Genomic DNA, 57,671 nt, shown 5'->3' with positions numbered 1-57,671 from the left:
ATACTGCTATACCATCTTTGTTTACTCCTTCGAAAAGAGCGAAATCCAATATGTCATAAAATCGTCCCATATACCTATCCTAAATATATTAATCATTTTTATCAGTCATGGTAACATCTGTTACGGAACAAAGAGTAACAACGGAATACCTTTGCACAAAAATAATAAACAATAGTATTAGCCACAAATTCAAATCACATTTATTATGACTGAAAATTCTATTGCAGTAAACGAAATGTTCTGTTTCCAGTGTCAGGAGACAGCCAAGGGAATAGCTTGTACCATCAAGGGTGTATGCGGCAAGAGCAGCTCAACATCGGCAGCCATGGACTTGCTGTTGTTCGTAGTTCGAGGAGTATGCTCCATATCGGACATATTGAGAGAAAACGGAATCAAAACAAGCCAAGAGATAAACACTTTTGTGACTGACGCACTGTTCTCTACTATCACAAATGCCAATTTCGACGACGAAAGCATACTGAAGAGAGTTGACCGCGGACTGGAACTGAAAGCTGAACTGAAGAATATTGCAGAGAAAGAGAATATCAAGCTTCCTGCCGTAGATGAAATAATCTGGAACACAGAAAACAGAAAATTCTACGATGAGAAATCAAGAACTGTTGGTATTCTGAGAGAAAAGAATGAGGACATCCGCTCGCTGAAAGAGCTTATTATATATGGTCTGAAAGGTATGGCTGCATATCACGAGCATGCCATGCGCCTGGGATATAATGACGAAAACATACATGCCTTCATGCAGTCTACGATAAGAAAAATCACAGTCGGCAACTTATCGGCAAACGAGCTTACAGCATTAACTCTTGCCGTTGGCGAAACAGGAGTGAAGGTCATGGCTCTATTGGACAAGGCAAATACGGAAACTTACGGAAATCCGGAAATTACAAAGGTAAATATCGGTGTAGGAACAAATCCGGGAATATTGATAAGCGGACATGACCTGCACGACATAGAGGAATTATTGAAACAGACTGAAGGCACAGGAGTGGATGTATATACACATAGCGAGATGTTGCCGGCACACTACTACCCCGCATTCAAGAAATATAAGCATTTCATCGGCAACTATGGTAACGCATGGTGGAAGCAGCGTGAGGAATTCTCTTCGTTCAACGGACCGGTTATATTCACCACAAACTGTATCGTCCCTCCTACTTCGAATGCTGTTTATAAAAACAGAATTTTCACAACCAACTCTACCGGTTATCCGGGCTGGAAACATATCACGGCAAACAAGAACGGGGTAAAAGACTTCTCGGAAGTGATTGAACTTGCAAAGAAATGCAACGCACCTACACAGATTGAGGAAGGCGAAATAATTGGCGGATTTGCGCATAATCAGATTTTGAGTCTGGCAGACAAGGTAGTTGATGCAATCAAAACCGGTGCAATAAGGAAGTTCATTGTTATGGCAGGATGCGACGGCAGAATGAAGAGCAGAGACTACTACACAGAGTTCGCAAAGGCATTACCGCAGGACTGTGTAATCCTTACTGCCGGATGTGCGAAGTATAAGTACAACAAGCTCCCATTGGGCGATATAAACGGTATCCCTCGTATTCTTGACGCAGGACAATGCAATGACAGTTACTCACTGGCTGTCGTAGCCCTGAAACTTAAGGAAGTCTTCGGCCTCAACGATGTGAACGAACTGCCTATAGCATACAACATCGCCTGGTATGAACAGAAAGCGGTAATCGTTCTGCTCGCACTCCTGTCGCTCGGTGTGAAGAACATCCACCTCGGTCCTACTCTTCCGGCATTCCTATCGCCTAATGTGGCAAAAGTACTTGTTGATAACTTCGGTATAGCAGGTATTGGAACCGTAGACGAAGACATGAAGGCACTGGGTATCAGTGTGGAATAAATGTAATATACAAAGGTTTAATTTCCGGATTCAGTCTAGCTGATTCCGGAAATTCCTGTTTTATAGTACTTTACGTTTAATATATCATAATTACAAATACTATAAAAACATACAATATTCAAAGGATTAAGTATATTTAACTATAGATTTTAGTTAACCAACTATATTTTTTAGTTAATTTGTCACAAACGATAATCAAAAGCAAAGCCTTATGAAAAAACTGACATCAAAAGAAGAGGAAATCATGGAACTTTTCTGGGAAAAAGGTCCATTGTTTGTGAAAGAACTCCTTTCATTTTATGACGAACCTAAACCGCATATTAACACTCTCTCAACAATTGTCCGCGGATTGGAAGATAAAGGCTATATAGGACACAAGGCATACGGGAACACATTCCAGTATTACGCCACAGTGAGCCGGAATGATTTCAGTACCAGAACTTTGAAAAGTGTAATAAGCAAGTATTTCAACAATTCCTACCTTAATGTAGTATCTTCCCTGGTAAAGGAAGAAGATATATCAATTGACGAGCTTAAAGAACTTATAAAGAAAGTTGAAGAAGAGAACAGGAAATAACAACAGAAAAGAATCCCTTAATATTGGAATATCTCTCTGTAAACTTTATAACTCTTAAACTAAAAAAACTTACATGGGAACACTACTCATATATATACTGAAATCAGCTGTCTGTCTGGCTGTATTCTATCTGTTCTACAAACTGCTGATGAGCCGCGAGACATTTCATCGCTTCAACCGTTTCTCCCTGCTCGGACTGATGATTATATGCTCCATAATACCTTTCGTCAAGATAAGCATGGACACCCCGGTTGAAACAGCTCAGGTTGAAATATCCATAGATGAATCACTTATGACGCCCGTCATAACAGATGCGGATATAGTAACTACAGCCAACGATACTTCCACAATAGAACATATCACCATATTTGCAGCAATCATATACATCATCGGAATACTCTTCTTTGCCGTAAAAGAGATTTTACAGTTCAGAAAAGTACTGAACATCACCCGCAAAGGTAAAGAAGAAGACATCAATCTGTATGTAAAAGACAGTACCGGAAACATCAAACTTATAGTGACAGACGAAAAAGTATCACCTTTCAGCTGGATAAACCGCATAGTAATATCGCGTACCGACCTGGAGGAAAACGGCAGAGAGATACTATGTCATGAAATGGCACATATCTCCAACCACCATTCCATTGACCTTATTCTGGCTGATATATGCATACTTCTGCAATGGTTCAACCCGGCATCATGGCTTATCAAATCTGAACTTCAGAACGTACATGAATTTGAAGCTGACGAAACAGTGATTAGAAAAGGTATAGACGCAAAGAATTATCAACTATTATTAATAAAAAAAGCTGTCGGCTCAAGGCTCTACTCAATCGCCAACAGCTTTAATCACAGTAAACTTAAAAAACGTATCACTATGATGATGAAAAAGAAATCCAGCCCTTGGGCTCGTGCGAAGTATCTCTACGTACTTCCACTGGCAGCTGTAGCAGTTGCCGCTTTTGCCCATCCTGAAATCTCAAAATTAACTGACGAGATTTCAAGTGTCAAAGTTAATGATTTTTCGGCAATTACGGAAAATCATGAGGTAGAAAACGTAAACTCCGTATCGGAAAAGTCTGTAATAGTTGAAGGAACTATTATAGACGATGCCACAGGACAACCTATAATTGGAGCTAGCATAATTATACAGAATACCAATAACGGTACCATAACCGACCTGGACGGCAAGTTCAAGATAGAAACAAATCCAAAGTCTGTACTTGTTTTCTCATACATCGGAAAAGAAACATATTCTGTAACTGTAACAGAAGAGAACATAAAATCAATGAAAAAGAGCCCGATAAGGCTGAAAGATGATGTTCAGGAAACGGATGAAATTGTGGTAGTCGGCTATGGAACCCAAAAGGAAATACCACAAGCCTCAACATCCCCCAAAGACGACAATGCCTTCTTCATTGTAGAACAGATGCCTGAATATCCCGGAGGAATGTCTGAACTGATGAAATATGTTGCACGCAACATAAAATATCCGGCTGATGCCTTGAGAGAAAAGACACAAGGAAGAGTGATTGTCCAGTTTATAGTAGGAACAGACGGATATACCTCCGACTTCAAAGTGATGAAAAGCGTGTCTCCATCGCTTGATGCAGAAGCTATAAGGGTACTGGCCAACATGCCTAAATGGACTCCCGGAATGCAAAGAGGAGAGGCTGTTCCTGTAAAATACACAGTACCTGTGACTTTCAAACTCGACAATCAGGATAAAGCAGAGCAAAAAACCACAGCAGGCTCTCCTACTATACCCGGAGTCGTAAGATTCAACAAGTCACTGGAAAATGTCTTGATTGTTATAGACGATAAAGTGGCATCACAGAAAGAATTCAGTGCGTTAAACCCTCAAAACATTGAAAGCATAGTAGTAATAAAAGAAGAGAGCAAGGCACAGGAGATATTCCAAAAGTTCGGTGTATTCGACAAGAAGGAAGGAGTAATAATGATTAAGACGAAAGAATGGAGCGAGAACCCTACACTAACCATTACTACCGACAAGTTGGACAGTAAGACTGCAAACGTGATAAAAGACAAGCTTCTCATCAATACATCTAAATAACTTTACTTCAAATAAAAACTCTCTCGCCTATAATATTATCCCGACTTGAGAATCCGCTTTCAAGTCGGGATTTTCTTTATCAATTACTTTATATAGACGAAGAAAGAATATAAAATTTTTGTTAAAAACAAGTTCACACTATTGCATATCCAAGAAAAAGAAATACATTTGCAGTGTACTAATCAACTAATACACTAAAACAAATAATTATGAACACAACAATGATTAAAGCCGAACATCTCACCTTCGGATACGGGAAAAACAAACAGGTGTTCGATGATTTCAATCTTGAAATAGAAAAAGGGGAAATAGTAGGCCTGCTCGGAAAGAACGGAACAGGAAAGTCTACTCTGCTGTATATCATCTGCGGATTACTCAAGCCTTCTCACGGAAATGTAACGATAAAAGGTATAGACATCAGAAGACGTCTCCCGCAGACTCTGTCGGATATTTATCTGGTTCCTGAAGAATTCGACCTGCCCAATCTGTCAATGAAACAATTCGTAAAGCTGAACAGCGGTTTCTATCCTAATTTCAGCAACGAGACTCTGAGTACTTGCCTTAATGATTTCGACCTTGGAATGGATATTAATCTTGGTGAACTTTCCATGGGACAGAAGAAGAAAGCGTTTATGTGCTTCGCTCTTGCCACAAACACCTCTCTCCTGCTCATGGACGAGCCTACAAACGGACTCGACATACCGTCGAAAAGCCAGTTCAGGAAAGTCATAGCATCGGGTATGACAAACGAGAAGACTATCATAATCTCTACCCATCAGGTAAGGGACATTGACAGACTGCTGGACCACATAACAATAATAGACGGTACTGAGGTACTGCTGGACAAATCGGTAAAGGAAATTACAGACAGGCTATACTTCTGCGAACAAAGCATGAACGAGCCTACCGACGGGGCATTGTTCATACAGCCGTCTGTACAAGGCAACAGCATCATCATGGAAAACAGATTCGATGAAGAAAGTCCTATTAATCTGGAAGTCCTTTTCAATGCCATGTTGGCCGAAAGAAGCAAGATACAGGAAGTTTTCAATAAATAAGCAAGGAGGAACGTTTATGACAACAAATATGAATTTCAGTTTTACAAGACTCATGGCGGTAATAAAACGCGACATGATGGAGAATTGGAAAACTAACTTATATAGGTTTATAGGAGTATATACAGGTGCGGCTATGGCATTTTTATTCGGTATGTACGGCATATTATCAAGTAACAGAGGTGAAACAGCAGAAGAACAATATACAAGTTTCTGTAGTACATTCCATTCTATACTCACATTCGTTACATTCTTCTATCTGATGATATGCGCCTCGAGAATAATGGAAGTGATGAACACAAAGAACAAACGTATCTCGTATATGATGCTTCCGGCAACAATCGGAGAAAAGCTCATAAGCAGGGTGATATATGTATGTATTACTTCTATGATAATATTTTCTGTAGGAATATTTTTTGCGGAACTGACAAGACTTATTTTGCTACCGCTATTCGATGTACCTGAAGAATTTTACCGTTTCTGTCTGTTTGATATAATAAGTAATACAAGTCTTAACTATAATGCATTATACGACGATTCAAGACATAATTTCATAATAGTACTCATATTTTTAATTTCATGGTTTTTATGGTCTCACTCAATCTATATTCTTGGAGGTACATATTTCAAGAAACATCCTTTCATTAAGACTTGGGGAATAATGATACTTTTGTTTGTCATTATTACATATATATTAGGAAATATGGTTACTAAAGAATTATTTTTATATTTCGAACCAACCGATAAAAGTTTCTGGATTAATGCAGTTATCATAAGCACTGTCCTCTTAATATTTACTGTTATTAACTGGACTCTGAGTTATCATTTGTTTAGAAATTCACAAATCACCGATAGAAAACTGTTCACATGATGAAATTTAAGGAATCGAAATCAATATATTTGCAGATAGCAGACAGAATTATGGACGAGATTCTTCATGACACATACAAGGAGGAAGAACGAATACCGTCCGTAAGGGAATATGCAGCTATGGTGGAAGTGAACGCGAATACAATGATGCGTACTTACGACCATTTGCAGGGAATGGAAATAATATATAATAAAAGAGGTATAGGATATTTTGTAGGAGAAGGCGCAAAGGATAAAATTCTCTCGTTCAGAAAAGAGACGTTTCTGAACGAAGAGTTGCCGGAAATGTTCCGCACAATGAAGATTCTTGACATATCAGGACCTGAAATATCCGCTCTCTACAAACAATTCCTGAAAGATAACAAATAAAGAAACTTCAATGTAATATCATTTTCTCGTATATAAAAAAAATAGAATCATGAAACCAAAGAACTTACTTTCAATATTTTTAATCAGTGCCGTAACTTCTTTAACAGCCACATCCTGCATGATCAGTACTGCAACAAGCAAAAATGAGGCTACTTCCATATATGATGTGAATACCTCATATAAATCATTAAGCGTGAGTAGTGCAATAAAAGTGGACTACAGACACGACATTGACAAAATTCAGATTATTGCCGACTCTTCCATACTTTCCAAAATAAATGTAGTTCAAGATGAAGACGGCATTGAGATTTACGCTTCAAGTTTTAAAAGCCCTTTCAAGGTTACCGCACTTGTTCCGGCAAGCAAGGAACTGGAAAGCATCGAAATTTCAGGTGCTTCATCATTCAGCTCGGACGTAGACATTAAGGCGGAAGAACTTGATATCGAAGTGTCCGGAGCATCGAAATTTGATGCCAATATCAACTGTCAGTCGCTGAAAGCCAGTATCAACGGGGCATCATTTGCCAATATAGGAGGTAAAGCTGTGAATGCTGAAATAAGTGTAAGAGGAGCATCGAAATTATCATCAGAAAATCTGAACACCGATTATGCAGATGTAGATATAAGCGGTGCCAGCAAGGCTGAAATAATATGCAACAAAAATATTACAGGAGATGTGTCCGGAGCATCGAAATTATCATTCGGAGGCACAGCCAAATCTGACGTGTCAACAAGTGGGGCTTCAAAAGTATCAAGAAAATAAATTCAAAATCAAACAAAAATGTCATCTAATGTTTTAAGAGGATTAATATGTTTCCTCGTATGCCTTACTACAGCTACAGTGTTTGCACAAAAGCAGGGCGATAGATATTCAGTGAAAGGAACTTTAGTTGACTCACTTCTTAACGAAAGCGAGCCATACGCAACAGTAAGAATATCAAGTGCGGCAAAGCCTGATGAAAACGTAAAACTTTCGGTCACCGACGAAAAAGGACGTTTCAACGAGAAACTGTCCGAGCCGGGAGACTACGTCATAACTCTCTCATCGGTAGGAAAGAATACCGTAAAAAGAAACTTTACATTAAGTACAAGCAAGAAATCTGTTGACCTCGGAACGATTTTCACTTCCGAGGCAACGGAAATGCTTAAAGGTGTGGAAGTGGTGGCACAGAAACCTCTAGTTAAAGCTGAAATAGACAAGATAACCTACAGCATGGAGGACGACCCGGACTCAAAGACAAACACCACACTGGAGATGCTTAAGAAGGTTCCTCTCGTAACTGTAGATGGGGAGGACAACATACAGGTAAACGGTTCCAGCAGCTTCAAGGTACACGTAAACGGAAAGCCCAACACTCTGATGAGCAATAATCCGAAAGAGGTATTGAGAAGCCTGCCTGCCAGCAGCATAAAATCGATAGAAGTGATAACCGAACCGGGAGCTAAATACGATGCGGAAGGTATCGGAGGTATTCTGAACATTATCACTACTGACACCAAGATGCAGGGATATAATGTCACACTCGGCGGAAGGGCAAGTAACATGGGATTCTCCGGATATGGTTATGGTACCGTACAGGTAGGAAAGTTTACCGTATCGGGCAACTATTCGTACAACTACAACATGCAGCCACGCAGCTACTTCAGTTCCGGACGTGAGGACTATACATCGGACACAAACAAGTATCTCAACAGCGAAGGTTCATCGAAAAGCAACGGAAATTTCCAGTTCGGCAATCTGGAGGGAAGTTATGAGATTGACACTCTGAACCTCATTACATTCTCTGCCAATATATTCGGAGGTAACTTCAAGACAAACAGCAATTCAGAGAACCGCATGCTGAACAATATGGAAGAGCTGACATACAGATACAATACACTGAACAAATCCACAAGCGGTTTCGGTAATGTAGGCATTAACTTCGACTATCAGCACTCATTCAAGACCAAAGGCGAATATCTCACCATATCGTATAAGTACAATGATTCTCCAAACAACAGCGAATCTGCTACTGAATATACCGACATTGCAGATGTTCCTTTCTCGCTTGAAAATCAGTATTTCGACAATGATGCCCACACAGCGGAACATACCGGACAAGTAGACTACGTAAATCCTATAAACGACAAGCACTATATCGATGCCGGTATGAAATACATCTATCGTCTGAACGCGAGTGACAGTAAATACTTCATCCAGCAAAGCGACGGCTCGATGATTCAGGACAACAACATGTCGAGCATTTTCGACCAGGGACAGAGTATCCTTGCTACATATGCCGATTACCAGCTGAAACTGAAGAAGTTCGGTTTCAAGGCAGGTGTCAGATACGAGCATACCTTCATGGATGTGAAATACGCCCTCCAGCCGGAGAGAAACTTCAATGCCGGCTTCGATGATGTTGTTCCTACCGTGAACATGTCATATATGCTTGGCATGACATCTACCCTGAAGGCAAACTACAACATGCGTATCAACCGTCCGGGTATATGGTATCTTAACCCTTTCCGCGACGAGAGCAACCCTACATCAGTGAGCTATGGTAACCCGGATCTGGAAACAGAAAAGGCACATATAGTAGGACTGACATACAGTTCTTTCTCTGCCAAGTTCAATATTAACGCGAACCTGAACTATACGTTCACCAACAACGGTATAGAGAGATATTCTTTCATGAACAACAGCATAATGGAGAATACATATATGAATGCCGGAAAGAAACAGATTACGCGTCTGTCATTGTGGATGAACTGGAACCCGGGCAACAAGACCAGAATATCAATCAACGCATCAGGTTCTTATTCGGACTATAGCAGTGATTTGCTTGATACCAGAAATTCCGGTTTCAACGGCAACATGTTCGGAAACATACAGCAAACTCTTCCTTGGAACCTGCAACTCAGCGTTTACGGAGGTGGAAGTACTCCGTATATAACTTTACAGGGTAAAGGCTCGTCATATTATTACTACGGTCTGGGACTGTCACGTTCATTCCTGAAAGAAAAGAGACTGAGCGTTTCACTGTCTGCAAATAACTTTTTCAATAAATACAATACATACGAAAACAATACAGTTACGGACACCTTCCGCTCATGGACCAAAAACAAATACTATAATCTCGGCTATTCGCTCAGCATAAGCTGGAGATTCGGTGAGCTGAAAACTCAGGTGAAGAAAACAAACCGAAGCATCAACAACGATGATGTTAAATCAGGAGGAGGCAGCGGTACAGGTTCTTCTGCCGGAGGACAGGGAGGAATGTAATATATTCTATAACTTCTAGATAATGACAATATATATAATAATAGGAACAATAGTAGGATGCATATTGGGAATAATTATCGGACACCTGATTTCCGCAAGGAAATCGGGTGTACTGCAATCCCAACTGAAAATGCAGCAGGAACATTCTGCCGAACTGCTGAGAAACGAACAGACTAAGGCAGCACAGCAGGTTGAGAATCTTAGACAGAACATACAGAAGCTACAGGACAAGCTGGACGAGAACGCACGTCTGCTGAACGAGGCTTACACTGTTTCGGCATCTCTGAAAGCAGAGAACCGTAATATGGCAGAGAAACTGGAGAACCAGAAGGAAGAGATTGCAGCTATGCACAAACAGTTCAATCTGGAGTTTGAGAACATAGCCAACAAGATTTTCCAACAGAAGACGGAGACGTTCAACAAACTGAGCACTGAAAGCCTCAGCAGTCTGCTAAAGCCTTTCGGCGACAATCTGAACGAGTTCAAGCATCAGGTGGCAGAAGTATACGAGAAGGAATCTAAACAACGTTTCTCACTCGAGGACAGAATAAAGGAACTGGTCCTGCTGAACAAACAGATAAGCGATGATGCCAACAATCTGACAAAGGCTCTGAAAGGCGACTCGAAGATGCAGGGTAATTGGGGAGAAATGATACTGGAAACGATACTTGAGAACTCCGGTTTGCACGAAGGCGAAGAATATTTCCGTCAGGAATTCCTGAAAGACGAGAACGGCGAGTATCTGAAAAACGAGCAGGGACAGCGACTTCAACCGGACGTTATCGTAGTTTACCCCGACAACCGCCACGTAATAATCGACTCCAAAGTGTCGCTCACAGCATACGCAGCATATATAGGAACTGACGACAAGGCCGAGAAAGAGCTGTATCTGAAAGAACATCTGCGTTCGGTAAAGGCCCATATAGACGAACTGAGCAAGAAAGACTACTCCAAATACAACGTATCGGCGCTGGACTTCGTGATGATGTTTATCCCCAACGAACCTGCATACGTACTTGCACTACAGGCAGACAACAACCTGTGGAATTATGCTTATCAGAAAAAGGTGGTGCTCATGAGTCCTACCAATCTGATTGCAGCTCTCAGACTGGCTCTCGACTTGTGGAAACGCGAGTATCAGGAAAAGAACATTCAGGAAATAGTGAAACGCGGAACTGCACTCTATGAGAAGATGGCAGGATTTGCAGAAACTTTCGAAAAGATAGGTGATGCGATAAACACCGCAAATACGGCATACGGCAATGCGCGTTCGCAGCTGTCAGAAGGTAAGGGAAATCTCATCCGTCAGGCAGAAATGCTTAAGGAACTGGGTATTACTCCGAAAAAGAATATACCTTCCAAACTACTGGAAGAAAAATAATATTACGATCATTCAATCATCAAAGAAAGTATAATCATATTTAGCGAAACACGAACGTGTAACGACCGCAGCACACAGGTGTTACGCATGAAACACGTTCGTGCAACGCGCGTAACACGAACGTGTAACGGTAAATAAATATAGGCGTTTCAGAGACTGTGTTGGTAATAATCCTTGAAACGCCTATATTTATATCATTTATGTGTGTGATTTATACTTCTTAATTCCCTCTATAAGTGGAATATCCGTAAGGTGAGGATGTATTTTCAACTTTCGGCTGAAATGCCAGTCTATTTCTTCAACACGGCTCTGATTACGAACCACAGATGATGAGCAATGGTAGATATATATCCGTAGTGATGGCACATGATATTGAAACGTTCTATAAGCGAAGCCTTATGGTTTTGTGTGGTCATGCCTTCGTTCAGATAGTCTATTATGGTTAGCCTTGAATTATGAATGCTCCTGCTTTTCTTCATTATGCGTATGCACCAGTCGAAGTCGGCAGAGAAACGGTATTTCAGATTATATGGTTCGTTTACAGCCAGTTCGCGGCGTGCGAAGAAAGCCTGATGACATACAAGCATACCTTCTTTGAAACTTTTCCACGTAAGTACTTCCGGAGCTGAGAGACGTCGCATCCTGATGAAATGTCCGTTTTCGTCAACTATCTGTGTCTCGCCATAAATCACGTCGGGCAGGGTATTGCCTTTTATGCTGTGCACCATTAAGAACAGAGTGTCGTCTTCATGCAGTTCGTCACCTGCATTGAGAAAACACAGATAGTCACCGGTTGCAAGTCTGATTCCCTTGTTCATCGCGTCATACAGTCCTTTGTCAGGTTCGCTTACCAGGTGTGCTATGTGCTGTCTGTATTTTTCTATTATACCTAGTGTTCCGTCTTTCGAGCCGCCGTCAACAATGATGTACTCCACATTCTTGTACGACTGTGTGATGACACTCTGTATAGTGTCCTCCAATACCTTTTCGGCATTATACGTCACTGTGATAATGCTGAACTTAGGATGCTGGTGCTGTATGTGGTAATTTGGAGCGGTGTTATGCATTTTTGCCTGTCAGCTTGTTATAGATTTGCAGATACTGGTGTGCGACAACAGATTCGGAATAAGTGTTTACTGCCTTACGGTGGGCTTCCTCGCTTAGGGTCTGATAGTCACCGTCGGTAAGCACCCATTTTATACCGTTTGCCAGGTCGGATGCCGACTTGTATTCTGCTACATATCCGTTGTGCAGATGGTCTATCATCTGCGGGATACCTCCTGTTTCGAATCCTACACAAGGGATACCGCACGACATGGCTTCCACTATAGTATTGGGCAGATTGTCCTGCAGTGACGGCGTAACGTATATATCAACTGCATTGTATATATCTACCAGATCTTTTTCACTTTTCACATAATTCATTGTATATATAGGGAACGGGAACAGTGAAGAATGTTGTTCCGGATGCGAGCCCAATATCACAACTCCGAGTTCTTTGCTTAGTTCCGGATTGCTTTGTGTCAGTATCTTGCATGCCTCTATCAGATAGTCTATACCTTTGCGCTTGTCAGTAATCTTGACCGATCCGAAAAGCAGAAGTTTTTTGTCCTGAGGTAAGTTAAGTTTCTCTCTTGACTGACGTTTGTTGCGTGGCGTGAACAGGTTGGTGTTAATGGCATTAGGAATGCTTGTGATGTTCTGTCTTCCTATAAGTGCACTGCTCTTTGCCATTTCCTCCAGCCAGTGACTGCATGCTACGAAGGTTATTTTCGAGTTTGAGAAAATCCTTTGTTTCTTTTTGAATGTTTTATATGAAAGATCTTTCTTGTGAGGTCTCAGAAGAAGCTCACAGTTGTGGCAATGCTCTTCATACTTCTTGCATGAGCCTGCATAGTGGCATATTCCGGTGAATGGCCACATGTCGTGCATTGTCCATACCACAGGCTTTCCTGATTTAAGAATTTTATCGATGTCGTTAAGCGAAAGCATTCCCTGGTTGACCCAGTGCAGATGTATCACGTCGGCCTGTACGAATTCGTGCAGTTTTGTGATGTCTGTACCTGTATTTGCTATATCAACGGCAAAGAGGTTACGGCGTGTAAATCCGTTTGCTATCCATATTACGATACGTTCCCAGGCGAATTGCCATATTCTCCTCCATGAGTTTTTCAGAGGGATGACGGTTAACTGCTCTGTCTGTTTGTGGCGGACAAGCATTTTTGTTTTTATTCCATTATTTTTTAGTGCGTCCATCAGTCGGCTCGCTGCAATAGCCGCACCTCCTATACGTTCTGCCGTGTTTATGATTAGTATTCTCATGGTCGGGAATTTTTTTTTTGCAAAGATAGTGCAAACCGTCCTTTTTTATCCCAATTGATGCATGAATAATTAATGATAATATAGTTAAAAACGACGTCTGGAGCCATTTTATCTGCCAAAATCACCTTTCAGAGTGCGTTTTATCCTTCTGATGGCTTTAGCCATGAATGAATTGGTGCGGGCATAGTATCTCACGTATGCCTGTCTTGCTTCTTTGTTTTCCACTGCCGGAGTGATTCTTTTCACCTCAATCCTGTCCATGAACAGATTTGAGGAATACAGTCCGCCACCGCCGCAGTTGGTACCGCTACCGTCGAAACCTTCGTTCTGTACAAGTGATTTTCCTACATTAAGCGAAAGTATGTCATTGAGGAACAGCGACGCATTCCACCTTATGGCCCAGGAATTGTTCTTCCCCTCAATCTGACGGCGGAGCATACGTGTGTAACCGTATTTACCGTCGAAGTCGAAGGTATATGTCAGCTTTCTGTCTTCAAGTTCTTTCAGAAGAGCCTTTCCGTCGGGGTTGAAATACTTCCATGCGCGTTCCCATGTAGCCCATCCCCAGCTTCCTGTCCATTTTATCAGGAATGTATCAGGCAGGGAAGAATCCTGAGTGAAATCACATCCCTGTATGTGGCCCACTCTCTCTTCATCTTTATAAGTCTCCAGAGCATCATTCATGAACTGAAGGAAATATGGTGCGGTGATAAGGTCATCTTCCAGCACTATTACTCTTCCGTACTCTTTCACACGTGTTGTAACGCCGTCTATAATGCTTCTGGCAAGTCCCCAGTTCTCCTCTCTCTCAATGATGTTTATTTCCTTGAATCCTCCGATGGTGTGTATGTATCTTCTCACTTCGCCCACTGCGTCTTGTTGCTCCGGAGTGCGTGCGGCATCGGAATATATATACAGTATGCTTTCCGCTGCAAGAGTGTTGCGTTGCAGAGCTTCCACAGTCCGTCGTACATGATCCGGACGGTTGAATACGAAGAGGAGTATAGGGGCATTCATTGTTGTCTTGTTATTTTATTTAATGAAACAGAGTCTGTCTGCAATTTTGTTATACCATTTATAAGGTTTTGCCTTTCCGGTTTTTCGTTTTTCTTCCAGGCAGTTGACAAGTGACTGTACGGGGGCTTCGAAGAACAATTCTTTCAACACTTTGCGCTGTTTTGCCAATAGCTCCTGATACAGATCCGGATTGTTTTCCAACTTGTTTATCAGGCTTACCATCTGGTCCATAGTCTTCACGTCGCACTCGTCAATTATCAGTTCGTGGTGTGTCACTTCGTTCTTATCCATTATAACCAGTGTTCCTAAAGAAACCGCTTCCGCCACAGAGTTTCCGCGTATGTGACGTCCTCCCATCTTCACGAAATATTTCGCGTCGTATATGCTCTTCAGATTGTCGAATATACGCTGCTTGTGGAGAATTATTTCGTATCCGGCATCTATTAGAGGCTGGAAATGTGCGGGTGCCTTTGTTACGGGACGTTCTGTAGTGGAATTTATTTCCATAAAGATTCCTTTATTCTCCGATTCTCTTCCCAGGTGATTCTGCATGATTTTCTGCAGAGTGTCCGAACTGAGGAATGTATATGGAAAATCCATAATGCCGCATTTCCTGGAGATTATTCCTCTTGCCATCTGGTTCATGGTGACATCGTATCCGAAGTGTACGCTTCCCGTAGCCATATTGGCTTCGCCTATCATATAAGCGAAGAGTGTCTGCGGATAGCTTCTTACGACAGACGTCGGAAGGCTGACGTTAATGGAAATCACAACATCGTATTTACCCCAGTCTATATCGTGGCTGTCAATGGCGAATTTACCGTTCGGAAACGGACTCCCCGGCTGTTTGAATTCCTGTCCCGGAATCTTGTCGAGTGTTTCAGTCTTGAGCAGATACAGATGTTTGGAGATGTGCGGTATCACCTTACGGTAAATCTGTGTTTCGTACTCCGGCTCTTCCTTCACTATATAGAAGTCGGCATCGAGTTCTGCCATAAGGCCGATAGGTCCTACTCTTCCCATTGACGAGAAGAGAATGTTTGCCGCGTTCTTCTCTGTTACCGGGCAAACGTAAAGGTCCTGATATACTTCTTGTTTGACTAATGCTATTTTCATTGATTATATTTTTTATTTCTCCAAATCTTATATTTAGATATTGGGAAAATGTTTTTTTATTCTTGTATTTATATTTTAAAATGCTTTCGTATAAATCTTCTTAGACTATATCTTTTAAGTTTTTGCGCAAAAAACATAGGTTGACTATAGATATATTCCAATAAACATCCTGTTTTAATCATTGCTTTGAGCCATTCTCTTTGTTTTGTTACCATTATACTGTTCCATGGCTTGTTGGGCCCTGCATAGTGTAATTGAATTGGATTTTCCATTGCTTTCTTAATACAGATTAAAGCCTCATTATGAGAACAGTTTAGTTCTGGATTATCCTTGTAAAAATTAAATTTAGATAAGTCTTCATTGTATAGATATGTGCATATTAAGTATCTTATAGGTATGTATCTCACCATAGGCCAGCAAGTAAGTATCATACAGTCCTGTTCAGGAAGGATAAGTCTTTCATAGTTCTTGATGTAATAGTTTATCATTTCTTCCTGTTTGTTTCTTTCTCGAATACTTTTTAGATTAAGAAGTAGAAAGCCGGCACTTATTTCATGTTCGAGAATATCTTTCTCTTCTTTATTGAAAGATGTATCGTATTTCTGCATTCTTCCCTTGTTCTCTATGGGACCTACACCAGCATATATAAAATCTTCGTTTGGGAACATGAAAAAAACCTCTGAAATATCACCTGTAAAAACTACATCTACATCAGTACATATAATCCTTTCATATTGTTGAAAAAGGTCTGCTGCAATAAGTTTATAGAATATTTCTTTTGAGTAATGTGATTTTCCTTTCAGTCCTTCTATTTTTTTTTCATAATCGGATACATTTATAAAATGTATTTCTGCATTGATGGTATTTACTACCTGCTTAATGTTATTGCAGTTATTCTCTGATAAGGATGTATGTAGAACGTATAACTCATATTTATATTCTTTTGATGCATTAGCAATTAAAGAGTGGATTGCTACTTTTGCTGCTAACACATAATTCTTATCGAATGTGAAAAATATTGGTATTGTTTTCATATCCTATATCATTAGTATGTATATCCGTAATTGTGTATAAAAAACTATGAAGTGAAGAAACTTGTAAACTTCATTTTATTTTGTTATAGTATAATATGGGTTCACTAAATATTCATAGCAAAGGTAATATATACCGTTAAAATCTACAATGTTTGTTATGCTCATTTTGTTGGTTATATTTTCGTATCTTATTCTGTTTGTGCTCAAATGATGAACTGTAGAATAATTCATTATAAATACGATAAACCCAATAAACCCCTATTTATTTATTTTTTAATATTTTATTTATTTCTATAACGGGTTTTCCTGTAATAGCGGAAATAATAGAAACTATAAGAGATGTATATAGCTTTTTCTGAAAAGGCATTATAATAAAAGCTTTGAAGAATTGTATTGCTGCTATTCCATATTTGCGATGGAACAATGCTTTTGACATTCTTCTTTTATGCCATGATGCCAGAAACAGACGTGCTCCTTTTTTATGCTTAGATATCTTATAGTTTTCATAAAAAAGTCTGTCTAATGGATCGTGTCTTAGTACTGGACGAATACTCTTTTCTGTTTCGTCTTGAATATAGTAAGTAGAAGTCACTTTTGTAGTATATGCGAAATCGCATACAGCATTTAACCTGGCAATTGTAAGAATGTCCTCCCCTGAAGGAATACCTGTAGGGTAACCGCCAATTGATTCAATTATATTTTTCCTTACAGCGTATGTGTTTGAGTTTATCGGAAGATTGGTCCCTGAAGCTACCTCATAATAATTGTACAATATTCCGTCATCTTTAAAAGGTATTTTGGAACTGAATTCAGGGTATATGATATTATTCCAAACAGACATCCTGTATGAGGCAGCGAATACTCCACACTGTGGATATTTGTTGTACAGATACATAATGGTTTCCAAATGGTCGGTATCCCATTCGTCGTCTGCATCAAGAAAAGCAATCAGCTCGTATCTGGATTCCTTTATACCTCTGTTTCTTGCACATGACACCCCCTGATTTTTCTGATGAATCAACCGTATAAGCGGAGAATTCATTTTCTCCACAATTTCCGGTCCTTTGTCTGTCGAGCCATCGTCTACTACTATTATCTCAAACTCCTGTACCGTCTGGTTGAGGACGGAGCTGATACTACGTGTGATAAACTTCTCACAGTTATATAGAGGTATAATAACACTTATCATTTTATTTTTCTTTTAAGTAAATATGAGAAAATCTCATCCTGTATTTTTGAGTTTGCAATGCGTGATATACCCAGATACAGAACAGCAGTGATGATGATTTTGGAGACTAAAATCATGTAAGGTGAATCCATGAATCCACAAATTACTTTTGCTGCGAATGCTGCAACTATAGTTATAATTATGAACGGACATATATCTTTGATAGCGTCCATAAATCGCAATCCTATTTCTTTTCTCACCATAAGGTACCAAACAGCCATCCATAGAATGTTTATGATTACGTATGTAGAGATCATTATTGAAATTCCAAATCTCCAACTTATCAGCAAGGCTACGATTTGCAGACAGCCTAATGTTATATTGCTATAGAGATTGAGATTTGATTTTCCACGGCTTATCAGGAGGTGGGAACATAGTGTTGTAATAGGGAAAAATGCTCCCCATATACATAGTTGTTGAAGGATAGGAATACAGTCCACCCATTTGTCCTTTATCGTCAGAAGTATGAATTCCGGTGCGATAAGTGCCAGTCCAAGCATGGTTGGAAAAGATATATATGATGTAAACCTCAGCATTTTTCTGAATATACTGAGTTGTTGGACTTTGTCGTCAGTTGCTTGTGCGAATATCGGTTGGGCAACTCCTCCTATTGTGGAGCTTATCAGTGATGAACCCATTGAGTTCCATTTGTTAGCCTGAGTGTATAGACCTACGGAATATGGGGTAAACCTACGTCCTATAATGGTTGAGAATATATTGTTGTTTACCTGATTGAATATATTGGTGAGCAGTATCTTGACACTGAAACCGAAAAACTCTTTTATCGGACCGAAATCTATATTAAATGTTGGACGCCATGGTGAGTAGAACCATAGGCTGAGGTTTACTATGGCAATATATATCAGGTTCTGTATGGCCAGCCCCCAATATGACATGCCGTTATATGCAAGAATTATTCCTATAAGGCAGGATATGGTTATTGCGTAAATCTGTGCAGTCGCTTTTTCTCTTGTCATCAGGTTCCTGAACAAATAAGCATTGTGCGATGTGGCAGTGCTTGATATGACAAATCCCAGGAAGTATATTCTTGAAAGCCTGATCAGATCCGGCTGATTGTAGTAGTCGGCAATCAGAGGAGCCGACAGAAAGAGTATTATATAGAGCAGTCCTCCAGTCAGCGTACTGAACCAGAACACGGCATTGTAGTCATTGTGAGTAATGTTCTGTTTGTTTGCCAGAGCATTGGTAAATCCGCTTTCCTGTATTGTACCGGCTATGGCACTGAATATGGCAAGCATTCCCACCATTCCATAATCGTCAGGAGTAAGCAGACGGGCAAGAAATATGCCAAAGACCAGGTTCAGGATTTGCATGATACCGTTTCCCAGTCCTCCCCATAGAAGTCCTTTAGCTGTTTTTTCTTTTAGAGAATTATTTGACACGTTTCTGATTTTTTATGAAAAAGGCGGGACATCCGTATCCCGCCCTTTTTATGATTAAATTCTGTAATAATCTTATTAGCAAACCTGACTTCCCGGTTTTACTTCCTTAAGCAGTGAAGTAACAGCCAGTGAACCATCAAAGTTTTCTGCACTCAGAATCATACCTTCGCTCACCAGACCGTTCTTGAACTGACGTGGAGCAAGGTTAGCTATGAACAATACCTGTTTTCCTACCAGTTCTTCAGGTTTGTAGTGCTGTGCTATACCGCTCACGATAGTACGGTTTTCAAGTCCGTCTGCAATCTTGAACTTAAGCAGCTTCTTCATCTTAGGCACTACTTCGCATTCCAAAACTGTACCCACACGGATATCAAGCTTTTCGAAGTCTTCGAATGCTATTGTAGGTTTGATAGGGTTAGCCTTGTAAGCTGCAGCTTCGTTGGCTTTCTTAGTATCAAGAAGTTTCTGAACCTGTGCTTCTATTACGCTGTCTTCAATCTTTTCGAACAGAAGTTCTGCCTTGCCCAACTGATGTCCTGTAGCAAGAAGGTCAGTACGTCCGAGGTTTTCCCATTCGAATGAATCCATGTTAAGCATACCGCGAAGTTTTGCAGAGCTGAACGGCAGGAACGGTTCGAATGCAATAGCAAGGTTGGCAACAAGCTGAAGAGCTATATTCAGGATAGTAGCCACACGGCCCATATCTGTCTTTGCAAGTTTCCAAGGTTCTGTATCAGCAAGATATTTGTTACCGATACGTGCCAGGTTCATTGCTTCCTTCTGTGCGTCGCGGAACTTGAACACGTCAAGAAGTTTTTCCACTTCAGCCTTAACATCGGCAAATTCTTTCAGAGTTTCGCGGTCGTAGTCTGTCAGTTCGCCTGCAGCAGGAACCTTACCGTCGAAATACTTGCCTGTAAGAACGAGTGCACGGTTTACGAAGTTACCATAAACGGCTACAAGTTCGTTGTTATTACGTGCCTGGAAGTCTTTCCAAGTGAAGTCATTATCCTTAGTCTCAGGAGCATTAGCTGTGAGGACATAACGCAGAACATCCTGCTTGCCAGGGAAGTCTTTCAAGTATTCGTGCAACCATACAGCCCAGTTGCGTGAAGTTGAAATCTTATCGCCTTCAAGGTTCAGGAACTCGTTTGAAGGAACATTGTCCGGCAGGATATAGCTGCCTTCAGCCTTCAGCATGGCAGGGAAGACGATACAGTGGAACACGATGTTGTCCTTACCGATGAAGTGTACAAGGCGTGTTTCTGGGTCTTTCCACCATTTTTCCCATGAATCAGGAAGCAGTTCCTTAGTGTTTGAGATATATCCGATAGGAGCGTCGAACCATACGTAAAGCACTTTACCGTCCGCACCTTCTACAGGAACAGGGATACCCCAGTCTAGGTCACGGCTTACGGCGCGTGGCTGAAGTCCCATATCGAGCCAGCTCTTGCACTGACCATATACGTTAGGACGCCATTCCTTGTGGTCTTCAAGAATCCATTTGCGCAACCATCCTTCGTGCTTATCAAGTGGCAGATACCAGTGTTTTGTTTCCTTCATTACAAGCTGGCTGCCGCTGATGGCACTCTTAGGATTGATAAGTTCAGTAGGCGAGAGGGTGCTGCCACATTTTTCGCACTGGTCGCCGTAAGCGCCTTCTGCATGGCAGCGAGGACATTCGCCGGTGATATATCTGTCGGCAAGGAATGTCTTGGCTTCTTCGTCGTAGTATTGTTCAGAAGTCTTTTCTATGAATTCGCCTTTATCATAAAGCTTGCGGAAGAAATCCGAAGCTGTCTGGTGATGTATTTCAGATGAAGTACGTCCGTAAACATCGAATGATATACCGAATTCCTTGAACGAGTCGCGTATAAGTGTATGATAACGGTCTACTACGTCTTGCGGAGTGACACCTTCCTTTTTTGCACGGATAGTGATAGGTACACCATGTTCGTCCGATCCGCCGATGAAGATTACATCTTCTTTCTTAAGTCTGAGATAGCGGACGTAAATATCGGCTGGTACATAAACTCCTGCCAAGTGTCCTATGTGTACAGGACCGTTGGCGTATGGAAGTGCCGATGTTACGGTTGTTCTTTTGAATTTCTTTTCCATTTGCTATATAGTTATATATTTTTTTATTGTAAGTAGTTTAATATGAGTGCAAAGATATACATTATTTATCAGCTGTGCAATTTGAATAGCCCAAAGATGGTTTTATCCGTTTTGAATTTTATTTAATCAAGTTAGCTTTTTCAAACGGTGTTTAAACACCATTTAAATACTGTTTAAACACCGTTTGAAAAAGCTAATATAATTTATTGTTTCGGTTAAATCTATTATTTATAACTTTGCCGCGGATTAATTCTTTAATTTATGGATGAGGAACAGGTGAAAATAAAAGTCCAGAAACGTATAGTTTTCATTTCCGGGCTGATACTTATAGGAAAATTCATTGCATATTTTCTTACAAATTCAGTTGGGGTACTTACAGATGCAATGGAGAGTATAGTAAATGTAGTCGCGGGTCTTATAAGTCTCTATTGTCTCAGATGGGGGGCAAAACCGGGAGATAAGGAGCATCCGTACGGACATGGAAAGATTGAACTTATTTCTGCCTCAGTAGAAGGTATACTGATAAGTGTGGCTGGTGTTATGATTATCTATGAAGCAGTTAAACGTCTGTTGGTTCCTGCAGAGGTAGAGAAACTGGATATTGGTATAGTAATTGTGGCAGTATCGGGCGTGTTGAATTATCTTATGGGATATTATAGCATCAGGTCAGGCAAAAAGTATGGTTCTATGGCTTTGGTGGCTGGTGGAAAACATTTGCAGTCGGACACATACTCCACTATAGGACTTGTGGCAGGATTGCTGGTATTGTATTTCACAGGTCTGGCATGGATAGACAGTGCCTTGGCTCTTATCTTCGGATCTATAATCATTATTACTGGCGTATCCATTTTGCGAAATACAATAGCCGGATTGCTTGACACGGCAGATGATAAACTCCTGGAAGAACTGGCAGACTTGCTTAACGAAAACCGCCAGCCGGAATGGGTAGATATACATAATACGAAAGTCATCAAGTCCGGTAACTGTATATACATAGATTGTGACCTGACCGTGCCTTGGTATTATACTGTATCCGAAGGACATAAAGCAGGAGAGAAACTCAAAAAGGTTCTGACCGACAGATATAATGAAAAAGTTCAGCTTACCTTACATCTTGATCCGTGCGATATTTTTGAGAAACCCAAGTGCAACACATGTATATTTGAATCGTGTAGGCACAGAAAAACTCCAATGGTTAAACCTGAGAAAATAACCTTGTCAAGTTTCATTCTGAACGAGAATGAGATGAATGCCGGATAATTCGGAATGCTTTTATCCGGCCCAATTTTCCCGGTCAAGGTTTCTGTAACTTATAGCCTCGGCTATGTGAGACGACAGAATATTCGGACAACCTTCCAGATCGGCAATTGTTCTGGAAACTTTCAGGATTCTGTCGTAGGCTCTTGCCGATAGATTTAGGCGTGTCATGGCATTCTTAAGCAGATTCAACCCTTGTGCATCTGGTTGGGCATGAATGTGAAGGAGTGATGATGTCATTTGTGCGTTGCAGTGTATCCCTTTCTCTTTTTCGAATCTTTTTTCCTGGATTTTACGTGCCATAATCACTCTTTCTCTTATTATAGAACTGCTTTCGCCTCTTTCCCGTTCAGATATTTTTTCGAATGGAACTGGCACTATTTCTACCTGTATATCAATTCTGTCAAGCAAAGGACCGGAAATCTTATTGAGGTATCGCTGTACTTGTCCGGGTGAACATACGCAATTCTTTGTAGGATGATTATAGTAACCACACGGGCATGGGTTCATTGATGCTACCATCATGAAGCTGGCTGGATAGTCCAGTACATATTTTGCTCTGGAAATTGTGATGTGTCTGTCCTCGAGCGGCTGTCTGAGAACTTCAAGTACGCTTCTGTTGAATTCAGGCAGTTCGTCCAGAAATAAAACTCCGTTATGTGCAAGGCTTATTTCTCCCGGATGAGGGTTTGCTCCTCCCCCTACCATAGCTACTTGCGATATGGTGTGATGAGGGCTACGGAACGGCCGTGTGGCAATGAGTGAAATATCTTTTCCCAGTTTGCCGGCTACTGAGTGTATTTTAGTTGTCTCAAGGCTTTCTGATAACGTAAGCGGCGGTAATATTCCCGGCAGTCTCTTAGCCATCATTGATTTACCGCTTCCAGGGGCACCTATCATTATGATGTTGTGTCCACCTGCGGCAGCTACTTCAAGTGCTCTTTTAACGTTCTCCTGTCCTTTGACATCAGCAAAATCGAATGGAAAATCTGTCTGATTCTGATAAAACTCTTCTCTGGTATGTACTATTGTTGGATCTAAAGTACGTGTTCCGTTGAAAAACTCAACGACTTCCTTTATATTTTCTACGCCGTAAACATCCAGGTTGTTCACTACGGCGGCTTCGCGGGCATTCTGCTTTGGCAAAATAAATCCTTTAAAACCCTGAGCTCTAGCAGCTATAGCTACAGGCAGGGCACCTTTAATAGGCTGAAGACTTCCATCAAGACTTAATTCTCCAAGAATCAGATACTGTCCCAGTTTTTCAGATGATACAATACCAGTGGCAGCCATTATACCTATTGCCAATGGTAGGTCGTACGAAGAGCCTTCCTTACGGATATCAGCCGGGGCCATATTGACAACTATCTGGCAACATGGAATCTTGTAGCCGTTTACATTTAGTGCCGACATAATTCTCTCATGACTCTCCTTTACAGCAGAGTCCGGTAAACCTACAAGAAAGAATTTTATCCCCCTTGAACTGTTTACTTCTATGGTCACTATTGTAGCATCAATGCCTTGTAGTGCAGCTCCGTATAGCTTTACAAGCATAATTGTTTATTTCTTTTTCTTGTTTTCCTGTATCAGACTATCTACTTTTTCTATAAGTTCATCACCATATATACATGATGTTATAATCTTTCTATTTTTAGACACGAGAATATTGTATGGAAGTTTTGATATCTGCATCTGCTTTACTATCGTATTTTGCCATCCTTCAAAATCGCACGTCTCTATCCATTGTTCACTTTCTTCCTTACATTTATTTTCCCATCCTTTCTTATCGAAATCAAGAGAAATATTCAACACTCGGAATTCATTTTTAGGAAGTTTCTTGATATTATTATAAAGTGAATCCCTTAATTCTATACTTTTTTCATCCCATGAAGCCCATATATTAACTAGCGTGTATTGTTCTTCTTTACTGCTCCATGAAACATATTTTCCTTTGCGATCTCTACAAGAGAAATAACTCAGATATTCAGATGAATTCTCCTTATTTTCCGAAAGAGTTTTCTGTATAATATCAACTACCCTACAGTCTTTCACATGACCGTCCATCTGGGCTATAATTTCCTGCAACTCTTTAATATCTGGATTAGCCTTCTGTATAAAATGTTCGTTGAAAATATATGCTGAAGCATACGACATTCTGTTTTGCAATATAAACTCTTTTGCCAATGACAGAATATTTGATGTATCTTTCCTGCATTGTTCTCTAAATTTATTAAGTTCATCATTTGGGCCATTACCTGATATTATAGGATTGGCAAAGCTTCCATTGAATTTAACTTTCCACCCTTTGTCAGCAAATACAGGTATAGCCAATCCGGAATCATTTACTAACCTGAAAATAGTTATCGTGTCCGGAATGAATGAATATTCAAACTTCCCTTCTGTAGGTTTTATTGTATCTATTTTAGCTATGGGGTCATCATATACAGCATATATGTACTTTTCTTTCTTATTGCTAAGCTCACCACTGAGTGTAAATTTAGTATTCTCGCCACAGGATGTAATAATTATTAAAGCACAGAAAAAAATGACTCTAATTAGTATCTTCATATATTATAAGAGTTTATTATCCGCGAAAATACACAAAAAAGGCGTAAACCAAACAATCGACCTACCATTATTTATAAAAAAAGGTCGGAACTCACGTCCCGACCTATATATTAGTTCAATGAATTATAAACTAAATTACTTGATTTCGTTTGCATATTTAGCAAATTCACGGTCGTTTGCAGCTTTAGCAGCAAGAGCAGCGTCTTTCTGAGCAACCTTAGCCATGCTAGTCTTAACCAAGTCAGCATTGTTAGTTCTAGCACCAACGATAGCCATCAAATAGTCAGTGTAAGCATCTGGATTCTTAACTGCAGTCAAAGTATTCTTAGCTTTGTTGTAGTCTTTAGCCAAGATCTGAGCCAAAGCAGCAGAGTTAGTCTTAGTATCACCGAATGCAGCTACAGCCTTGTCATACTGACCCTGTTTGATATACAAGTTACCAAGAGCTTCGTTAGCTGTGTTAGCACCTGTTGCCTTAGCAAGATAAGTTTCAGCATTAGCTACATTACCTTTAACCAATTCGATCAAACCGAGGTTAGTGTTAACTTCAGGAGCGTTAGCGTTTTTGCTAGCAGCCTGTTTGAAGTATTTTTCAGCAGTAGCTTTGTCTGATACGTATGCCATTTCACCAAGGTTGTTGTATGCACGATAGTCGTTAGGATACATTTCGATAGTCTTCTTGTAGATAGCTTCTTTGCGAGCGTTGTCGTTAGTCAAAGTAGCAGCATACAAAAGTTCTTCTACGCTCAATACTGATGCATCTGAATCGAATGCAGCATTGATTTCTTCGTCGCTACGGCCGATAACATCATAGTTAGCAGTCAAGCGAGCACGACGTAACTGAGGAAGGATTTCGTCAGCCAATGTCTTGTAAACTGAAGAGATGTTCTTGATTTCAGTTTCACGCTGTTCTGGATCCTGATACATTGAAAGAACACGCAAGATAAGATCTTTGTCCTGGATGTCTGATTTAGAAACCAATTCCTGGAAACCTTCCCAGTCCTGAGCTGTGTATTCAGTATCAACTGTAGTTTCAATCTTACCTTTCTTCAACTGCTGTTTCATGTATTTTTCAGTGTTGTCCTGACGTTTTTCAGCCAATCCTGTGTTCAGTTTAACACCACCATCAGGTGAAGCATAAGCAGAAATCTCGATATTGTTAAGCTTGTAGTTCTTAGTATCACCAGCAACAACAGCTACCTGCTTGTGGAAATCTTTGATACCTTCAGCTTTCAATTCGCTTGAACGAAGGTTAGCCTGCTGAATCAAGAACATAATCTGAGCTTCCTTAGCCTGCTTAATGATACGCTGGAAAGCATCTGCAGCATTAGCAGCATTAGCAGAAGCTACAGTAGGAAGTTCTGATGTAGCGATAACACCGTCAGCGATTTTTACAGAAGGAATTGTGTATTCTTTCTTTCCTTTCTTAATCTTGAAATCAAGATAAAGTTCAGACTTAGCCATTTCTGGAACATAGTCGAAAGAAGCTTTCATAGTATAAGTACCACCAGCTTTGTAAGAAATAGTCTGGTCGTTTCCTTGTACTTTTTCACCCTGGAACATAGCTGGCTGACCTTTAGCTTCGCCGCCTTCCCATCTTAAAACCGGAGTAACTTCTACAGTTGCAGTTTTCTTAAAATACTTTTCAGGGAACTTACCTGTGATTGTTACAGGAACCTTACCTCCAACAGCTTCCAAAACTTCAGGATTTGTAGTGAAGTAGTCAGAAGACAATTCTCCCATCTTGCTACATGAAGAGAAAGCAAGAACTAATAATGCCACGATAGGCAAATACAACTTCTTAATCATGATTTAAAAAAATTAGGTTTGTATAATTAATAAATTTATCTTTTTTAATTTATGTTCACTCGGGGGCAAAGATACGAAAAAAGATATAGTTTAGTTCTATTTTATCCGTTTTTTTATATAACTACAAATGAAAAATACTTAAAAATGATAGAAATCACTATTTTAAATATGTTTTTTGCTATTTCGTGGATGATGATTGATTATTTCGTTTCTCAATCTTGTCCGGTCTATGTGAGTATAAATTTCAGTTGTTCCTATACTTTCATGTCCCAACATACATTGTATAGCCCTTAAATTGGCACCTCCTTCCAGCAGATGAGTAGCGAAAGAATGTCTGAAAGTATGAGGACTAATGGCCTTTTTAATTCCAATTCTGTTTGCAAGCTCTTTAATGATATGAAAAACCATAATTCTGGATATATTCTTTCCGAATTTACTTATAAACACAAAATCTTCGTATCCCGGTTTTATAAGCCCTTCATTTCTTGACATAAAATAATTCTTTATTTCCTTAATGGCTTTTGGCGAAATAGGTACAAGTCTTTGTTTGTTTCCTTTTCCTTCCACCTTTATGAAACCTTCGTCAAGATACAAATCAGAGATTTTCAAGTTACACAACTCCGACACTCGCAGTCCACAACTGTAAAGCGTTTCAAGAATAGCACAATTTCTTTGTCCTTCCCTTGTGCTTCTGTCAATTGAGTTTATCAGATTATCAATATCTTCAACACTCAACACATCAGGCAAATGCTTGCCTATCTGAGGAGACTCAAGCAGTTCAGTAGGATCCTGTTGTATATACTCTTCCAAAAGTAAATAATGATAAAACGAACGTATTCCAGAAAGTATTCTTGCCTGTGAACGTGGACAAATACCAATATCTCTCAAACATGCCGTAAAGTTTTCAAGATTCTCCAAATTCACATCCAGTATATCTATTCTTTCCTCCTCCAGATAAAGAACAAGCTTTTCCAAATCGGCAGTATATGCCATAATAGTATTCTCGGAAAGCGATTTCTCCAATCTCAAATATTGCTTATACTTTATTATAATTTGTCCGTTTGCTACCTGTTTATTCATTCTTTTTTATTATCTTTGCACCATATTATTACAAAGATACATAAGTTTATACTAAATAAACAATGCGAATACAAATAATTAATGGTCCTAATATAAATTTATTGGGAAAGCGTGAACCTTCTATCTACGGTGCAGTTTCTTTTAAAGAGTATTACAAAAAATTGGAATCTCTTTATCCTGATGTAGAATTTCATTACTACCAGTCCAATGTAGAAGGTGAAATGATTAATAAAATCCATGAAATTGGATTTTCATACGATGGCATCATACTGAATGCCGGTGCCTACACTCACACATCGATAGCTTTGCAGGATGCTTTGAGGGCTGTGACAACTCCTGCCATCGAAGTCCATATTTCCAATGTGCATACGAGAGAAGAATTCAGACATAAGTCCATGATTTCATGCGCCTGTCGCGGAGTAATATGCGGCTTTGGCCTTGACTCATACAGATTGGCTGTCGAAGCTTTTATTAATTCGAAATAATGTAAAACAGGTATAATAGTTTTTTATTATGATGCTTAAACAAACAAAAATCGTTGCGTCCATTTCAGATTTGCGCTGTGAAGTGGATTTTATCAGAGATCTTTTTAATGCGGGTATGAACGTTGTTCGTATGAACACTGCACATGCCAGCCGCGAGGGTTTCGAAAAATTGATATCCAATGTGCGCGAAGTATCTAACCGTATTGCAATCCTTATGGATACAAAAGGTCCTGAGGTGCGTACTACAGCCAGTGCTGAAGGACCTATCGATTTTAAAATAGGTGATAAGGTACAGATTGTAGGTAATCCTGATCAGGAAACTACACGCGAATGTATTGCGGTAACTTATAAGAATTTTGTTCATGACCTTTCTGTTGGAGCTTCTGTTTTAATCGATGACGGTGATTTGGCTTTGACTGTAATTGATAAGAACGAAACGACTTTGTTCTGTGAGGTACAGAATGATGCCACGTTAGGAAGCAAAAAGAGTGTTAACGTACCAGGAGTTCGTATTAATCTTCCTTCATTGACAGAAAAAGACCGTAATAATATTCTTTACGCAATAGAAAAAGATATTGACTTTATCGCTCATTCGTTTGTTCGTAACCGTCAGGACGTTATGGATATACGTGAGATTCTTGATGCACATAACAGTGACATTAAGATTATTGCGAAGATTGAAAACCAAGAAGGTGTTGACAATATAGATGAAATTCTTGAAGTTGCAGACGGTGTAATGGTTGCCCGAGGTGACCTTGGTATCGAAGTAGCACAGGAACGTATCCCTGGTATACAGCGCCAGCTCATCAAGAAATGTATTCTTGCCCGCAAGCCGGTTATTGTTGCTACACAGATGCTGCACACTATGATCAACAATCCGCGTCCTACACGTGCCGAGGTTACTGATATCGCTAATGCAATCTACTACCGTACAGACGCGTTGATGCTTAGTGGTGAAACAGCATACGGTAAATATCCTGTAGAGGCCGTTAAGACTATGACCAAGATTGCTGCCCAGGCTGAAAAAGATAAAATGGAAGAGAACGATATTCCAATTCGTCTTACTCCAGGAAATGCAGATGTAACAAGTTTCCTGGCTAAATCGGCGGTTCGTGCAACAAACTTGATGCCTATTCACGCTATCATTACTGACAGTTTCAGTGGTTTGACAGCTCGTAGCCTTGCTGCATATCGTGGAAAGCATCCTGTATTGGCTATCTGTTATAAGGAAAAGACAATGCGTCACCTAGCTCTATCATATGGTGTCGAAGCCATCTATATGCCAGAGAAGGCGAACGGTCAGGAATATTACTTCACTGCTCTTCGCAAACTTATCAACGACGGTGTTCTTTCAGGCAACGACATGGTAGCATACTTAAGTAGTGGTAAGGCAGGAACCAAAACCTCATTCCTTGAAATCAATCAGGTGAACGATGTACTGGAACATGCCGATGACTTCGTTCTTCCAAACAAAAACCGTTACTTATAATCAATAATGAAAGAAACGGACGCACTGGACGATTATATACTTCGTCACATTGATGAAGAAGGAGAATATCTGAAAGCATTATATCGGGCGACGCACGTAAAATTACTGCGTCCCCGTATGGCTTCCGGACATCTTCAGGGACGAATGTTGAAAATGTTTGTACAGATGATTCATCCGAAACAGGTGCTTGAGATAGGTACATACAGCGGATATTCCGCCCTTTGTCTGGCAGAAGGCCTGGAAGAAGGAGCAATGCTCCACACATTCGAGATTAATGACGAACAGGAAGATTTCACACGCCCTTGGCTGGAAAACTCACCATATGCCGACAAGATTAAGTTCTATATAGGCGACGCGTTGGAGATAGTGCCTACAATGGATATCACGTTCGACCTTGTCTTTATGGATGGCAACAAACGTTATTACGTTGAGTACTACGAAATGATTCTCAAACAGCTGCGCAAAGGTGGATATATACTGGCCGACAATACCCTTTGGGACGGTCATGTGTTGGAAGAAAATCCTCATCATACAGACCTTCAGACAATAGGAATAAAGAAATTCAATGACTTGGTAGCTACCGACGAGAGAGTGGAAAAAGTAATACTGCCTATGCGCGACGGGCTTACCATAATAAGGAAAAAATAAAAGATAATATGGAAACTACCAGACAAAACAAAATAGCCAGACTCATTCAGAAAGAATTGAGCGAGATGTTTCTGCTGCAGACAAAATCAATGCCAGGTGTACTTGTTTCTGTCAGCATAGTCAGAATCAGTCCCGATATGAGTTATGCGCGTGCATACCTGAGCGTTTTCCCTTCTGAGAGAGGAGAGGAGATAGTAAAGAATATCAATGACAATATGAAGTCTATCCGTTATGAACTTGGTAACCGCGTACGTCACCAGTTGCGTATCATTCCGGAACTGAAGTTCTTTATTGACGATTCACTTGACTACGTTGAAAAGATTGATAAACTTCTGAACGACTAACAGTCATCATTAAAAAACAAATTCATCGTGAATTTCCCTTTTTTTATTGCTAAAAGGTATCTGTTCTCAAAGAAATCGCATAATGCCATTAATGTAATTTCTGCTATATCTGTGTGCGGAGTCGCTTTGGCTACACTGGCCATGGTCTGCACACTTTCTGTTTTTAACGGGTTTCAGGATATGGTGGCGACATTCTTTACAGCTTTTGACCCGCAGATTAAGATTACATCCGTCAAGGGAAAAGTATTTGACGTAAGCACACCGGTATTTTCCGAAATCAAGACGATGCCTGAGATTGCCGTGTATTCTGAATCGGTGGAGGATAATGCTATGGTGCAATATAAAGGACGCCAGGTAATGGCAGTAATAAAAGGAGTAGAGGACAATTTTGATAAGCTTACTCCAATTGACAGTATTCTCTTCGGAAGGGGAGAACTTATCCTTCACGATGAGGTGGTGGATTATGCTATTCCGGGTCTCCATCTTTTATCAACATTGGGTACCGGAATACGTTTCCTTGACCCACTTGAAATATACGCACCAAAACGTGGAAGCCGTATCAATATGTCAAATCCTATGAGCAGTTTTGTCAGCGACCAACTGTTCTCGTCAGGACTGACATTTACAGTAAACCAGGAGAAATACGATGCTTCATATATAATAACATCCATAGGCTTTGCGCGCCGTCTTTTCCAGTATACCGATGAAGTTTCAGCCGTAAATCTTCGTCTCACTCCTGAGGCAGACGAAGATGCTGTAATAAGAAAATTGCAGGAAAAATTAGGTGATGAATTCCGCATTCAGAACCGTTACGAACAGCAGGCTGATACATTCAGAATAATGGAAATAGAGAAGCTCATTTCTTATATATTCCTTGTATTCATTCTTATGATAGCATGTTTCAATGTTATCGGCTCCCTTTCAATGCTTATAATAGACAAGAAAAATGATGTACAGACATTGCGCAATCTTGGAGCTTCCGACAACCAGATTGTGAGAATATTCCTTTTCGAAGGAAGGATGATTTCTTTCATCGGAGCTGTGTCTGGAGTAATAATAGGCCTTGTTTTGTGTCTTATTCAGCAGGAATACGGGATAATATCTTTGGGTAATGCAGGAAGCTTTATTGTTGATGCATATCCTGTAAGCGTACATACATGGGATGTTGTCCTGGTATTTGTCACCGTGCTTATTGTAGGCTTTATCTCTGTATGGTATCCTGTACGATATCTCAGTCGCAGGTTGTTATAAGCTCATTCAAGAGTTATGCTCCTTACATCTACATCTTCATGAAGGAATATTGAGGCTGATTCCTTGAATTTTTCCACAGATTCTGTAGTAAGAAACTCACATCTGCCTTTCTTCGTACATCTTGATGCTATTTCATTGTGTCTGTTAAGGTAATCTTTCAGACTTGACGCAACATATTCTCCCTGTGTTATTATGTTTATACCTTCAGGAGTGAATTCTCTTATTTTGTCAATCAAAAGCGGATAATGTGTGCACCCCAATACTATCGTATCAATATATTTGTCCTTGTTCAGCAATTCATCGATATATTTCTTAACAAAGAAATCCGCTCCGTCTGAATCATATTCTTTATTTTCAACCAAAGGAACCCACATTGGACACGCTACACCGCTAACGGTTATGTCTGGAAAGAGTTTTTTAATTTCCATTGGATATGACTCTGAGCGTATTGTGCCCGAAGTGGCCAAAATACCAACATGACGGCTTTTGGAGGCGTTTCCGATACTTTCTGCTGTCGGTCTGATAACTCCCAGTACGCGTCTTGAATCGTCCAAATATGGCAAGTCATTCTGTTGTATGCTTCTTAGAGCCTTTGCCGAAGCTGTATTGCATGCCAATATAACCAATGGACACCCCATTTCAAAAAGTCTTACTACTGCTTCAAGTGTAAATTCGTACACGACTTCGAATGAGCGTGTACCGTATGGAGTACGTGCGTTATCTCCCAAATACAGATAATCATATTCAGGCAATGCTTTTCTTATTTCTTTCAGTATAGTCAGCCCGCCGTAGCCGGAGTCGAATACACCTATTGGTCCTTTTATCAAATTCTTAATATATGGCATGTCACACAAATTAAAAAGTGAAGAACCTGAAGGCACCGTACTGGTACTGACAGATTCTTCACTTAAGCAATATGTTTAATTTAATATTAGTTTGCTGCCGGAAGTGTAGCAGGTGCCTTTGGCACGTATGGAGTAGCTGTCAAGCTGATTCCAAGGTTAGTCTTGATATCATTTGTGATGTCCTTAGCCTGAGTTTCGTCCACATAAGGGATATCAGTACGGTTCAAGTCAAATACGAATACATATCCACCGGCCTTACCTACAGTCTGAACTGCTTTTTCCATTTTCTCATAGATAGGCATCATCATGTCAGTATAAGCTTTCTGCAACTGCTGCTGAGCATCCTGCTGGAACTGCATTCCTTTTTCTGAAAGTTCCTGAAGTTCTTTCTGGCGGCGTTCAAGGATATTCTGAGGAAGATTTTTCTGTTCTTGCTGGAATTCAGCAAATTTCTTGTTGAATTCGTCAGATGCGCGTTTGATTTCATCATCATATTGTTTCTGTAATGCCTGAATATCTGTTTGAGCTTTTGCATATTCTGGCATAACCAAGATGATTGATTCTGATTTGAAGTATCCGAACTTCTGTGCAAATATGCTCATTGGTGCAACGAGCATAAGCAATAATGCTAATTTTTTCAACATAATCTTTGTATTCTATTTATTATTAATTTCTTCTATTATAGAATGTGTTTTTCCTTTCGGTTGCAAATGTATAAAATTATTTTGAATATCCTAATTTCAAAAGGACTTCATTACTAATATCTATACGTGGAGAAGCAAAAATCATACTTTGTGCAGATGCTCTGTCTATTACAGCATCATATCCTTTCTGAGTTGCAATTTCTTTTACAGCATTATAAATTGCATCTTGGATAGGGGATATGAGTTCCTGTCTTTTTTTCATAGCCTCTCCCTGTGGACCAAAGTAAGTCTGTCTAAGTTCGGCAGCTTCCTTTTCCTTGGCTATTATTTCTTCTTCCTTTGCGGTCCTTTGTTCTGCGTTCATTGCCTGCGCAGATTTCTGATATGCTTCATACAATGCTTTTGCTTCCTTAGATTTTGCTTCAATTTCAGTCTGCCACTGTTTTGACAGAGTTTCCATTTGCTTGTTAGCCTGTTCGTATGAAGGTATCTGCTTCAGGATAAATTCCATGTCTATAAGGGCAAATTTCTGAGCCTGTGCTGTCATCATGCCAGCCATAATAATCATCAATAAAGATAGAAACATTTTCTTCATAATCTTTCGTGTTTTAAATGGTTAGTACTATCCGTTATTCCGGTCAGGAGTCTTTACACATTAGAACTCCTGTCCGATTATAAAGTGGAACTGGCTTCCGCTATACTGCATTGAGCCGTTTATCTTGTCGAAACCGTATGCCCAGTCGATACCCATCATACCAATCATAGGGAGGAAGATACGTACACCGACACCAGCAGAACGTTTCAGCTGGAATGGGTTAAACTTCGCTACATCAGTCCATGCGTTACCTGCTTCTACGAAACCGAGTGCATAGATACTTGTAGAGTTCTCAAGCATAAGCGGGTATCTCAGTTCGGCGCCAAGTCTGATGTATGCATAACCTTCGCTACCGTATGGAGTCAACGAGCCATTTTCATAACCACGGAGTGCTATAGTTTCAGAAGCATAGTTGTAGCTGTATCCTGTCATACCATCTCCACCCACGTAGAATGTCTCGAACGGAGAACGTTTATACTTGTTGTAGTGTCCCAGGATACCGAATTCAGTACGTGTCATCAATACCGGACATTTCTGTATTGGAAGCAGTGGCGTATAAGTTTTTGCTTTGAATTTCCATTTGTGGTATTCAATCCACTTGTACATGCTTGCAGCCTCTTCGTAGTTGTCTTTTCCGTATGTTGAATAATCTCTGTTGCTAAACAGAGAATATGGCGGAGTGAACGAAACAGATGCCGAGAATTCTGAACCGTATCTTGGGAAGATAGGGTTGTCCGAAGAGTTTCTGGAAAGAGTAAAGTTCAGGTTGATGTTGTTGCAGTTACCTGTGTTCATATACTGTCCGTTATTCAGCTTGATGTACAGATAGCTCCAGTCCTTAAGCATGAATCTCTGATAAGAAAGCTCAGCCGAGATTGTGAAGTAGTCGTCAGGCCATCTCAGACGTTTACCCCAACCGATTGACGCACCGAACATCTTGATTGACTTGTCAGGGTCGTAGTAAGATTCATAGTTATTATAGTAGTTGCCATAATAGTTATTGTAGTAACTGCCGTAACCGTAAAGCATGTTATAGTAGTTATTCATGTATGCCGAGTTATAGTAGTTGCTACTTACATCAGTCTGAACAGAATAGAATGCCGATACAGAGAACGATGTAGGACGCTTTCCTCCGAACCATGGGTCGAAGAATGAAACGCTGTACGACTGATAGTATCTACCATTGGTCTGGCCGCTTATTGTAAGAGTCTGGCCGTCTCCCTGAGGAAGAATACCACGGTAGTTGTCATTCTTTCTGAAGAGGTTGGCAAACGAGAAGTTCGTAAACTTCAAGCTCAGCTTACCAATAACACCTGTCTGTCCCCATCCGGCAGAGAATTCCACCTGGTCGTTGGCCTTTGATTCAAGTCCCCAGTTGATATCAACTGTACCATCCTGTACGTTTGGCTGTACGTCCGGTTGAATGTTTTCAGGGTTGAAGTGTCCCATCTGGGCGATTTCGCGGTATGAACGTTCCAAAGCTTCCTTACTGAAGAGGTCGCCTGGACGGGTTCTCAACTCACGGCGGACAATGTTTTCGTAAAGGCGGTCGTTACCGTTGATACGTACGTGGCTGATGGTAGCCTGCGGACCTTCTGTGATACGCATTTCCAGATCAATAGAGTCTCCGTCGATGTTAATTTCCACAGGATCCAGGTTGTAGAACACATATCCTCTGTTGTAATAGTTGTTACCGATAGCGTCTTCGTCACCGCTGATACGTTCTGTCAGCAGTTTCTGGTTATACACATCACCTTTCTTCATTCTTAGCTGTTCGTTCAGCAGGTCTGAAGGATATACAGTGTTACCAACCCAAGTAATGTCTCTCAGGTAGTACTTTTGACCTTCGTATATCTTCATGTATACATTTACCGTCTTATCGTCATATTGGCTCACGCTGTCCATTTCGATGAGGGCATCGCGGTAACCCAGTTCGTTATACTTGTCTATGATGAGCTGCTTGTCGGCTTCGAAGTTGCTTTCGATGAATTTCTTTGTACGGAAAAGGTTGATAAGTTTACCTTTCTCGTTTGTTTTCTTCATTACTCGCTTCAACTTCTTGTCTGTGAGCACTGTATTACCGTCTATTGTAATCTGGTGAACCTTGATTTTCTCCTTCTTGTCAATGTTCACGTCTACATATACCTGTTCTGCGTTGGCAGTATCTTCTCTCTCTATGATGTTTACCTCTGCGTTCTTGAAACCTTTTTCGTCGAAGTGCTTTTTGATAAGTATTTTTGCACGGTCAATAAGGTTTGGCGTAATCTGGCTACCTTTTACCAGTCCCAGCTTTGCCTGCAAATCTTCACGTTCGCTTTTCTTTACTCCGAAGAAACGTATGTCTGTGATACGTGGGCGTTGCTTCAGTTCAATATGCAAATATATTTTGTTGTCTTCTATTTTGTCAGCTGAAATCTTCACGTCCGAAAACAATCCGTGTCTCCAGTATTTCTTTACAGCTCCCGTGATATCATCGCCAGGAACAGTTATAGTCTGTCCCACAGCAAGTCCTGAAATTCCTATGAGCACATAATCTTCATAGTTTTTCACACCCGTCACCTTAATATCGGCTATTTCATATTTCTTAGGCGAGCCGTTATATAATATTACAGGTTTATCATTTTCGGTATTATTATCCTGAGCACTGACTTTTGTATTCATGAAAGTCAGTCCCATGGTCATCATAGTTATGAGTAAAAGACGGTATCTCATTGCTTAATATTATAATTGTTCACTAGTTTTTCCAAATCGGCGTTCTCTTCCCTGATAGTCACAAATAGCCTTACACAATTCCTCTTCCTTGAAGTCCGGCCAATAAGTGTCGCAAAAATACAGTTCAGAGTAAGCACACTGCCAAAGTAGGTAGTTGCTCAATCTTATTTCGCCTCCTGTTCTGATGAGCAGTTCAGGATCAGGCATATAGTTTGTAGCCAAATGGCTGTCGATAGTTTTGTCAGTTATTTCGTCAGCAGACAGCTCTCCACGTTTCACTTTATCGGCAATCTGCTTCATAGCATCTGTAATTTCCCATTTTGAAGAATAGCTCAATGCCAGTGTCAGACACATACCTGTATTACGCGATGTATTTTCTATACATTTGTTCAAACGAGCCAGAACGTCTTTGGGAAGTCTGGAAGTATCACCTATTATTCTGAAACTTATATTGTTCTTCATAAATGTTTCTTCCTCTATAGAATCCATTAGAAGACTCATCAGAGCAGCGACCTCATCAGCCGGTCTGTTCCAGTTTTCAGTGGAGAATGTATATAATGTCAGAAATTTCACACCTAGCCTAGCCGATTCTTCAGCTATTATATGTACGGTCTCAGCGCCGGCCTGATGCCCAAAAGTACGCACATGCCCTCTCTCCTTGGCCCATCTACCGTTTCCGTCCATAATTATAGCTATGTGTGCCGGAATTCTAGTCTTATCTATTTTTTCTATATATAGCATTTTCTTGTTTTCAGTATAAATGATTATTCTTTAGGCATTAATCTGTTCAGTACAGCTCTTGTAGCACTACCATCTTCCCATATAAACCAAATGAAAGATCCCTTATTTCCATTATCCTCGACTGCAGCAGAATAGCTGCCATTTCCACGGTAAGTAATAAGTTTGTCAATGCCATTCTTGTATTCAGTAGGGAAAACCATATAACCTGTTTCTTTACTCCAATTCAAACCATTATCCTTTGAAGAATAGAAATCATCGAAATACTCGCCGAAAGCATAAACCTTGCCATCGTATTTTATCATTGATATATTTCCCATATTAGGGCATGTAGTAGGATTGTTTGACTGGAATTTCACCCATTCTCTATCGCCTGAGATATAGCTAAACACGACAGCGGCAGAATCAGCATCTGACGTTCCCTTATTGTTGGTCATAACGATAGTTCTCCACATATCATTATTGTGCGAAGAAGGCATTGACAATGCAGACAAACGTCCGTTCAAATCATACCCATCTACGAAAAGGCTACTATAATCTTCCGACAATTCGTTACCTTCAGAGTCAATTGCCACGACCTTGTTTTCAATTCCTTTATAAGCTAAAAGTGTGCCATTGTTTACAGAAATAAGATTAGTGAGTCCTTCAGCATTACCAATCTTTGTTACTTGACTTCCCAATGTGTAGAGTTCACCATTAGCAACAAAACAAATTTCATCATTAAATGCCATAGCAGAATATATATTCACACCAGCCGGAAGATCTGTTTCCTCCCAATCGGTCATTCCGCCTCTTACCACCGAGGCCTTATTGACTTTTGCTTCACCATCTTCTGTTTCTCCGAATACATATATATATTCATTTGCATAGACAGCTTTCTGTTTTGCAAAGACAGTAGAATTTGCAAATTTTTTGTTTCCAAAATGTTTCCATACCAATGAGTCTGGGTTTAATTTATGTACATTCACGTGTACCTCATATGGATATCCGGCCTTAAAGTCATTTAATACAGAGCTGTAAGTCATGACTTTGAATATTACCGGTTTTGAGAAATCAATAGAATCAGTTTCTGTCCATATTGTATCTTTTCCGTTTTTCTCGTAATAGACGACTGGATAGTCTGCAGCAATACTTGCTAGAGCTTTTGTCACATCAACATCTTTAGGCAATGAATCCTTGTTGTATATTTTTCTGTTAATCTGATCTATAGTGAAAACAACATCTGCATAACTAATTGTATCTGTGTATACGCTATCCTCCCCTTTTGAGCTTTCAACGTAGAATGTCTGGTGCAGAGTACCAATAGAAAAAGATGTGATACTCGATGTAGAAGGATACTCAATCTCTTCGTAATCATTTCCCAGACACGAAGACAAAAAAAATGTAGCCGTCATTATGCCGGCAACTAAAGCAGGTAATATTCTTAATTTCATTTGCAAATGATTTCTATGTTACAAGTTGCAAAAGTAGAAAGTTTTTTTTTCTAAACAGAACATTTCCGCCAGTTTTATATAAAATTATGGATAAACTATCCGTTTTTATCGTCCAACAGTCGAAAGTATAGTATTTTAAACTGTATTTAAACGCTGTTTAATAGGTGTTTAACAATCTGTACCGGAAGATCCATGTTCCAATACAGATTGCGGATACATTACTGTTCTAGATTATCTGCCAGAACTTTCATCTGACACTTCTTACAGTCAAACTCCAGACGAAAGCGTCTGCCATCGGAACTTACAAGAAAATAAGGCTCGCGGAACGGCGAGTGCACCTTGTGGTGCACCGGACACCAACCCATACTGTAGCGTATACAATGCTTACAGAACATCAGAACGGCATCCTGAGGTTGTTCCTTCTCAAAGGCTGGCATTACTCTCAACACTCCATGGTTCTTGTAAAATTCTGCAGCAGAGCTATTCATCACATTGCCGAGATAAGTCAATGTACTTACAGGGAACTTAGTCTTTGTTTCCTTCATACGGAACACTTCTCTACGATAGTTAATCCTGCGCACTTCAAGAAGTTTCTTCACTGCATTACGTCTGAGTTCGGAAAGCTCTGATGAAGGTATAAACCAGTTGTCGGACAAATCTATTTTTATATCCTTAGCCTCAAACGGAGTGTTACCCAATTTACTTAACTGATTTCTCAGATTATCTGACTGTGGTGTACGTGCCGGTTCTTTAGCACGCTGCAGTGTGAGAAAAACGCTATTGTCGTCCTCATCTGTAAGACTCAATGTAAATCCGAAATTGTTTTCTGTCAGACAGATATCAACTGCCATCTTCCTTTCTGCAGACTTTTTCTGCATCAGTTTCTCAAATTCCTGGTCGAAATTACGGTAAAGGCGTGTCTTTGGCTTCAGTCTTGGCATATCCTGAGGGAAAAGCTTGTTGTTCTCCACACGGTTCACCCTGAATCCCTGTAGACGGCCGTTATCGTCGATATAGCAAAGTCCGTCGCCATTGTTGAAAGATTTCACACCTGCCACTGTAAAGTAATTCCCTCTGATTTCCTTAACTGTACCTACCTCCTCACCCAATGATTTAGGGGTGCTGAATGAGAATATTCCCGGATTTCGTCCGCGGAGGAAATAATCGGTAAATCCGCGACTGAAACTCTTGTCAAGCTGCGGAGTGAAGGTAGTCTTCACAGTACCGGACGATGCCCTCACGTACTCCTTACGGTACTTGAATATCGAATCCAGTTTCTGACGATAGTATGCAGTGACATTCTTCACATACGACACATCCTTCAACCGGCCCTCAATCTTCAAAGATGTGGCTCCGGCATCAAGCAATGCTTCAAGATTGTCGCTCTGGTTCATATCCTTGAGCGAGAGGAGATGCTTGTTCTGTTCTATAGTCTTTCCGTTGGAATCCACCAGATCGAAAGCCAGACGGCAGAACTGTGCACACTCTCCACGGTTGGCACTGCGGCCGTAGCAAGCCTGACTAACGTAGCACTGTCCGCTGTAGCTTACACACAAGGCACCATGAATGAACACTTCAAGAAGTGTTTCAGGACATGTATCGTGTATCTTCTTTATTTCATCAAGCGAGAGTTCACGTGCCAGAACCACCTGACGGAAACCTATATCCGAAAGGAACTTCACTTTCTCCGGTGCACGGTTATCCATCTGCGTACTGGCATGCAGTGCTATAGGCGGAAGGTTAAGGCGCGTGATACCCATATCCTGTATGATCAGGGCATCTACACCGGCACGATACAATTCCCATATCATTTTCTCCGTTTCCGGAAGTTCCTCATCATGCAGGATTGTATTTACTGTGACATATATACGTGCGTTATACAGATGTGCATGCTCCACCAAAGCCTTGATGTCTTCTATGGAATTGCCAGCAGCGGCACGTGCCCCGAAACGTGGTGCACCGATATAGACTGCATCGGCACCATGATTGATGGCCTCGATTCCGCATTCAAGATTCTTTGCAGGAGCAAGAAGTTCTATAGGACGTTGTTTTATCATTATTTAATCTGATTAATATCGTATGGAGTTTCCTGATATACATAGTAGTTGAGCCAGTTGGAGAAAAGCAGGTTTGCAGTGCTGCGCCATCTCACCACCGGTCCCTTGTCTGGGTCATTGTCGCGATAATAGTTCTTAGGCATGTCGATAGGCAGACCTTTTCCAAGGTCGCGGCGGTATTCTCCATCAAGTGTAAGAGGTGAATATTCCGAATGGCCTGTCACGTAGAATTCGCGACCGCCACGTGCCATCACTATATGTACTCCCGAATCTTCAGATTCGGAAATGATTGACAGCTCCGGACATTTCTCTATATCTTCACGGCGCACCTCTGTATGACGGCTGTGAGGCACGAAGAACTCGTCATCAAATCCGCGGAATATAGGCAATTGGTTGAACCCTTCGCAGATGTGATGTTCGAATATACCGAACATCTTCTTGTCAAGAGCATATTTAGGGATGCCGTAATGATGATACAGTCCGGCCTGAGCAGCCCAGCAGATATAGAAGGTCGATGTTACATGAGTGCGCGTCCAGTTGAATATCTCCTGAATCTCGTCCCAATAATTCACATCCTCGAAATCAAGATGCTCAACCGGTGCTCCTGTGATAATCATACCGTCGAACTTCTCTTCGCGCATATCATCGAAATCGCGGTAGAAAGCCTTCATGTGTTCTATCGGAGTATTCTTCGATGTGTGGCTTTTAATCTTCATAAAGCTCACCTCTATCTGCAGTGGTGAGTTCGACAGAAGACGTATGAGGTCTGTCTCAGTAGTAATCTTCAGAGGCATAAGATTGAGGATTACAATCTTAAGCGGACGTATATCCTGCGATGTAGCCCTTGAACTGTCTATAACGAATATGTTTTCTTCCTTCAGGATATCAATAGCAGGAAGCTTATCGGGTAAATTTAAAGGCATCTTATATTGTTTTTAGTTTTTAGATATTAGTTGTTAGTTATCAGTTATCAGAATATAACAAAAAAGCATCCAGAACAGTAATAACCATTAAGGATGCTTTTTGTATTCACCGGTCAATAATTTCAGTTATCCGAATTACTGGTACTGTATGGATGAATAACTTCATCTATATACATTTCGAATATTAAAGCAGAATATGCTCTGAGCACTTCACTTCTATTTTCATCATCATATCCCATCTGATATGGAACATAAACAGTAGCCTTGTCAGACATGTCAGGCTTCATGTGCATCAAAGCTGTGGTCCAACCTACAACATAATTCTTCGAGATATCATACTTGGTAAAGTTATCATTAACTTCCTTATCGAAAGTGCCATAATAGTTACCGTCGAAACGGGTTCCGTCCATTATGAATCCCTGAAATGCCAAAGACACAGTATCTGTAAAGTTTATCAACGGCTCTTTTCCTGTAAAAATATCTTCCTCCTTGGCATACTTTACATACACATAATCATAGTTCTGATATCTGTAGGAATTATTGATATCATCAAACTTTATCTTGTAGTTTTCATACTTACGCCAGATTTCGCCCGAAGGAGGGTTATCAGCAACGTCTGCTATTGAATCAATAAAATGCTCATTTCTTTCCTTCCAGTTAGCATATGGATCTACCACCTCTGTATCCTTGGCACAAGAGGAAAATCCAATTGTAAATGCAGAAAGAATGATAACAAGCCAAAATATTCTATTATTCATAAGCATAAATTATTGTATAGCTTTCAGCAAGCTAGTAATACTTACTTTGTCAGCGATGATATTGTTAAGTTCTGAAATAGCCACACGTTCCTGCTGCATTGTATCGCGGTTACGCAATGTCACGCAGTTATCTTCCAAAGTTTGATGGTCGATAGTGATACAGTATGGAGTACCGATTGCATCCTGACGGCGGTAACGCTTACCGATACTGTCTTTCTCGTCGTACTGGCAGTTGAAGTGGAACTTAAGGTCGTTCATGATTTCGCGTGCCTTCTCCGGCAGACCGTCTTTCTTAACAAGCGGCATGATGGCAAGTTTCACTGGAGCCAATGCTGCAGGCAACTTGAGAACCACACGAGTTTCACCGTTTTCAAGTTTTTCTTCGCAGTATGAAGCACTCATGATGCTGAGGAACATACGGTCAACACCGATTGATGTTTCGATAACGTACGGAGTGTAGCTTTCATTGATTTCAGGATCGAAGTATTTGATACTCTTGCCTGAATATTTTTCATGCTGGCTCAAGTCGAAGTTAGTACGGCTGTGGATACCTTCAACTTCCTTGAAACCGAAAGGCATCAGGAATTCGATGTCCGTAGCAGCATTAGCATAGTGAGCCAGTTTTTCATGGTCATGATAACGATAGTGATCATCACCGAATCCAAGAGCCTTATGCCATTTCAAACGAGTTTCTTTCCATTTCTTGAACCATTCAAGTTCTGTTCCCGGTTTTACGAAGAACTGCATTTCCATCTGTTCGAACTCACGCATACGGAAGATGAACTGACGTGCAACGATTTCGTTACGGAAAGCCTTACCTATCTGTGCGATACCGAAAGGTATTTTCATACGGCCTGTCTTCTGTACATTCAGATAGTTTACGAAGATACCCTGAGCAGTTTCAGGACGAAGATATACCTTCATTGCTCCATCGGCAGTAGAACCCATTTCAGTAGTAAACATAAGGTTGAACTGACGAACTTCAGTCCAGTTCTTTGTACCAGAGATAGGACATACTATTTCTTCATCAAGGATAATCTGGCGCAGTTCATTCAAATCGTTAGCATTCATAGCCTTTGCATAACGGTCATGCAAAACGTCAAGCTTAGCCTGATGTTCAAGAACACGAGGATTAGTGCTGCGGAACTGAGCTTCATCGAAAGCATCACCGAATTTCTTTGCAGCCTTGGCTACTTCCTTGTTTATCTTTTCTTCGTATTTTGCAATCTGTTCTTCAATCAAAACGTCTGCACGGTAACGCTTCTTTGAATCACGGTTATCGATCAACGGGTCATTGAAAGCATCAACGTGTCCTGAAGCCTTCCAGATTGTAGGATGCATAAAGATAGCAGAGTCTATACCTACAATATTTTCGTGCAGAAGCACCATGCTCTGCCACCAATACTGCTTGATATTGTTTTTCAGTTCCACACCCATCTGGCCGTAATCATACACAGCTCCCAGACCATCATATATATCACTTGAAGGGAATACAAAACCATACTCTTTACAGTGAGAAACCAATTTCTTGAAAACGTCTTCCTGTGCCATTGTTCTAACTTATTTTATATTTTTCTAATTGTTTTAATTACTATTGGGCACAAAGATACGCAAATATGAAGAAAAATGAACTAATAGTATATTAATTTATCTTATGAATATGGACGAAATGGCTCATTAATAGGAAGAAAAACAAAAAAAACATCTATTTTTGTAAGATAATTCACAATAAACAAGCACAATCTTGCCGCAAAAAAAAACAGTTTTATGAAAGCAACAGCACAAGACAAACATAAGATGATGACCACAGCGCCTATTCCGGGACTGATAACCTCACTGGCTATACCAACCATAATAAGTATGCTGGTTACATCATTCTATGTAATGGCTGATACATATTTCGTAGGACAAATCAATACGCAGTCGACGGCAGCTGTAGGAATATCATTCTCGGTAATGGCGATAATACAGGCCTTCGGTTTCTTCTTCGGACATGGTTCCGGCAATTACATTTCGCGAAAACTTGGCGCAAAGGACTATGACAATGCTGAAAAGATGGCATCAACAGGATTCTTCTACGCATTCACATTCGGACTGCTGATAGCCATTATAGGAAATATCTTTCTTACTCCGATATGTCTGATGCTCGGTTCCACAGAAACCATACTGCCATACGCGGAAAACTATCTGGGAATAATTCTGCTGGGAGCGCCTTTCATGGCCTCATCGCTGGTACTCAACAATCAGATGCGCTTTCAGGGAAATGCCGTTTACGCTATGATTGGCATAATAATAGGTGCAGTAATCAATATCGGACTTGACCCACTGCTGATATTCGTATTCGACATGGGTGTTTCCGGAGCCGCACTTTCCACCGTAATTAGTCAGATATGCAGTTTCATGGTTCTGATGTACATGGACAGCAAAGGAACAAACATCAAGATAAAGTTCAGGAATTTCACTCCATCATTCAATTATCTGAAAGAAATAACATTCGGTGGAATCCCGTCGCTAAGCCGCCAGGGACTGGTAAGCCTCTCCACCATCATGCTGAACGTAGCAGCAGGGAACTATGGAGATGCCGCAATAGCAGGAATGTCAATCGTGACACGAATATGTATGTTTATAAACTCGTTTGTAATAGGATTCGGCCAGGGGTTCCAACCTGTTTGCGGATTCAATTATGGTGCAGGTCTCTACAGGCGTGTACGCGAAGGTTTCTACTTTTGTGTCAAGACAGGTGTAATATTCCTTGCCGTATGTTCGGTAATAGGGTATATATTTGCCCCTGAAATAGTGGCATGGTTCCGCAAAGACGACCCTATGGTAATAGAGATTGGAGCCAGAGCACTTCGCTGGCAACTTATAACCCTACCCATCGGCACATGGGTAATACTCTGCAACATGATGCTTCAGACAATAAGAGTGCCTGGAAGAGCTCTCATCCTTTCGTCGGCCCGCCAAGGACTTTTCTTCATACCTCTTATAATAATTCTTCCGAGAATACTAGGTTTGCAAGGAGTAGAGATGTGTCAGGCAGTATCGGATTTCTGTTCTTTTCTGCTGGCATTCCCTCTGACAGTACCGGTACTAAAAAAATTAAGAAAAGACAATACGTCCCTCCGCTATTGACGTTTTTGACAGAGGAGTCACAGATGTCCACAGAGCCAAGTCACTGATATTTATCGGATATATTTCTTTCCCTTTTATATCTTCCGCCAAGTATTTCAGCATTATATAATCCATTCCCTTGTGATGTTCATCTATGATTACAGCATCTTTCCCCCATTTCTTCCATGCTTCATGTTCGAATCTGTCGATATATACGGCGTCGTCTTCCCACGTCTCGTATGGAGATACGTTTTCAATATATATTTTTCTGAACTCCCCTCTCCATATACCTTTGCTTCCCTGAACTTCTATATCCAGGCTTCTCGGTCTGGGCAATGTTGTATCGTGGGTTAATGTAACAAGAGTTCCTTTTTCGGTGAGCATCTGTGTCACTATCACGTCTCCCATAGTTATTTTCTGACCTGCATTTCCTCCGCAACGATTTATATATTCGGATATGCCATGCGATGCAGAAGCAAACGAGACCAGCTCTGTGATTTTATCAGTCCGGCCAATTCCTGAAAACAGACATATTGGTGCCAATCCATGCGTAGGATATATATCCGCATTATCCTTTAGATAAAATCTGCCTCTCCATATTCCTTCCGTACCGGGATTTCTGCCTATTTCCCCATCCTCATTTAAAAGTATTTTCCTCAGGTCGTGTCTGTATCCACCTTTCACGGCAACAATTTTCCCCAACACTCCGGAGTTTATCAGGTTGAGCATTGACATGTGTTCTCTCATGAACACAGTATTTTCCAATGGATAAATGTTTCTTCCTTTCTCAATGGCAGCCTCCAGTAAAGGTTTATATTCATCTATATACAAACCTCCTTTTATTTCCAAAGCAACATGACAGCCATTCAAAACCGCAAACACAGCCTGTTCTACATGGTACTCCCATGGAGAGGCTATAATAACAAGGTCGGGGGAACATTGCAATATCATATTCCTGTAATCATCTTTTCCATTCGAAAAAGAGTTGTATTTCATACTTATGTCTTCATCAACGCATGGATCAAAGACTGATACGATATCAAAATCATCTATAGAAGATAAAAGAGTCAACAGTCTTTTTCCTCTATAGCCCAGACCTATAATACAGGTTTTAATGGCTGCCATATTATTACTTAATTATAATTCATCTTGATGGAACAAGAGTAAATCCCCACTTATATTCCTGATTTGCCGGAATAAGATACTGCTTGTCAGGAATAGCTCCCCAACTGTCGTATCCGCCTACACCCATCTGCTTCATATCCACACACACTTCTACAAAATCGCGTGGCTTGATGTCACTGATGTGAGTCTGTCTTGGCTTGATATTTTTTGCTGTAGAAACGTCATGTTTCAGTTCTTCTGCATCACGGTTGTTCCACTGATAGTCGCAGTATGTCGCTTCCTCACCATCGAAATCTTCAATAGAGTTACGCAATGTATTGAAGCCTATAGTCTTGTCGGCATAAATTGTAAGACCTTTTCCGCCTTTCTTACCCACAGTCAGCCATCGTGTATCTGTGTGATGCCCGTTTTCCTGAGGACGTACATATGGGAAATACATATCATCGGCAGTGCTCTTATAGAGTCCGACAAGTGTACCGTTGTTACGGTCACTATAGTTTTCTTCAGGTCCGCGTCCGAAATATGTCACATAATTCATATTAGCCGGCATACGGAAACGGACACCGATGCGAGGAACAACAAGTTTAGAACTTTCCTTGCGGATAGCATCATTTCCCGGAGTGAAAGTAGCCATGAGAGTAGCTTCAGACAATTCGGTCTTTGTTGCCTCCATATCCGTAGAAGTAAAGGTATAGTCGGCTTTTACTACTCCTGAAGGATGTATACGATAAGTCGCAATATAAAGATTTCCTGCAGCCAGAAGATATGTGGCTTTCAGCACCGCATCTTTTCCGTCCATTTCTACAGAAGCATCTACCACGTTAAAGTTCTTGCTTGACTGCTTCCATATCTGCAGACGCTTAGGCATCTGACTTCCGTAATCGTTATCGTTAGGCGCACGCCAGAAATTAGGCTGTATACCGAAACCTTCGCTGAAATACTCTGTCCCGCCAACCTTATAGGAAGTAACAAGTCCGCTTTTCTTGTCGAACTTGAAATTAACCTTTGAAGAAGATACACTTAGGATATTGCCTTCAGTACTGCACTTAAGTGCCGGACCGGAAACGGCAAATTCACGTTCAAGAGGTTCTATAGGCAAACGGAACTGGTCGTGTGCGAGTTCGAATCCTGCAGGTACCAGTGTTTCAGGCTCAACAGTAGTGACTCTGAACTCAACAAAATACTCAGTACCGGCTTTCTGTTTAAGGCCGCTTACGTTTACCTTCAATTCCTTACTTGCCTGCGGTTCAATATCCATTGATATCTTGTTACGACGAATCACTTTGTCATTCTCCTTAACAAGATATGTAATCATATACTTCTTCAGATTTGTGAAATAATAACGGTTGGTTACATTGAATATACCGTTTTCTCCATCCTTCATCTCGAATCCTACATACTGATGGGCATATTTCACCTCACTCATGGCAGGATGAGGAGTACGGTCTGGACTGACAATACCATTGCAACAGAAGTTACCGTCGCTCGGCATATTTGTTCCGAAGTCGCCTCCATACGCCCAGAAGAAACCGCCATCTTCAGTCTCAACCTTCAAACCCTGGTCAACCCAATCCCAGATATAACCACCCTGAAGATTAGGATACTTATATATAGCCTTCCACTGGTCCCAAAGACTACCCGTAGAGTTACCCATGGCATGAGCATATTCAGAAGGAGCAACAGGACGGTCGCTACCTCTCTTACCAATAGACTCCAGCCATGAAGCGCTAGGATATTGAGGTACATACATGTCCGAGTTCCATTCCCACTGGGCACGTTCATAGTTCACGGGACGATTCATAATATCCTTGTCAGCTTCTTTAACCCACAGATAAGTCTGATAGAAATTATAACCGTTACCGGCCTCATTACCGAGCGACCAGAATGTGAGTGAAGGATAATTCTTGTTACGTTCAAACATATTGATGGTACGATACAAATGCGGTTTCAGCCACTCAGGATTATTTCCCAGTGTACCACCTTTTCTAAGGTCGTAATACATACCATGACTCTCAATATTCGCTTCATCGTAAACATAAAGACCATACTCGTCGCACAATTCATAGAAACGTCTGTCCTGAGGATAATGACACAGACGTACTGTGTTCAGGTTATGTTGTCGCATCAGCTCAAAATCTTTTCGCATAAGTTCCTCATTTACGTAATGCCCTGTTTCAGGATTATGCTCATGTATGTTTACACCGCGCAGCTTGATAGGCTGACCATTGACCAACAGCACTGTATAGTTCTTTCCATTGGCGGATTTCTGGTCTATTTCCTTTATCTCAATCCTTCGGAAACCGACATTAAATGGTACCACTTCAGTTACCTTTCCGTTCTCCTTTACAGTCATAAACATTTTATAAAGGTTCGGAGCTTCAGACGACCATGTCTTTACCTGTGGGATTTCCTTATTAAAGACCACTGTATTCTCTTTCTTTGAGTCAACTGATACACTCTTATTCTCCTGAGCTATAACACTACCCTGCTTATCAACAAGCTCGTAGCTGACTTCCAGATTTGCAGTCGCACTGCGATTGTTCTTTAAATCGATAGCCAGACGGAAGATACCGTTCTTATACGAATCGTCAAGAGTGGAAGTCACACGGAAATCATTTACCGAAGCCTTAGGCTGAGAGTAAATAAATACATCTCTTTCAATACCGCTCATGCGCCAGAAGTCCTGACACTCCAGATATGAGCCTGTACTCCAACGGAAAATTTTCAGTGTCAGTACATTCTGTCCGTCTTCAAGATAGTCATTGATAAGATACTCCGCCGGATTTTTGGAATCCTCATTATATCCCACTTCCCTACCATTGATATATACATAACAACCCGATTTTGCTCCGGCAATATGAAGATAAATATCCCTATCTTTCCAATCAGAGGGCACTTCCAGGTTTCTGCGATATACACCTACCGGAATATCATCCGGAAGCGTTGGAGGTTGAGGATTTCTTGGCTGGAACTCATAGCCGTGATTAGTATATATAGCCACTCCAAAGCCCTGCATTTCCCAGTTCCCGGGAACATTAATATCGTTCCAACCGGATACGTCTGTATTCTTATCGGTAATATCGGCAGGAAGATTACGATGAGAGTCTGTATAATAGAATTTCCACACTCCATTAAGTAACTTATAATAAGGACTTGACTCATATTTGCCGGTCATAGCCTGAGTCTTATCCGCATAAGTCATAAATGCAGAACGAGGCTCCTCACGGTTTACGCATACAGTCTGAATATCCTGCCAGTAAGGCAACGTCACAGACTGATAATCTTTCGAAAAAACATTAAATGAATTGCTACACAATAATAGCGAAATAAGAAGAAGATTTTTTTTCATATAAAACTTTCTGCTAACAATTTTCTATTTTATTACATCCCATACCAGATAGGCGGACACCAGCCAATGGTTCAGTTCATCTTTATTCACAGGCTGTGCTTCAGGTATGCTGACAGTAAAAGTATGCTTCCCAAGTTGTAAATCCGGCAGTTCAACCACCTCCGGTAACACATCCGACCCAGGACACCAATTGGAACGTGACAAGTCTGAAGAAGCCAATGGTTCCTCCACTTCCTTTACCTTGTAACCTTCCTCGCTTATATAAGCCGCCAGACGTTTGATAAGCCATACACCTGTAGCAGGATTAAAACGGCGGAAAGAAGCACAATCGTCTCTCCAAGGAATAAAACTATAAACCTCTTTTCCGTCCACAGAAAGGATATTACGTTTCTGTACAAATTCATCACCTCCGGAATGGCCTCCATGCCCAGTTACTATGTATTTCAAACGAACATTCTTAGCATTCTTTGGAAGAACAAAATCTGTAGAAACAGACTTACGGGCAAAAATATCCGGATAAGACTGACCTATATAATATACAGTATTCATCAACGGTTCCACATGGCGGCGTACAAGCTTTTCACATGCAACTGGGGTTTCCTTAATTTTCAAATCCATACTGGCCACGTAGCCTTCTTTTGTCCAAGTGTCAATAAAGATACCTACATACACCTCACCTTTAAGTGCGGAATATAAATCAGTGATATCCTGTTCCCATTGCACACATTTCTCCCATTTTGGAATATAGACAGGTCTACGTCTGCTGGATAAAGAATCATCGTCTTCACTGTAATACCCCACCCCGAAAGGAGTCATAAAACGCATCAGTTCTATCGTAGGCAAATAATCCTTTCCGGGTACTATTCCAATCATATTTTCTAATTTCAGGCTATCAATCTCAGGAAATTTTTTCTTTCCCTGTGCGATACTCAACAGATTCACAGCCGAATTTTTGGGAAGCACAAAACAAGAGCCGGACTTATCCCAACGGTCTCCATTGGAAGCTACTGTAATCTTCAGACTGACCGTCACATCACGCTGGTAATCAGGCACCTGAATCTTCTTCAATATAATACGGCCGTTCACCAAATGGATTACACCATCAGCCCCGGCTTCAGAATACCCTGCATACGTATCCGGAACGAAACGTATATTCTCCTTATCAAACACCGTCAAGTTAAAATCTCCTTTTGCTGGAAATTCCTTATGTCCTGTAGCAAATACATTCAACGCCACGAACAAGGAAACAAACATACTGATTATCTTCATACACTCAATTTATTATTTTGCTACTTCAAAACCTCTTTTATCCAAATAAACTTTAAACTTATAGAGATACTCTTCATCCGGACCATCAAAGAATGAAACACCTGAGGCTCCATTATTGAAAGCCTCATCCAATGCTTCCTCGAAGGTATCTTTAATATCAGGGAACATCAGACCGGCATAAATTTTTGCCCTACCATTGATAGTCTGCACACTTTCTTTCACTGAACGTCCAATCCACTCTGGACCTTCATAATAGAATCCATTGTAAATCATTGGGAAATAAGCATCGAGCGACCACTCTCCCCAATCCTGACGTACCATCTTGCGAGCCATAGAAGGACCTGGGAATACTGCTGCTGAAATACGTTTTCCATCTGCCTTGATGGTTTGCGTAATCTTATCTACCACACGTGTAATAGCATCAAGACGGAAATTAATCCACGATTGATCTTCCATAGGATATTTCAATTCCAACGGGTCTTTTCCAGTCTTTTCCTTGAACATCTTACGGCAAACATCACAATAACAATAATCATATTCCGGTAATTCAGACGTCTGCTCAATTCCGTAGTTTTTCCACAAACTTACAGGAAGCACCACATCTGGGAAACGCACATAATCAAGATGTACCCCATCTACATAAGGCAGATTTGCCTCTTTCAGGTAATCAGCAGCCAGATATTCAGCCACACCTTCATGATTAGGACATAAAAAGCGGTAATAGTCCACATAAGCAGGCTTATCATAACCTGACTCACCTTTACGGTTCACGGCAAACCATTCAGGATGAGTATCACGAACCTCTCTTCTGTTCATTGTCCACTTCCAGTAATGCGCTTCCAGACCCGCCTCCTTACACATCCTGTAAGTATCCTCATCATAACCTTCAAACATCACTCCGCTGATGCCACATTCCTTCATAAGGGCAAAGTATTTCTTATAATATTCATCACCCTTTTCCTTGTTAATACGCATCCATACCCAATTCTTTACCTGACGAGGAGTAATTGCCTCACGAGTAAAACGCCCATTATGATCTACCACATAACGTACTTTCTCTTCTGGCACACTTACCGACATACAGAATGTACGCTGAGTAGCCTCAACCAATATTTCAGAACCAGCAGGCAAGTCTTTCAGTTCCGCCTCGGTCAGGAAGAAGTTCTCTTTCGCACGGATGTAGTTTTTCTCTTTTGCATAATTATCCAATTGCGCATAGAACATGGCCCAAAGTAACTTGTAAGCGGCCATATTGTATGGATACTTAAATGTGTCGGTACCTTCGCCAACCACCTTATCAGAAAGATACAGGAATCCCCATCTGTCAGGCATGTGCATATCAATCCGTCCTGTAGGCATCCACACCCAATTTTCTTCACGCTGTCCGGGCTTCAACCACTGCACACGCGAGAAGTTTATACGCCAGTAGTTTCCTACCTGAGCCGGATTGGAGAAATTCACAGTCAATGCCTTATGAGGAATTGCCATCTCCACACTCCACTGCTTGTCCTTGTCTTTCGACTTATTCAGAGTTCCTTCACGATGAATAGCCAACTGAAGCCCCGGGCAATCCCACTGAATCATAAAATTACCTCCTGAACGGTAAGGTTTATCCAGCATAAGGTCAAAAATAACTCCCTTTGCATTGGTTTCTATCTCAAAATAATTCTGTCCGTCACCATCCGGATCCAGAAATACCTCAAAGTCATTGTCATAATAGATAATCGTGTCTCTCTGATTAAGCTTTGCCTTGATGTCATCTTCCTGTAAGATAGCTCCTACATAAAGATAATTATCATCCCATAACATCTTAGCAGAAGTATCATAACAAGGTTTGGCAAATCCTTCCCCACTTATATCTACAAAAGAAGACGTAAATTGCGTTTTTTGCCAATCCGTTTCATTCAATTTTCCATCTATCTTGATTTTTCCATCCACACGATAGCACACATAACCTTCAGGAAGTGTAAGCATACGCTCATACTTCTCATATAATCCCTGCCCCCATAACTGTCCTGCCATTGCAAGTGCAAACAAACTGCCTATTAATTGTTTCTTCATAATCGTTTCTTTAAATTAGTTACTCTCAATTACCTGTCCAGCTCCACGATACAATTTTATCGGTCCGTCCAATAATACGGCTACTACCGTAATTTGTGAATCAAGCACATGATCTGGAACATCAATATATAGATTACCGGGCACCTCACTCCAATAGTTCTTATTATATACCTTATAAGATAGCATGGCGCCATTACCTACCACCCATACACGGTTGACTTTATTCATCAGGCCTTTTACTTCAATAGGTCCGTTAGGTTTGTAAGGCAAGTACAGATACAAGATATCACCACCTTTATTCAAAGTTGTATATCCCTGGAAATGTTCTGTCGGAATACCCGCACGAGTATCATAAACAGCCTCCTTGTGTTTTTGGGTCCAACGTCCAAACTCTTTCAGGATAGCCACCTGCTCTTCAGGAATTGTGCCATCCTCTTTAGGTCCGATATCCAGCAACAGATTTCCTCCCATACTAAGACAATCCACAAAAGTACGCAATAATATATAAGGTGACTTATAGTTGGTATCAGTATGCTGATAACCCCAGGAATCATTCATTGTCATACACAATTCCCAATATTTATCTTCAGGACGTACAATAGGCACTCCCTGTTCGGGTGTTGCATAATCACCATATCCCTGAATACGAGAGTTGATAATTACGTTCTTATTGTCAGAGCGCAGCAAATCCACAATACCTTTAGAGTCCCATGCCTCAGCAGTCTGTTCCCAGTCACCATCGAACCAATACAGGTCAGGTTTCCAGGTTTTATTCAACTCTGTCAATTGTGCCTTATTAAAATCTACGAAACGTTTCCAACGTTGAGGATCATTCTTATAACGCACCTCAGTGCGTGTCATATTCGGATAATCGGGATGCGACCAGTCCAACAATGAGTAATAGAATCCCAATTTCAATCCTTGCTTACGGACTTCGTCAACAAAAGGACTTATTAAATCTCTTTTAGCCGGCGTACATTTAACAGTACTAAGTTCACCCGCTTTTGTATCCCACAAAGCCATTCCATCATGATGTTTCGTCGTAATAACAGTATAGCGAGCTCCACTTTCTTTAATCAAATCCACCCAAGCCTTAGGATCATAATTAGAGGCTGTAAACCCATCTTTTTGACTAATGTACTCCTCATATGGCAGGTATTTATTGAAGAAAGACCAGCTTTCGGAAACCCCCTTCACTGAATAAATACCCCAATGAATGAAAATACCCAACTTGGCATTTGAGAACCACTCCATTCTTTTTTCTTTCATAGCATCCTGCTGTGATTTTTCCGGTGTCTGACTCATAACAGGTACAGACGCACAACAATAAGCTATACACAAAGCTACGATTTGTTTGTTAAGCATATTGATTATTAAATATTAAAAAGTAAAACAATTCACTCTGAAAAGCCGCATAGGAATACATGATATCCAAACAGCTCACACATAAGGTTAAACAAGTATTTTATCTTAACATCAAAAAATATTCTATTGACTGCAAATTTAATAAAATCTTTTATAATTCAATTACAATATAGAAAATATTCTACAAATCCATTTAGAAAAGTTTGACATTGCTCACGCAAGGGGACAAAAAAAGCAGCTACGAAATTCGTAACTGCCTAAATATTCTTTATGGAACAGCCAAGGCTTGAACCTGGAACCTCCAAATTATAAATCTGTTATTCTTTTATAAACAGAATCCCTATTAATTACACAATAAAACTGTTACTTCATTTTTTAGTTTTGGCAAGTGGTTTATAACCATGCTCCAAAGTATATCGACAGATAAGCTGTCATATCCATGAATGATATAATTCCTTGCATCAACAATTTTACGTGAGTTTGTAATAGATATGCTTCTATCAATCTTTAAGATTCTATTCATAGCTTCTCCTATAATCTCTATATTACGCTCAATGGCACGTCTTAAGCAGAGATTACTATAAAAATCATCAAACTGCTTAGGTTTATCACCGAAGAAACTTTCTATTTCTTCAATGGCAGTAAGAATATCTTGCAAATGCTTCTTAATCAAATCATCCATATATCAATGCTTTAGTTGCGTCTACATTCTTTTTCAGATATGGATTTTTTATAGTTTGTTCTTCCAACAAGTCCACTTTCCTACCAAACAATTCTTCCAACGAATATTTAAAATCAAAGTAATTGTCGAAATAATCACTAACCTCTGCTTTGTTAAAAGAGACAACTAAGTCCACATCACTATTTTCATTGAAGCGGTCAGTAAGTATAGAACCAAACACAAACAGTTTGCTCACCTTGTACCTTTTGCACAAAGCCACAATATTCTGTATATTGTTCTCTATCAGCTCCATATATCAACTTCCTTATAACGCAAAGATAGCAAATTATGCCATAACTATGTTATTTATAAGATTTTTTTACGCAAGGACAGAAAAAAGCAGTCACGAAATTCGTAACTGCTTTTTTCTTAGTGGACCAGCCAGGGCTTGAACCTGGGACCTCCAGATTATGAGTCTGTTGCTCTAACCAACTGAGCTACAAGTCCGATAATCGCTTTATTTTCGATTGCGATGCAAAGGTAGTGTTTATTTTTTATTCTGCAAACTTTTCATGAAAAAAAATCATTTTTGTAGAGTCAAGTGGCAAGTGCAAAATTAGCAAATACTTTTATAAAACTCGATTTTGGGGGTTGAAAACCCTAGTTTTTTACGCGGTCTATCATTAATTTGATATTGTACTTTGTTCAGTTCCGCTTGAGACACCTGTCTGAAATCTGTACCTTTAGGGAAATATTCCCGAAGTATTTTATTCATATTCTCAATTGCCCCTTTTTGTCCCGAACAATATGGATCTGCAAAATACACAGTACAATCCAGAGCTTTACATATAGCCTTGTGATTACGAAATTCAATTCCATTATCTGTTGTGATAGTATACACATGTTTTTTGAAGGGGAGCAGAAGTCTTACTACGGCTTTCTCTACATCCTCAGGTTTCTTGGATGGAAGTTTTGTTTGTAGAAACATATTCTTACTTCGTTCAATTATTGTAAGAACTGCACTTTTTTGCTCTGCTCCAATAACTAAATCCATCTCCCAGTCTCCAAATCTTTTTCCATTGGCTTCTGCCGGTCTTTCATGGATGGATACCCTATCAGGAATCATGCTTTTTCCTGCTGTCTTATATGGCTTAGGCTGGTGACGCCTGTATTTCATATGGTGATGACAATATTTTGAAAGCTCAGGCTTTCTTCTGATTTCCTGATAGATACGTTCCTTAGATATGCGTTTCCCCTCTTTTTTCAGATGTCCTGAAATTTGTTCCGGAGACCATCCTTTCCCTTTTAGTAACTTTATGGCAAGCTCCAGCACCCCAGGTTTTATTGCTGTGTTGCGTACTATTCGCTCCCTCTTTTCAC

47 protein-coding genes and 1 tRNA gene (1 of these 48 running past the window's edge) are annotated in these 57,671 nt (G+C 40.5%); 16 read left to right on the top strand and 32 right to left on the bottom strand.

The window, feature by feature from the left end; translation table 11 throughout:
• Positions 1–70 carry the beginning of a Crp/Fnr family transcriptional regulator gene (locus I6E24_RS01435; protein WP_235325669.1) on the bottom strand. The gene continues 554 nt to the left of window position 1, outside the view, so 70 of the gene's 624 nt are visible here — the first part of the coding sequence; its start codon is at positions 68–70; the stop codon falls past the left edge of the window.
• 135 nt (positions 71–205) lie between these two features.
• On the opposite strand from I6E24_RS01435, the gene hcp reads away from it, so the two are divergent.
• From hcp to I6E24_RS01390, 9 genes are all read left to right on the top strand, one after another.
• The gene (gene hcp / locus I6E24_RS01430; protein WP_235325667.1) at positions 206–1,885 is read left to right on the top strand and encodes a hydroxylamine reductase; all 1,680 of its coding nucleotides are present in this window, start codon (positions 206–208) and stop codon (positions 1,883–1,885) included.
• A 211-nt stretch (positions 1,886–2,096) separates the two neighbouring features.
• Positions 2,097–2,462, top strand: a complete 366-nt coding sequence (locus tag I6E24_RS01425) for a BlaI/MecI/CopY family transcriptional regulator (RefSeq protein ID WP_235325665.1) — start codon at positions 2,097–2,099, stop codon at positions 2,460–2,462.
• Positions 2,463–2,535: 73 nt separating this feature from the next.
• A complete protein-coding gene (locus I6E24_RS01420) occupies positions 2,536–4,536 on the top strand; it encodes a M56 family metallopeptidase (RefSeq protein WP_235325663.1) in 2,001 nt (666 codons plus the stop codon).
• 221 nt (positions 4,537–4,757) lie between these two features.
• Positions 4,758–5,594, top strand: coding sequence for an ABC transporter ATP-binding protein (locus I6E24_RS01415; protein ID WP_235325682.1), 837 nt, complete (start codon positions 4,758–4,760; stop codon positions 5,592–5,594).
• 28 nt (positions 5,595–5,622) lie between these two features.
• Positions 5,623–6,462: a hypothetical protein gene (locus I6E24_RS01410; RefSeq protein ID WP_235325661.1), complete on the top strand. Its 840-nt coding sequence runs from the start codon at positions 5,623–5,625 to the stop codon at positions 6,460–6,462.
• The gene (locus I6E24_RS01405; RefSeq protein ID WP_235325680.1) at positions 6,462–6,830 is read left to right on the top strand and encodes a GntR family transcriptional regulator; all 369 of its coding nucleotides are present in this window, start codon (positions 6,462–6,464) and stop codon (positions 6,828–6,830) included. Before I6E24_RS01410 ends, I6E24_RS01405 begins: the two co-directional genes overlap by 1 nt.
• 49 nt (positions 6,831–6,879) lie before the next feature.
• Positions 6,880–7,593, top strand: a complete 714-nt coding sequence (locus I6E24_RS01400; RefSeq protein WP_235325659.1) for a GIN domain-containing protein — start codon at positions 6,880–6,882, stop codon at positions 7,591–7,593.
• Between the two features lie 18 nt (positions 7,594–7,611).
• Entirely contained in the window at positions 7,612–10,095 is a 2,484-nt protein-coding gene (locus tag I6E24_RS01395) for an outer membrane beta-barrel family protein (protein ID WP_235325657.1), read from the top strand.
• A gap of 22 nt (positions 10,096–10,117) precedes the next feature.
• On the top strand, positions 10,118–11,476 hold the full coding sequence (locus I6E24_RS01390; RefSeq protein ID WP_235325655.1) for a DNA recombination protein RmuC: 1,359 nt from the start codon (positions 10,118–10,120) through the stop codon (positions 11,474–11,476).
• Positions 11,477–11,766: 290 nt separating this feature from the next.
• Here I6E24_RS01390 and I6E24_RS01385 read toward each other — a convergent pair whose 3' ends face one another.
• The 8 genes from I6E24_RS01385 to metG form a co-directional block, all read right to left on the bottom strand.
• A complete protein-coding gene (locus tag I6E24_RS01385) occupies positions 11,767–12,543 on the bottom strand; it encodes a glycosyltransferase family 2 protein (protein WP_235325654.1) in 777 nt (258 codons plus the stop codon).
• Positions 12,536–13,798, bottom strand: coding sequence for a glycosyltransferase family 4 protein (locus tag I6E24_RS01380; RefSeq protein WP_235325652.1), 1,263 nt, complete (start codon positions 13,796–13,798; stop codon positions 12,536–12,538). Before I6E24_RS01380 ends, I6E24_RS01385 begins: the two co-directional genes overlap by 8 nt.
• A 108-nt stretch (positions 13,799–13,906) precedes the next feature.
• The gene (locus I6E24_RS01375) at positions 13,907–14,815 is read right to left on the bottom strand and encodes a glycosyltransferase family protein (RefSeq protein ID WP_235325650.1); all 909 of its coding nucleotides are present in this window, start codon (positions 14,813–14,815) and stop codon (positions 13,907–13,909) included.
• Positions 14,816–14,830: 15 nt separating this feature from the next.
• The gene (locus I6E24_RS01370; protein WP_235325648.1) at positions 14,831–15,931 is read right to left on the bottom strand and encodes a hypothetical protein; all 1,101 of its coding nucleotides are present in this window, start codon (positions 15,929–15,931) and stop codon (positions 14,831–14,833) included.
• A gap of 68 nt (positions 15,932–15,999) precedes the next feature.
• On the bottom strand, positions 16,000–16,965 hold the full coding sequence (locus I6E24_RS01365; protein ID WP_235325646.1) for a glycosyltransferase family 8 protein: 966 nt from the start codon (positions 16,963–16,965) through the stop codon (positions 16,000–16,002).
• A 262-nt stretch (positions 16,966–17,227) separates the two neighbouring features.
• Positions 17,228–18,154 (bottom strand): glycosyltransferase family 2 protein, encoded by a 927-nt coding sequence (locus tag I6E24_RS01360; protein ID WP_235325644.1) that lies wholly within the window; start codon positions 18,152–18,154, stop codon positions 17,228–17,230.
• On the bottom strand, positions 18,151–19,596 hold the full coding sequence (locus I6E24_RS01355) for a lipopolysaccharide biosynthesis protein (protein ID WP_235325642.1): 1,446 nt from the start codon (positions 19,594–19,596) through the stop codon (positions 18,151–18,153). Before I6E24_RS01355 ends, I6E24_RS01360 begins: the two co-directional genes overlap by 4 nt.
• Before the next feature lie 75 nt (positions 19,597–19,671).
• Complete coding sequence (gene metG / locus I6E24_RS01350) at positions 19,672–21,714, bottom strand: methionine--tRNA ligase (protein WP_235325640.1); 2,043 nt, start codon at positions 21,712–21,714, stop codon at positions 19,672–19,674.
• A 261-nt stretch (positions 21,715–21,975) separates the two neighbouring features.
• On the opposite strand from metG, the gene I6E24_RS01345 reads away from it, so the two are divergent.
• Complete coding sequence (locus I6E24_RS01345; protein WP_235325638.1) at positions 21,976–22,974, top strand: cation diffusion facilitator family transporter; 999 nt, start codon at positions 21,976–21,978, stop codon at positions 22,972–22,974.
• A gap of 12 nt (positions 22,975–22,986) precedes the next feature.
• Here I6E24_RS01345 and I6E24_RS01340 read toward each other — a convergent pair whose 3' ends face one another.
• The 4 genes from I6E24_RS01340 to xerD form a co-directional block, all read right to left on the bottom strand.
• Positions 22,987–24,525, bottom strand: a complete 1,539-nt coding sequence (locus I6E24_RS01340; RefSeq protein ID WP_235325636.1) for a YifB family Mg chelatase-like AAA ATPase — start codon at positions 24,523–24,525, stop codon at positions 22,987–22,989.
• A 6-nt stretch (positions 24,526–24,531) separates the two neighbouring features.
• A complete protein-coding gene (locus I6E24_RS01335; RefSeq protein ID WP_235325634.1) occupies positions 24,532–25,539 on the bottom strand; it encodes a thioredoxin-like domain-containing protein in 1,008 nt (335 codons plus the stop codon).
• Positions 25,540–25,674: 135 nt separating this feature from the next.
• Positions 25,675–27,348 carry a tetratricopeptide repeat protein gene (locus I6E24_RS01330; protein ID WP_235325633.1) on the bottom strand — a complete coding sequence of 558 codons (1,674 nt, stop codon included), beginning with the start codon at positions 27,346–27,348 and terminating at the stop codon, positions 25,675–25,677.
• 162 nt (positions 27,349–27,510) lie between these two features.
• Entirely contained in the window at positions 27,511–28,428 is a 918-nt protein-coding gene (xerD, locus tag I6E24_RS01325; RefSeq protein ID WP_235325631.1) for a site-specific tyrosine recombinase XerD, read from the bottom strand.
• 62 nt (positions 28,429–28,490) lie between these two features.
• On the opposite strand from xerD, the gene aroQ reads away from it, so the two are divergent.
• Genes aroQ through I6E24_RS01300 form a run of 5 tightly spaced genes read left to right on the top strand, consistent with a single transcriptional unit; the run spans position 28,491 to position 32,645 of the window.
• A complete protein-coding gene (gene aroQ, locus I6E24_RS01320) occupies positions 28,491–28,913 on the top strand; it encodes a type II 3-dehydroquinate dehydratase (RefSeq protein ID WP_235325629.1) in 423 nt (140 codons plus the stop codon).
• 28 nt (positions 28,914–28,941) lie between these two features.
• Entirely contained in the window at positions 28,942–30,402 is a 1,461-nt protein-coding gene (pyk, locus tag I6E24_RS01315; RefSeq protein WP_235325627.1) for a pyruvate kinase, read from the top strand.
• A gap of 6 nt (positions 30,403–30,408) precedes the next feature.
• Positions 30,409–31,050 carry an O-methyltransferase gene (locus I6E24_RS01310; RefSeq protein ID WP_235325625.1) on the top strand — a complete coding sequence of 214 codons (642 nt, stop codon included), beginning with the start codon at positions 30,409–30,411 and terminating at the stop codon, positions 31,048–31,050.
• Positions 31,051–31,058: 8 nt separating this feature from the next.
• A complete protein-coding gene (gene rbfA / locus I6E24_RS01305) occupies positions 31,059–31,394 on the top strand; it encodes a 30S ribosome-binding factor RbfA (RefSeq protein WP_235325624.1) in 336 nt (111 codons plus the stop codon).
• Positions 31,395–31,421: 27 nt separating this feature from the next.
• On the top strand, positions 31,422–32,645 hold the full coding sequence (locus I6E24_RS01300) for an FtsX-like permease family protein (RefSeq protein WP_235325622.1): 1,224 nt from the start codon (positions 31,422–31,424) through the stop codon (positions 32,643–32,645).
• A gap of 2 nt (positions 32,646–32,647) precedes the next feature.
• Here I6E24_RS01300 and murI read toward each other — a convergent pair whose 3' ends face one another.
• The 10 genes from murI to I6E24_RS01250 form a co-directional block, all read right to left on the bottom strand.
• Positions 32,648–33,490, bottom strand: coding sequence for a glutamate racemase (gene murI, locus I6E24_RS01295; RefSeq protein ID WP_235325620.1), 843 nt, complete (start codon positions 33,488–33,490; stop codon positions 32,648–32,650).
• Positions 33,491–33,576: 86 nt separating this feature from the next.
• Positions 33,577–34,134, bottom strand: coding sequence for an OmpH family outer membrane protein (locus tag I6E24_RS01290; RefSeq protein WP_235325618.1), 558 nt, complete (start codon positions 34,132–34,134; stop codon positions 33,577–33,579).
• 76 nt (positions 34,135–34,210) lie between these two features.
• Positions 34,211–34,729, bottom strand: coding sequence for an OmpH family outer membrane protein (locus tag I6E24_RS01285; RefSeq protein ID WP_235325616.1), 519 nt, complete (start codon positions 34,727–34,729; stop codon positions 34,211–34,213).
• Between the two features lie 60 nt (positions 34,730–34,789).
• Positions 34,790–37,441 (bottom strand): outer membrane protein assembly factor BamA, encoded by a 2,652-nt coding sequence (bamA, locus tag I6E24_RS01280; protein WP_394800345.1) that lies wholly within the window; start codon positions 37,439–37,441, stop codon positions 34,790–34,792.
• A gap of 9 nt (positions 37,442–37,450) precedes the next feature.
• A complete protein-coding gene (locus tag I6E24_RS01275) occupies positions 37,451–38,182 on the bottom strand; it encodes an isoprenyl transferase (protein ID WP_235325614.1) in 732 nt (243 codons plus the stop codon).
• 23 nt (positions 38,183–38,205) lie between these two features.
• Entirely contained in the window at positions 38,206–39,612 is a 1,407-nt protein-coding gene (locus I6E24_RS01270; RefSeq protein ID WP_235325612.1) for a DUF6242 domain-containing protein, read from the bottom strand.
• A gap of 218 nt (positions 39,613–39,830) precedes the next feature.
• Complete coding sequence (locus I6E24_RS01265) at positions 39,831–41,669, bottom strand: peptidase U32 family protein (RefSeq protein WP_235325611.1); 1,839 nt, start codon at positions 41,667–41,669, stop codon at positions 39,831–39,833.
• Positions 41,669–42,592 (bottom strand): homoserine O-acetyltransferase MetA, encoded by a 924-nt coding sequence (gene metA / locus I6E24_RS01260; protein ID WP_235325609.1) that lies wholly within the window; start codon positions 42,590–42,592, stop codon positions 41,669–41,671. Before metA ends, I6E24_RS01265 begins: the two co-directional genes overlap by 1 nt.
• Positions 42,593–42,714: 122 nt before the next feature.
• The gene (locus I6E24_RS01255) at positions 42,715–43,350 is read right to left on the bottom strand and encodes an FKBP-type peptidyl-prolyl cis-trans isomerase (protein WP_235325607.1); all 636 of its coding nucleotides are present in this window, start codon (positions 43,348–43,350) and stop codon (positions 42,715–42,717) included.
• A gap of 9 nt (positions 43,351–43,359) precedes the next feature.
• Complete coding sequence (locus tag I6E24_RS01250; protein ID WP_235325605.1) at positions 43,360–44,901, bottom strand: glycine--tRNA ligase; 1,542 nt, start codon at positions 44,899–44,901, stop codon at positions 43,360–43,362.
• A 216-nt stretch (positions 44,902–45,117) separates the two neighbouring features.
• Between I6E24_RS01250 and I6E24_RS01245 the strand changes: the two genes are divergently transcribed.
• On the top strand, positions 45,118–46,482 hold the full coding sequence (locus I6E24_RS01245) for an MATE family efflux transporter (protein ID WP_235325603.1): 1,365 nt from the start codon (positions 45,118–45,120) through the stop codon (positions 46,480–46,482).
• Here the strand turns inward: I6E24_RS01245 and I6E24_RS01240 are convergent.
• The 9 genes from I6E24_RS01240 to I6E24_RS01200 form a co-directional block, all read right to left on the bottom strand.
• Positions 46,450–47,586, bottom strand: a complete 1,137-nt coding sequence (locus tag I6E24_RS01240) for a Gfo/Idh/MocA family protein (protein ID WP_235325601.1) — start codon at positions 47,584–47,586, stop codon at positions 46,450–46,452. The two genes, I6E24_RS01245 and I6E24_RS01240, sit on opposite strands and share 33 nt — an antisense overlap.
• A gap of 19 nt (positions 47,587–47,605) precedes the next feature.
• On the bottom strand, positions 47,606–50,935 hold the full coding sequence (locus tag I6E24_RS01235; protein ID WP_235325599.1) for a glycoside hydrolase family 2 TIM barrel-domain containing protein: 3,330 nt from the start codon (positions 50,933–50,935) through the stop codon (positions 47,606–47,608).
• A gap of 24 nt (positions 50,936–50,959) precedes the next feature.
• Positions 50,960–52,204, bottom strand: a complete 1,245-nt coding sequence (locus I6E24_RS01230; protein ID WP_235325597.1) for a PNGase F N-terminal domain-containing protein — start codon at positions 52,202–52,204, stop codon at positions 50,960–50,962.
• A 12-nt stretch (positions 52,205–52,216) separates the two neighbouring features.
• A complete protein-coding gene (locus I6E24_RS01225; RefSeq protein ID WP_235325595.1) occupies positions 52,217–54,265 on the bottom strand; it encodes a sugar-binding protein in 2,049 nt (682 codons plus the stop codon).
• A 15-nt stretch (positions 54,266–54,280) separates the two neighbouring features.
• A complete protein-coding gene (locus I6E24_RS01220) occupies positions 54,281–55,570 on the bottom strand; it encodes an alpha-L-fucosidase (RefSeq protein ID WP_235325676.1) in 1,290 nt (429 codons plus the stop codon).
• Positions 55,571–55,973: 403 nt separating this feature from the next.
• A complete protein-coding gene (locus tag I6E24_RS01215) occupies positions 55,974–56,312 on the bottom strand; it encodes a HepT-like ribonuclease domain-containing protein (protein WP_235325593.1) in 339 nt (112 codons plus the stop codon).
• Complete coding sequence (locus I6E24_RS01210) at positions 56,305–56,604, bottom strand: nucleotidyltransferase family protein (RefSeq protein ID WP_235325591.1); 300 nt, start codon at positions 56,602–56,604, stop codon at positions 56,305–56,307. Before I6E24_RS01210 ends, I6E24_RS01215 begins: the two co-directional genes overlap by 8 nt.
• Before the next feature lie 120 nt (positions 56,605–56,724).
• Positions 56,725–56,798: transfer RNA gene (locus I6E24_RS01205), tRNA-Ile, on the bottom strand.
• Between the two features lie 109 nt (positions 56,799–56,907).
• A partial coding sequence (locus I6E24_RS01200) for an IS30 family transposase (protein WP_235325589.1) occupies positions 56,908–57,671 on the bottom strand: 764 nt, incomplete at its 5' end.

The organism is Bacteroides caecigallinarum, assembly GCF_021530995.1.
GTDB classification, from domain to species: domain Bacteria; phylum Bacteroidota; class Bacteroidia; order Bacteroidales; family Bacteroidaceae; genus Phocaeicola; species Phocaeicola faecigallinarum.
Note: the sequence above shows the minus strand (reverse complement) of the source record. Positions and strands in the feature narration are given on the sequence as shown.

Coding starts and splice junctions, on each gene's coding strand:
- I6E24_RS01250 (WP_235325605.1), bottom strand. CDS start 44,901: ATGGCACAGGAAGACGTTTTCAAGAAATTGGTTTCTCACTGTAAAGAG.
- I6E24_RS01240 (WP_235325601.1), bottom strand. CDS start 47,586: ATGGCAGCCATTAAAACCTGTATTATAGGTCTGGGCTATAGAGGAAAA.
- I6E24_RS01400 (WP_235325659.1), top strand. CDS start 6,880: ATGAAACCAAAGAACTTACTTTCAATATTTTTAATCAGTGCCGTAACT.
- I6E24_RS01410 (WP_235325661.1), top strand. CDS start 5,623: ATGAATTTCAGTTTTACAAGACTCATGGCGGTAATAAAACGCGACATG.
- bamA (WP_394800345.1), bottom strand. CDS start 37,441: ATGAGATACCGTCTTTTACTCATAACTATGATGACCATGGGACTGACT.
- rbfA (WP_235325624.1), top strand. CDS start 31,059: ATGGAAACTACCAGACAAAACAAAATAGCCAGACTCATTCAGAAAGAA.
- I6E24_RS01380 (WP_235325652.1), bottom strand. CDS start 13,798: ATGAGAATACTAATCATAAACACGGCAGAACGTATAGGAGGTGCGGCT.
- I6E24_RS01405 (WP_235325680.1), top strand. CDS start 6,462: ATGAAATTTAAGGAATCGAAATCAATATATTTGCAGATAGCAGACAGA.
- I6E24_RS01265 (WP_235325611.1), bottom strand. CDS start 41,669: ATGATAAAACAACGTCCTATAGAACTTCTTGCTCCTGCAAAGAATCTT.
- I6E24_RS01245 (WP_235325603.1), top strand. CDS start 45,118: ATGAAAGCAACAGCACAAGACAAACATAAGATGATGACCACAGCGCCT.
- I6E24_RS01290 (WP_235325618.1), bottom strand. CDS start 34,134: ATGTTGAAAAAATTAGCATTATTGCTTATGCTCGTTGCACCAATGAGC.
- murI (WP_235325620.1), bottom strand. CDS start 33,490: ATGCCATATATTAAGAATTTGATAAAAGGACCAATAGGTGTATTCGAC.
- I6E24_RS01365 (WP_235325646.1), bottom strand. CDS start 16,965: ATGAAAACAATACCAATATTTTTCACATTCGATAAGAATTATGTGTTA.
- I6E24_RS01375 (WP_235325650.1), bottom strand. CDS start 14,815: ATGAATGCCCCTATACTCCTCTTCGTATTCAACCGTCCGGATCATGTA.
- I6E24_RS01275 (WP_235325614.1), bottom strand. CDS start 38,182: ATGCTATATATAGAAAAAATAGATAAGACTAGAATTCCGGCACACATA.
- I6E24_RS01395 (WP_235325657.1), top strand. CDS start 7,612: ATGTCATCTAATGTTTTAAGAGGATTAATATGTTTCCTCGTATGCCTT.
- I6E24_RS01270 (WP_235325612.1), bottom strand. CDS start 39,612: ATGAAATTAAGAATATTACCTGCTTTAGTTGCCGGCATAATGACGGCT.
- metA (WP_235325609.1), bottom strand. CDS start 42,592: ATGCCTTTAAATTTACCCGATAAGCTTCCTGCTATTGATATCCTGAAG.
- I6E24_RS01385 (WP_235325654.1), bottom strand. CDS start 12,543: ATGCATAACACCGCTCCAAATTACCACATACAGCACCAGCATCCTAAG.
- I6E24_RS01360 (WP_235325644.1), bottom strand. CDS start 18,154: ATGATAAGTGTTATTATACCTCTATATAACTGTGAGAAGTTTATCACA.
- I6E24_RS01225 (WP_235325595.1), bottom strand. CDS start 54,265: ATGAAGAAACAATTAATAGGCAGTTTGTTTGCACTTGCAATGGCAGGA.
- I6E24_RS01330 (WP_235325633.1), bottom strand. CDS start 27,348: ATGATTAAGAAGTTGTATTTGCCTATCGTGGCATTATTAGTTCTTGCT.
- I6E24_RS01425 (WP_235325665.1), top strand. CDS start 2,097: ATGAAAAAACTGACATCAAAAGAAGAGGAAATCATGGAACTTTTCTGG.
- I6E24_RS01310 (WP_235325625.1), top strand. CDS start 30,409: ATGAAAGAAACGGACGCACTGGACGATTATATACTTCGTCACATTGAT.
- I6E24_RS01230 (WP_235325597.1), bottom strand. CDS start 52,204: ATGAAGATAATCAGTATGTTTGTTTCCTTGTTCGTGGCGTTGAATGTA.
- I6E24_RS01235 (WP_235325599.1), bottom strand. CDS start 50,935: ATGAAAAAAAATCTTCTTCTTATTTCGCTATTATTGTGTAGCAATTCA.
- pyk (WP_235325627.1), top strand. CDS start 28,942: ATGATGCTTAAACAAACAAAAATCGTTGCGTCCATTTCAGATTTGCGC.
- I6E24_RS01390 (WP_235325655.1), top strand. CDS start 10,118: ATGACAATATATATAATAATAGGAACAATAGTAGGATGCATATTGGGA.
- I6E24_RS01220 (WP_235325676.1), bottom strand. CDS start 55,570: ATGAGTCAGACACCGGAAAAATCACAGCAGGATGCTATGAAAGAAAAA.
- I6E24_RS01340 (WP_235325636.1), bottom strand. CDS start 24,525: ATGCTTGTAAAGCTATACGGAGCTGCACTACAAGGCATTGATGCTACA.
- xerD (WP_235325631.1), bottom strand. CDS start 28,428: ATGAATAAACAGGTAGCAAACGGACAAATTATAATAAAGTATAAGCAA.
- I6E24_RS01415 (WP_235325682.1), top strand. CDS start 4,758: ATGATTAAAGCCGAACATCTCACCTTCGGATACGGGAAAAACAAACAG.
- hcp (WP_235325667.1), top strand. CDS start 206: ATGACTGAAAATTCTATTGCAGTAAACGAAATGTTCTGTTTCCAGTGT.
- I6E24_RS01345 (WP_235325638.1), top strand. CDS start 21,976: ATGGATGAGGAACAGGTGAAAATAAAAGTCCAGAAACGTATAGTTTTC.
- aroQ (WP_235325629.1), top strand. CDS start 28,491: ATGCGAATACAAATAATTAATGGTCCTAATATAAATTTATTGGGAAAG.
- metG (WP_235325640.1), bottom strand. CDS start 21,714: ATGGAAAAGAAATTCAAAAGAACAACCGTAACATCGGCACTTCCATAC.
- I6E24_RS01335 (WP_235325634.1), bottom strand. CDS start 25,539: ATGAAGATACTAATTAGAGTCATTTTTTTCTGTGCTTTAATAATTATT.
- I6E24_RS01420 (WP_235325663.1), top strand. CDS start 2,536: ATGGGAACACTACTCATATATATACTGAAATCAGCTGTCTGTCTGGCT.
- I6E24_RS01210 (WP_235325591.1), bottom strand. CDS start 56,604: ATGGAGCTGATAGAGAACAATATACAGAATATTGTGGCTTTGTGCAAA.
- I6E24_RS01215 (WP_235325593.1), bottom strand. CDS start 56,312: ATGGATGATTTGATTAAGAAGCATTTGCAAGATATTCTTACTGCCATT.
- I6E24_RS01255 (WP_235325607.1), bottom strand. CDS start 43,350: ATGAATAATAGAATATTTTGGCTTGTTATCATTCTTTCTGCATTTACA.
- I6E24_RS01285 (WP_235325616.1), bottom strand. CDS start 34,729: ATGAAGAAAATGTTTCTATCTTTATTGATGATTATTATGGCTGGCATG.
- I6E24_RS01370 (WP_235325648.1), bottom strand. CDS start 15,931: ATGAAAATAGCATTAGTCAAACAAGAAGTATATCAGGACCTTTACGTT.